General features: G+C 62.6%; 51 protein-coding genes, 3 tRNA genes and 1 pseudogene (1 of these 55 running past the window's edge). 5 read left to right on the top strand and 50 right to left on the bottom strand.

All coding sequences use genetic code 11. The features are described from left to right. The 4 genes from dnaK to OES25_09370 form a co-directional block, all read right to left on the bottom strand. Positions 1–1,469, bottom strand: partial view of a molecular chaperone DnaK gene (gene dnaK, locus OES25_09385; GenBank protein MDH3627853.1) — the 5' portion only. The gene continues 451 nt to the left of window position 1, outside the view; 1,469 of the gene's 1,920 nt are visible here — the first part of the coding sequence; its start codon is at positions 1,467–1,469; its stop codon lies beyond the left edge, outside the window. 126 nt (positions 1,470–1,595) lie between these two features. Continuing rightward, a complete protein-coding gene (locus tag OES25_09380) occupies positions 1,596–2,867 on the bottom strand; it encodes a DUF4388 domain-containing protein (protein ID MDH3627852.1) in 1,272 nt (423 codons plus the stop codon). After that, positions 2,868–4,853 carry a tetratricopeptide repeat protein gene (locus OES25_09375; GenBank protein MDH3627851.1) on the bottom strand — a complete coding sequence of 662 codons (1,986 nt, stop codon included), beginning with the start codon at positions 4,851–4,853 and terminating at the stop codon, positions 2,868–2,870. Positions 4,854–4,976: 123 nt separating this feature from the next. Continuing rightward, the gene (locus OES25_09370) at positions 4,977–5,468 is read right to left on the bottom strand and encodes a DUF1844 domain-containing protein (protein MDH3627850.1); all 492 of its coding nucleotides are present in this window, start codon (positions 5,466–5,468) and stop codon (positions 4,977–4,979) included. A gap of 175 nt (positions 5,469–5,643) precedes the next feature. On the opposite strand from OES25_09370, the gene mazG reads away from it, so the two are divergent. After that, the gene (mazG, locus tag OES25_09365) at positions 5,644–6,441 is read left to right on the top strand and encodes a nucleoside triphosphate pyrophosphohydrolase (GenBank protein MDH3627849.1); all 798 of its coding nucleotides are present in this window, start codon (positions 5,644–5,646) and stop codon (positions 6,439–6,441) included. On the opposite strand, the gene OES25_09360 is transcribed toward mazG, so the two are convergent. From OES25_09360 to dtd, 4 genes are all read right to left on the bottom strand, one after another. After that, positions 6,438–7,385, bottom strand: coding sequence for an acetyl-CoA carboxylase carboxyltransferase subunit alpha (locus OES25_09360; GenBank protein MDH3627848.1), 948 nt, complete (start codon positions 7,383–7,385; stop codon positions 6,438–6,440). The two genes, mazG and OES25_09360, sit on opposite strands and share 4 nt — an antisense overlap. Before the next feature lie 65 nt (positions 7,386–7,450). Further along, positions 7,451–8,416 carry a hypothetical protein gene (locus OES25_09355; GenBank protein MDH3627847.1) on the bottom strand — a complete coding sequence of 322 codons (966 nt, stop codon included), beginning with the start codon at positions 8,414–8,416 and terminating at the stop codon, positions 7,451–7,453. After that, complete coding sequence (xerD, locus tag OES25_09350) at positions 8,409–9,299, bottom strand: site-specific tyrosine recombinase XerD (protein ID MDH3627846.1); 891 nt, start codon at positions 9,297–9,299, stop codon at positions 8,409–8,411. The genes OES25_09355 and xerD overlap by 8 nt, the downstream gene beginning before the upstream one ends. Beyond that, entirely contained in the window at positions 9,289–9,756 is a 468-nt protein-coding gene (dtd, locus tag OES25_09345) for a D-aminoacyl-tRNA deacylase (GenBank protein MDH3627845.1), read from the bottom strand. Before dtd ends, xerD begins: the two co-directional genes overlap by 11 nt. 133 nt (positions 9,757–9,889) lie before the next feature. Here dtd and OES25_09340 point away from each other — a divergent pair, with 133 nt between their 5' ends. Beyond that, positions 9,890–10,321, top strand: a complete 432-nt coding sequence (locus OES25_09340) for a single-stranded DNA-binding protein (protein MDH3627844.1) — start codon at positions 9,890–9,892, stop codon at positions 10,319–10,321. A gap of 9 nt (positions 10,322–10,330) precedes the next feature. Here the strand turns inward: OES25_09340 and OES25_09335 are convergent, their stop codons facing one another. The 16 genes from OES25_09335 to hprK all read right to left on the bottom strand — a co-directional run bounded on the left by OES25_09335 (position 10,331) and on the right by hprK (position 20,459). After that, positions 10,331–11,002, bottom strand: a complete 672-nt coding sequence (locus OES25_09335) for a tetratricopeptide repeat protein (GenBank protein ID MDH3627843.1) — start codon at positions 11,000–11,002, stop codon at positions 10,331–10,333. A gap of 19 nt (positions 11,003–11,021) precedes the next feature. Next, positions 11,022–11,098, bottom strand: a tRNA-Arg gene (locus OES25_09330). 25 nt (positions 11,099–11,123) lie between these two features. Then, the gene (locus OES25_09325) at positions 11,124–11,651 is read right to left on the bottom strand and encodes an adenine phosphoribosyltransferase (GenBank protein ID MDH3627842.1); all 528 of its coding nucleotides are present in this window, start codon (positions 11,649–11,651) and stop codon (positions 11,124–11,126) included. A gap of 46 nt (positions 11,652–11,697) precedes the next feature. Then, positions 11,698–12,516: an RNA methyltransferase gene (locus tag OES25_09320; protein ID MDH3627841.1), complete on the bottom strand. Its 819-nt coding sequence runs from the start codon at positions 12,514–12,516 to the stop codon at positions 11,698–11,700. 24 nt (positions 12,517–12,540) lie between these two features. Next, positions 12,541–12,617, bottom strand: a tRNA-Pro gene (locus tag OES25_09315). 70 nt (positions 12,618–12,687) lie between these two features. Then, positions 12,688–13,308: a DedA family protein gene (locus tag OES25_09310; protein MDH3627840.1), complete on the bottom strand. Its 621-nt coding sequence runs from the start codon at positions 13,306–13,308 to the stop codon at positions 12,688–12,690. Continuing rightward, entirely contained in the window at positions 13,305–13,964 is a 660-nt protein-coding gene (locus OES25_09305; GenBank protein MDH3627839.1) for a protein-L-isoaspartate(D-aspartate) O-methyltransferase, read from the bottom strand. Before OES25_09305 ends, OES25_09310 begins: the two co-directional genes overlap by 4 nt. Positions 13,965–13,966: 2 nt before the next feature. Next, entirely contained in the window at positions 13,967–14,737 is a 771-nt protein-coding gene (gene surE, locus OES25_09300; GenBank protein ID MDH3627838.1) for a 5'/3'-nucleotidase SurE, read from the bottom strand. 54 nt (positions 14,738–14,791) lie between these two features. Further along, a tRNA-Pro gene (locus OES25_09295) sits at positions 14,792–14,868 on the bottom strand. A gap of 125 nt (positions 14,869–14,993) precedes the next feature. Beyond that, positions 14,994–15,605 (bottom strand): MerR family transcriptional regulator, encoded by a 612-nt coding sequence (locus OES25_09290; protein MDH3627837.1) that lies wholly within the window; start codon positions 15,603–15,605, stop codon positions 14,994–14,996. 67 nt (positions 15,606–15,672) lie between these two features. Further along, entirely contained in the window at positions 15,673–16,041 is a 369-nt protein-coding gene (locus OES25_09285; protein ID MDH3627836.1) for a cupin domain-containing protein, read from the bottom strand. A gap of 18 nt (positions 16,042–16,059) precedes the next feature. Next, on the bottom strand, positions 16,060–17,850 hold the full coding sequence (ptsP, locus tag OES25_09280) for a phosphoenolpyruvate--protein phosphotransferase (GenBank protein ID MDH3627835.1): 1,791 nt from the start codon (positions 17,848–17,850) through the stop codon (positions 16,060–16,062). Then, positions 17,851–18,120, bottom strand: a complete 270-nt coding sequence (locus OES25_09275) for an HPr family phosphocarrier protein (protein ID MDH3627834.1) — start codon at positions 18,118–18,120, stop codon at positions 17,851–17,853. Continuing rightward, positions 18,117–18,557, bottom strand: a complete 441-nt coding sequence (locus tag OES25_09270; GenBank protein ID MDH3627833.1) for a PTS fructose transporter subunit IIA — start codon at positions 18,555–18,557, stop codon at positions 18,117–18,119. Before OES25_09270 ends, OES25_09275 begins: the two co-directional genes overlap by 4 nt. Further along, positions 18,554–19,417 (bottom strand): RNase adapter RapZ, encoded by an 864-nt coding sequence (gene rapZ / locus OES25_09265; GenBank protein ID MDH3627832.1) that lies wholly within the window; start codon positions 19,415–19,417, stop codon positions 18,554–18,556. Before rapZ ends, OES25_09270 begins: the two co-directional genes overlap by 4 nt. Before the next feature lies 1 nt (position 19,418). Beyond that, a complete protein-coding gene (hprK, locus tag OES25_09260) occupies positions 19,419–20,459 on the bottom strand; it encodes an HPr(Ser) kinase/phosphatase (GenBank protein ID MDH3627831.1) in 1,041 nt (346 codons plus the stop codon). A 187-nt stretch (positions 20,460–20,646) separates the two neighbouring features. On the opposite strand from hprK, the gene OES25_09255 reads away from it, so the two are divergent. Further along, on the top strand, positions 20,647–21,723 hold the full coding sequence (locus OES25_09255) for a hypothetical protein (protein ID MDH3627830.1): 1,077 nt from the start codon (positions 20,647–20,649) through the stop codon (positions 21,721–21,723). A gap of 8 nt (positions 21,724–21,731) precedes the next feature. On the opposite strand, the gene OES25_09250 is transcribed toward OES25_09255, so the two are convergent. From OES25_09250 to mutL, 12 genes and pseudogenes are all read right to left on the bottom strand, one after another. Beyond that, the gene (locus OES25_09250) at positions 21,732–22,721 is read right to left on the bottom strand and encodes an electron transfer flavoprotein subunit alpha/FixB family protein (GenBank protein ID MDH3627829.1); all 990 of its coding nucleotides are present in this window, start codon (positions 22,719–22,721) and stop codon (positions 21,732–21,734) included. Continuing rightward, entirely contained in the window at positions 22,721–23,497 is a 777-nt protein-coding gene (locus OES25_09245) for an electron transfer flavoprotein subunit beta/FixA family protein (protein ID MDH3627828.1), read from the bottom strand. Before OES25_09245 ends, OES25_09250 begins: the two co-directional genes overlap by 1 nt. Before the next feature lie 42 nt (positions 23,498–23,539). Beyond that, entirely contained in the window at positions 23,540–24,781 is a 1,242-nt protein-coding gene (fabF, locus tag OES25_09240) for a beta-ketoacyl-ACP synthase II (GenBank protein ID MDH3627827.1), read from the bottom strand. A gap of 47 nt (positions 24,782–24,828) precedes the next feature. Further along, positions 24,829–25,065: an acyl carrier protein gene (gene acpP, locus OES25_09235; GenBank protein ID MDH3627826.1), complete on the bottom strand. Its 237-nt coding sequence runs from the start codon at positions 25,063–25,065 to the stop codon at positions 24,829–24,831. A gap of 51 nt (positions 25,066–25,116) precedes the next feature. Beyond that, positions 25,117–25,852, bottom strand: a pseudogene (gene fabG, locus OES25_09230) (3-oxoacyl-ACP reductase FabG). Then, positions 25,849–26,790 (bottom strand): ACP S-malonyltransferase, encoded by a 942-nt coding sequence (fabD, locus tag OES25_09225; GenBank protein ID MDH3627825.1) that lies wholly within the window; start codon positions 26,788–26,790, stop codon positions 25,849–25,851. The pseudogene fabG and the gene fabD overlap by 4 nt, the downstream one beginning before the upstream one ends. After that, entirely contained in the window at positions 26,787–27,767 is a 981-nt protein-coding gene (locus tag OES25_09220; GenBank protein ID MDH3627824.1) for a ketoacyl-ACP synthase III, read from the bottom strand. The genes fabD and OES25_09220 overlap by 4 nt, the downstream gene beginning before the upstream one ends. A 124-nt stretch (positions 27,768–27,891) precedes the next feature. Beyond that, positions 27,892–28,074, bottom strand: a complete 183-nt coding sequence (rpmF, locus tag OES25_09215) for a 50S ribosomal protein L32 (protein MDH3627823.1) — start codon at positions 28,072–28,074, stop codon at positions 27,892–27,894. Beyond that, entirely contained in the window at positions 28,061–28,627 is a 567-nt protein-coding gene (locus OES25_09210; GenBank protein ID MDH3627822.1) for a DUF177 domain-containing protein, read from the bottom strand. Before OES25_09210 ends, rpmF begins: the two co-directional genes overlap by 14 nt. A gap of 38 nt (positions 28,628–28,665) precedes the next feature. Beyond that, complete coding sequence (locus OES25_09205) at positions 28,666–30,147, bottom strand: DUF4388 domain-containing protein (GenBank protein MDH3627821.1); 1,482 nt, start codon at positions 30,145–30,147, stop codon at positions 28,666–28,668. A 109-nt stretch (positions 30,148–30,256) separates the two neighbouring features. Continuing rightward, positions 30,257–30,958 (bottom strand): lytic transglycosylase domain-containing protein, encoded by a 702-nt coding sequence (locus OES25_09200; protein ID MDH3627820.1) that lies wholly within the window; start codon positions 30,956–30,958, stop codon positions 30,257–30,259. Between the two features lie 34 nt (positions 30,959–30,992). After that, positions 30,993–32,768 (bottom strand): DNA mismatch repair endonuclease MutL, encoded by a 1,776-nt coding sequence (gene mutL, locus OES25_09195; GenBank protein MDH3627819.1) that lies wholly within the window; start codon positions 32,766–32,768, stop codon positions 30,993–30,995. A gap of 301 nt (positions 32,769–33,069) precedes the next feature. Here mutL and OES25_09190 point away from each other — a divergent pair, with 301 nt between their 5' ends. Then, the gene (locus OES25_09190; GenBank protein ID MDH3627818.1) at positions 33,070–33,429 is read left to right on the top strand and encodes a sigma-70 family RNA polymerase sigma factor; all 360 of its coding nucleotides are present in this window, start codon (positions 33,070–33,072) and stop codon (positions 33,427–33,429) included. 79 nt (positions 33,430–33,508) lie between these two features. Here OES25_09190 and bamA read toward each other — a convergent pair whose 3' ends face one another. The 14 genes from bamA to hisS all read right to left on the bottom strand — a co-directional run bounded on the left by bamA (position 33,509) and on the right by hisS (position 57,311). Then, the gene (gene bamA, locus OES25_09185; GenBank protein MDH3627817.1) at positions 33,509–39,403 is read right to left on the bottom strand and encodes an outer membrane protein assembly factor BamA; all 5,895 of its coding nucleotides are present in this window, start codon (positions 39,401–39,403) and stop codon (positions 33,509–33,511) included. A gap of 363 nt (positions 39,404–39,766) precedes the next feature. Then, positions 39,767–40,627 (bottom strand): TraR/DksA family transcriptional regulator, encoded by an 861-nt coding sequence (locus OES25_09180; protein MDH3627816.1) that lies wholly within the window; start codon positions 40,625–40,627, stop codon positions 39,767–39,769. Between the two features lie 121 nt (positions 40,628–40,748). Next, positions 40,749–43,496: a pyruvate, phosphate dikinase gene (ppdK, locus tag OES25_09175; GenBank protein ID MDH3627815.1), complete on the bottom strand. Its 2,748-nt coding sequence runs from the start codon at positions 43,494–43,496 to the stop codon at positions 40,749–40,751. Then, entirely contained in the window at positions 43,493–45,604 is a 2,112-nt protein-coding gene (glyS, locus tag OES25_09170; protein ID MDH3627814.1) for a glycine--tRNA ligase subunit beta, read from the bottom strand. The genes ppdK and glyS overlap by 4 nt, the downstream gene beginning before the upstream one ends. Continuing rightward, the gene (locus tag OES25_09165; GenBank protein ID MDH3627813.1) at positions 45,601–46,491 is read right to left on the bottom strand and encodes a glycine--tRNA ligase subunit alpha; all 891 of its coding nucleotides are present in this window, start codon (positions 46,489–46,491) and stop codon (positions 45,601–45,603) included. Before OES25_09165 ends, glyS begins: the two co-directional genes overlap by 4 nt. Next, the gene (gene recO / locus OES25_09160) at positions 46,488–47,255 is read right to left on the bottom strand and encodes a DNA repair protein RecO (protein MDH3627812.1); all 768 of its coding nucleotides are present in this window, start codon (positions 47,253–47,255) and stop codon (positions 46,488–46,490) included. The genes OES25_09165 and recO overlap by 4 nt, the downstream gene beginning before the upstream one ends. A gap of 77 nt (positions 47,256–47,332) precedes the next feature. Continuing rightward, positions 47,333–48,244: a GTPase Era gene (gene era, locus OES25_09155; GenBank protein ID MDH3627811.1), complete on the bottom strand. Its 912-nt coding sequence runs from the start codon at positions 48,242–48,244 to the stop codon at positions 47,333–47,335. After that, positions 48,234–49,514, bottom strand: a complete 1,281-nt coding sequence (locus tag OES25_09150) for a hemolysin family protein (GenBank protein ID MDH3627810.1) — start codon at positions 49,512–49,514, stop codon at positions 48,234–48,236. The genes era and OES25_09150 overlap by 11 nt, the downstream gene beginning before the upstream one ends. Beyond that, complete coding sequence (ybeY, locus tag OES25_09145; protein MDH3627809.1) at positions 49,514–49,984, bottom strand: rRNA maturation RNase YbeY; 471 nt, start codon at positions 49,982–49,984, stop codon at positions 49,514–49,516. Before ybeY ends, OES25_09150 begins: the two co-directional genes overlap by 1 nt. 4 nt (positions 49,985–49,988) lie before the next feature. Then, complete coding sequence (locus tag OES25_09140) at positions 49,989–52,295, bottom strand: HDIG domain-containing protein (protein ID MDH3627808.1); 2,307 nt, start codon at positions 52,293–52,295, stop codon at positions 49,989–49,991. After that, the gene (locus OES25_09135) at positions 52,295–53,269 is read right to left on the bottom strand and encodes a PhoH family protein (protein MDH3627807.1); all 975 of its coding nucleotides are present in this window, start codon (positions 53,267–53,269) and stop codon (positions 52,295–52,297) included. The genes OES25_09140 and OES25_09135 overlap by 1 nt, the downstream gene beginning before the upstream one ends. A gap of 23 nt (positions 53,270–53,292) precedes the next feature. Then, on the bottom strand, positions 53,293–54,168 hold the full coding sequence (locus OES25_09130; protein MDH3627806.1) for a LysM peptidoglycan-binding domain-containing protein: 876 nt from the start codon (positions 54,166–54,168) through the stop codon (positions 53,293–53,295). A 90-nt stretch (positions 54,169–54,258) separates the two neighbouring features. Beyond that, on the bottom strand, positions 54,259–56,052 hold the full coding sequence (gene aspS / locus OES25_09125) for an aspartate--tRNA ligase (GenBank protein MDH3627805.1): 1,794 nt from the start codon (positions 56,050–56,052) through the stop codon (positions 54,259–54,261). Then, positions 56,049–57,311: a histidine--tRNA ligase gene (gene hisS / locus OES25_09120; protein ID MDH3627804.1), complete on the bottom strand. Its 1,263-nt coding sequence runs from the start codon at positions 57,309–57,311 to the stop codon at positions 56,049–56,051. Before hisS ends, aspS begins: the two co-directional genes overlap by 4 nt. Positions 57,312–57,329: 18 nt before the next feature. On the opposite strand from hisS, the gene OES25_09115 reads away from it, so the two are divergent. Beyond that, on the top strand, positions 57,330–57,671 hold a 342-nt coding region (locus OES25_09115; protein ID MDH3627803.1), incomplete at its 3' end, for a hypothetical protein.

The following is a 57,671-nucleotide window of genomic DNA, read 5'->3' as shown; positions in this document are numbered from 1 at the left end:
TGCTCCTTGCCGGTGCCGAGATCCTTGGCCGAGACGTTGACGATCCCGTTGGCGTCCAGGTCGAAGGCGACCTCGATCTGGGGAATCCCACGGGGTGCCGGCGGAATATCCGTCAGATGGAACTTACCGAGAGTCTTGTTGGAGTTCGCCATCTCGCGTTCGCCCTGAAGCACATGAACCTCAACGCTGGTCTGCCCGTCGGCGGCCGTTGAGAAGACCTCGCTCTTCCGGGTCGGGATGGTCGTGTTTCTGGCGATCAGCTTGTGACAGACCCCGCCCAGCGTCTCGATGCCCAGGGTCAACGGGGTGACGTCCAGGAGCAGGATGTCCTTGACGTCGCCACCCAGGACTCCGGCCTGGATCGCCGCGCCGAAGGCGACGACCTCGTCGGGGTTGACGCCCTTGTGGGGCTCACGCTTGAAGAACTCCGTCACCATCTCCTGGATCATCGGGATTCGGGTGGAGCCACCGACCAGCACGACCTCGTCGATTTCGCCGGGTTCGATTCCGGCGTCGGACAGGGCTTTTTCGCAGGGCTTCAGGGTTCGCTTCAACAGGTCGTCGACGAGCTGCTCGAAACGAGCGCGATTCAGCTTCAGCTGGAGATGCTTGGGGCCGGACGCGTCTGCCGTTATGAAGGGCAGATTGATCTCGGTCTCGGTCACGGACGAGAGCTCGCACTTCGCCTTCTCGGCGGCCTCTTTGAGGCGCTGAAGTGCCATCTTGTCTTGCGAGAGGTCGATCCCCTGCTCACTCTTGAACTCACCGACGATCCACTCGATCAGGCGCTGATCGATGTCGTCGCCACCCAGGTGGGTGTCGCCGTGAGTCGCCTTGACCTCGACGACGCCCTCACCGACCTCGAGGACCGATACGTCGAACGTACCTCCACCGAAGTCGAAGACGACGATCGTCTCGTCCGTCTTCTTGTCCAGCCCGTAGGCCAGCGCTGCAGCCGTCGGCTCGTTGACGATCCGCTCGACCTGCAACCCGGCGATTCGCCCCGCGTCCTTGGTGGCCTGACGCTGCGCGTCGTTGAAGTACGCCGGTACCGTGATGACGGCCTGCGTGACTTCTTCACCGAGATGGGCCTCGGCGGCCTCTTTGAGCTTGCGAAGCACCATCCCCGCGATCTCCGAGGGCGGATAGTTCTTGTCCTGGATCTTCACGACGACGTCGCCGTTGTCGGCGGCCTCCACGTGATACGGGACCATCTTGATCTCGTCTTGCACCTCCGCAAACTTGCGACCGATGAATCGCTTCGTGGAGTAGATCGTGTTCTCGGGGTTGGTGATCGCCTGCCGTTTGGCGACCTGCCCGACCAGTCGCTCACCCTTGTCGTTGATGGCGACCACCGATGGGGTGATCCGGTTCCCCTCGGGGTTCGTGATGACGGTGGCCTTCCCGGCCTCCATGACGGCGACCACCGAGTTGGTGGTGCCAAGGTCGATTCCGATGATTTTTCCCATGACTTGGTCTCCGAAATGGCCCCGCCGGGGCCCAAAATTTTCTCGATGGCGGCGGGTTAAGACGGCCGAAATGGGCTGTCAAGCCCGTGGGGACGGCAAAAAGTAGATCCGCGGCGGAAAGGCGGGTTATTCGTCGTCCTGCCCGACACCCATCATCATCCGCTGGGTGGGGGTGAAGCTCCGAGAGAACGTCAGCGTCGGGCTGGGCTCGCCGTCGGCGTCCATCCCGAAGATCTGGAATCCGCCGTCGGACAGCCGGTAGCCGTAGAGGCGTCCCCAGGGGTCCGAGAGGGCGTACTCCGGGAGGTAGCCACCGACGGCCAGGAGTTCGAGACTCTCGGGGAAGGTGCCCGCATCGAGATAGAAGACCTGCAGGGCCTCGTCAAGACGATCGACCCGTGCCTGAGAGGCATAGGCGCGGAGTTCGCGGGAGGCGGTGTCGCTCCCCGTCAGCCGCCAGGGAGCCAGGGGGTTGGAGGACAGGCTCACGAGCCCGATCAACGCGGCTCCGAAGACCACCGTGAGGGAGACGACGACAAACAGTTTCTGCAGGAGCCCGGCCGGCTTCTTCGGGATGTTGGCCGCCGTCGGCTTCTCGACGACTTCGACCAGGCTGCGAGTCATCAGGTCCGAGAGGATCCTGAAGGTGTCGAACTCTCCCAGCGTCGAACGGTCGTTGACCTCCCCGACGGTGCGAACTCCATCGACCAGCAGCAGAACTTCTTGCTCCTCGCCGGAGAGCTGCAGGGCGTCGACGGGCTTCTTCGCGGCGGCCGCCGCTCCATCGGGATCGAAGGCCAGATCGATGTCGAAGTCTTCCTCGACCATCGCCGTCATCCCGAGGTCGAGATCTTTAGCCGCCTCGGTAGGACGCAGGATCATCTGGTCGTTTTTGATTCGACGCTCGATGATCGGCCACTCGTCGATCATTCGCGCGCCTTCCATCAGGATGGTCTCGGCGCTAATCGGTGCGAAGTGTTTGCTGTCGTAGTCGATGTCGTCGGCGGTCTTGAACGAATAGCTGCCGACGCGCCAGCGGAAGAGTCGATAGACGATCTGGAGCGACTGCACGCGCAACGCCTCGACGAGGTCGTCTTCGTCGATCAGCTCCCGTCGGACCAGGACGTAGCCAAGCCGTTGGAGTGTCTTCTTCTGAACCGCCAACGATTCCTGAAGCTGTTTCTCGGTGATGCGGCCGGTCCGCACGAGCACGTTACCCAGTAGCGTCTCGACGCCGCAGGCTCGGAGATCGGCGCCAACGACGTGACCATCGAGGAACTTGACGGCGACGCCATCCTCCCCGTTGTCCAATTCGAGGACGCCGGTCTTCCTCTGGATGCCGATAAGCTGGAAGATGTCCGCTAGACCGAAGTCTCCGATCGTGCCTTGCAGGGCCATCTATGCGACCCCCCGTCGTCGGCGACGCACATTGGCACCCAGCCAGATCGAGACCAGCCCGACGATCCCGACGAGCGCCAGAGGCTGAACCGTGAAGACGGCGGGCAACGACGCGGTGCCAAGAAGATCGAACCGAAGATCCAGGTTCAGAAGTGCACCGAGTGGCTGAAGGGCGACCGGTTGCCAGGCAAAGAAGAAGACGAACCACGCGACTACCAGCGCGAAGCCCAGCAACGTGTGACCGCGGAGTAAGGCTCCCATTCCCGGCAGGAACCAGGAGAGCGCCTTCCGTGCGCTACGGGTCCAACGCTCATGGCGTTCGACTTCGTAGAGCTTGAGGGACTTCGCTTCGGGTGCCAACCCATCGCCAAGAACGAACAGATGATGACACTGGCTGCAATACTCGTGACCCTCGCGACCACTCTTGCAGTACAGGCAGAAGGGTCCACCGCATCGGATGCAGCGGCGTGCGACCGACTCCGGGTCACTGAAGAACGTGAGCGCCGCGAAGAGGCCGAGGAGCAGGATCGAGACGATGGTGATCGGATTCAAGAACTGTCGGGTCAGCCACGAGCCCCTGGGCGGTTCCTCGCCGGCCCAGGCGCGGGGCTTGCGCCCTTCAAGTGCGGCACGCCAGACCGATCCCGTCTCCAGGTCCGCGTCCAGAACGGTCGATCGTTCGCCCGTGTCGCCGGAGGCGATCTGCATGATCGCCGCCACTTGCTTCGAGTCGATGGCGCGAGCCTTGGCCAGCGATTCTCTTGAATCGTCAAAGTCGAAGGCCTCGGATTGAGCCAGGTGACGATTGAAGTATGCCAACGCCATCTTCGGCTGCACCTCGATGGCATGGTTGTACTGGGCGATGGCCTCCGAGAACTGACCCGTGGTGTAGAAGATGTTGCCCACGTTGACGTAGGCCTGCTCGAGGGTCGGGTCCAACTCCAGCGCGCGACGATAGGAAGCGAACGCCTCCTCGAAGTAGCGACCGTTCTTGTACAACCCCGCCAGGAGGAACTGATAGACCGGGTCCTCGGGATAGGACTCGGCCAGAGCCTCGATCTCGAGGATGCGTTCCGGCGAATAGGCGCCGTCCGCGGCACCCACGGTGTGCTGGACGACCGGATCCGAGCTCATGCCGTACAGGCCGACGATGACCCGATAGGCCGGTACGCTCAACGCCAGCAATAGAACAAGAACGACGGCGGCGATGCGTTCGCCCCGCTTCATGAATCGATAGCAGGCGGCGATCCAGTACAGGATCATCCAGCCGGCGGCGAACCACAGCACCAGAGGTGCCAGCAGGACCGCCCAGCCGAGCGGCCGCGACCAATGCGCGGGCATCCGCTGAACCACCCACTCCTCGACCTCGTGCCTGAAGGGAATCTGGTAACGGAACACCATCGTCAGGCCGAAGACCACGCCACTGACGAGGACTGCGATCAAGAGCAGGAACGCCATCCGATTGAGCAGACTCAGATCCCCCACCGATCGAACCACGGCCGCGCGTTGCGCACGGAACCAATCGCCGATCGCGGCGAGATGGTCCCCGCGGTTCCAGTGGACTGCAGCCCGTGCTCGATGGATCTGAGGGTGCCCGGCGTCAAAACTCTCCGCCAGCTCCAGGGTCGCCATCGCCTGATCGAAGTTCCCCTCCTGGATCCAGCGTTCGGTCTCGCGCAGCAACGCGCCGGAGAGCTTGGAGAGTTGATGGACTCCCTCCTCGTCGGAGAAGCTACCGATCTGGACGCCCATCGCGGCGGCGTCTTCGAAGCGCCCGTCGGCGGAGAGCGCCTTCCTCTGGAACCACAGAGAATCCAGGCGGGTCTCGAAGGATTGAAAATCGAACGAACGCTTGGCCGACTCGACACGGGGAGTCGGAATATCGATGGATGGGTTGGGCTTGCCACCGAGGCGGATGACACCGGTCTCAACTTCCTGAGCGAAAGAGAGCCCGGCGGTGGACATCAAGCAGACCAGGAGTGACAACTGCAGGATTCTTCGACAGCGCGCTGCCGAAATTCCGCACCAGACCCGCCGGGCGGTCGTCACTCGATTGTCCCCTTCATGCCTCGCGCGAGAAAATTGCCGTGAGGCTGCGGGGACGGGCGATCAGGGCTCCGAGTCGGGACTCGGGGTACCCTTGCGCGCCACGAAGAGCATCCGCAGCTGGTACAGCATTCGCTCCAAGAGCCCTTCTTCCTGGGGACTGAGATTGCCGCGGCACCGGATGCGAAGTAGATCGAGCAGATCGATCTGAAGAGCGGCCTGCTCGAGATTCACTTCCGGTTTGCCCGACCCGGGATACGGGATCTCTCCGAGGAAGATCAGTGCCGGTTGTGCCATGGCATTGATCAACATCGTAAAGTCCACGCCTTCCGGTTCGTCCAGCGATCGATGTTCGAATCCGGGTGTGTCGGTCTCGGACGCCTCAACCGGTTCGCTGGAATCCTCCCCTGAGGGTTTGGACGAAGATTCTTCCTCGCTCTCCTCCAACGCCTCCCGGAGCTTCCCGTCCGGGGTGAAGAGCCTACGATCCGTGACCTTGATCTCGGAACCGGCTTCCTGGTTTTCGCTACCGCGGGTCCGTTCACGATCTGCCATTTCCATCCCCGAAATTCGCCCGAAACCGGAGAGATTCCGGTGTCGGTGAGGATGGTACCATTGCGCTTTCCGCCGTACCAAACGACGCGCCCTGGTCCTGGCGACGACCGATAGTCGACCCTGAATCACAAATCTGTGTCCCCGTCAGAGGCAAGTCAAGGAAGGGACGGAATCGATGGCTCCACCGGAAAAGTTTGAAAATCTGGTGGAAATCATGGATCGCCTCCGCTCGGACGACGGCTGTCCCTGGGACCGCGAACAGACCTTCGCGACCCTCCGTGGCTACCTGATCGAGGAATGCTACGAGGTGGTCGAGGCCCTGGACCGGGACGACTGTGATGCGCTCCGGGAGGAACTGGGCGATCTGCTCTTTCAGATCGTCTTTCTGGCGCGGATCGGAAAGGAACGCCAGGCGTTCACGGCCGCCGACGTCGTCCGCGGAATCTCAGAGAAGATGATCCGACGTCATCCCCACGTTTTTGCCGATGCCAAGGCCGAGACGTCCACCGACGTCCTACGGGCCTGGGAGGAGATCAAGTCCAGAGAGAAGGGTCCCACGAAGGAGGGAGCGGCGTTCCGATCGGTCCTCGATGGTTTGCCGGCTCCCCTGCCGGCCCTCCCCAAGGCTCAGCGGCTTGGCGATCGAGCGGCCCGCGTGGGGTTCGATTGGCCCGACGCGGCGGCTGTCATGCGTCAGGTGCAATCCGAGATCGCGGAACTGAATCAGGCGATGGAGTCCGGATCAAGTGACGATGTTCGTGAGGAGCTGGGGGATGTGCTGTTCTCGACCGCGATGCTGGCCCGTCACCTCGATGCCGATGCCGAAGCCTCTCTCGAGGCGGCCAACCGGAAGTTTCGCCGTCGTTTCCGTTGGGTCGAGCAACGGGTCAGAGAGTCCGAGCGCACGATCGATGGGTTGGACATGGCGTCCCTCGAGGCCCTGTGGCAAGACGCGAAGAAGGCCGAAGGCTAGCCGACGTCGATGACCCCGAGTCGACGGAATCGATCGTAGCGTCCCCGCACCAGCGCCTCTCCATCCAACGGCGTCAGCTCCGCCAACTGTCGCTCGAGGACGTCTCCCAGACGCCGCGCCTGTTCGACAGGATCCACATGGGCGCCTCCGGTCACCTCGGGAACGATCTCGTCGATGATGTCGAACTTCAGAAGGTCCTGGGCCGTTATCCCCATCGCCTCGGCGGCCTCCCGGTTCTTTTGCGGGTCCCGCCAGAGGATCGCCGCACACCCCTCGGGGCTGATGACCGAGTAGATCGCGAACTCCAGCATGTTGACCCGGTTTCCGACGCCGAGGGCTAGCGCGCCGCCGCTGCCCCCTTCGCCGGTGACCGTGGCGATGACCGGTACCGTCAGCTTGGCCATCTCTCGAAGGTTGAAAGCGATCGCCTCGGCCTGCCCGCGCTCTTCCGCACCGATACCGGGATACGCGCCCGGAGTATCGATGAACGTGATGATCGGGCGACGAAACTTCTCCGCGAGACGCATGGCGCGAATGGCCGTTCGATAACCCTCGGGGCGCGGCATCCCGAAGTTCCGCCGAATCTTCTCCTTGGTGTCGCGACCCTTCTGATGTCCGACCACGAGGACAGGTGTACCGCGAAACCGTCCGAACCCGCAGACGATCGCGGGATCGTCCGCATACTTACGATCCCCGTGAATCTCGCCAAACCCTTCGATCATCTGTTCGATGTAGTTCAGCGTGTACGGGCGTCGAGGGTGGCGAGCCACGAGCGTCTTCTGCCACGGAGACAGCGACGCGAAGATCGTCTCCCGCATGGAGGCCAATTGTCGTTGAAGCTCGATTCGCTGCTGTTCCGTCGCGTCGTCATCGCCGACACCGGAGAGAGATTCGATACGTCGCTCGAGGTCCAGGATCGGCTCTTCAAAGCTGTTTTCGCCCATGGACTCCTCTCGATCCGGCAACGGACCCAACAGGGATAATCGATGCTCCGCAGACCTGTCAAGCTTCACGGAAGCTCGTCGCCGCGAAGGCATCGTTCCAGCCGGTCCGGATCACTCGTGAGAAGAGAACGAAGCGAACGCGGAAACTCGTAGTTTCTCAAGATCGCGTCGCGTACGGTCGCACCACGCCGCGCAGGGATCAGGGCCAGGATGGCGACCCAGCGACTCTCAGGATCGGGCCAGCGCTCCGCGAGGAGGCGGAGAGCGTCCAACTCGGCCTCGGACGGGGCCTCGCACGCGAACAGCGGCTCCCACAGCCCGAACTGAACCAGCGTTTCCGCGGACGCGATGACCCGGGGACCTCGCCAGAGTAACTGTAGCTCTCTTGATCGACGGCTTGCGGAGATCTCGAAAAGCACACCTGCGGCAATCGCCTGTTGCATAGATTGGCGGAGAGCGTCGCTCGGACGCAATCCGAGACGGACGCCGTAGCGAGCCGCGCGAAGCATCCGTGTCGGGTCATCGAGCATGGATCGGTCGTGAAGGGCCCGCAGGGTTCGAGCCTCGATATCCGCCACGCCCTCGTGAGGATCGAGAAGTGCTCCCTCCCCGTTGGCGCGGCAGGCGATGGCGTTGATCGAAAAATCACGACGCGCAAGATCGTGTTCGAGTGAACCGGGACTGACATCCGGCAACGCCCCCGGTCTTGCATAGACCTCGCTCCGCGGCTGGGCCAGATCGACGATGCCGACACCGTCGACATCACAACGCGCGGTTCCGAAGCGTGGGGTGATGCGTTCGACGTTCATCGGGTAGGAAGACTCGAGGCGACGAATCACCGCTTCGATGTCGTCCTCGACGATGAGATCGAGATCCAGCGGTTCACGATCGAGCAGCAGGTCACGGATCGCACCGCCGACGAGAAAGCACCGCCCACCTACACCGTCGTCCACTCGATCGACGTCGCCGAGAAATGTTCGTTGGGTCGGTCGCAACCGCGCCAGCAACCGGCCGGCGGGTTGGTCACGCACGCGGATGAAAGTCCTTGTAGAGTCTCTTCAGGCGCTCGCGATTGACGTGGGTGTAGATCTGGGTGGTCGAGATGTCCGCGTGACCCAGCATCATCTGGACCGATCTCAGGTCGGCGCCGTTTTCCAGCAGGTGGGTCGCGAACGAATGACGCATGACATGCGGCGAGAGAGGTATGTCGATCTCCGCGAGACGACCATAACCCTTGATGATCTTCCAGAAGCCCTGCCGACTCAGTGACGCGCCAAGCCGATTGACGAAGAGACAGTCGGTGCGCTTGTCGTTGAGTAAAGCGGGGCGGCCCTCTGCCAGATAGCGTTGGATCGCGCCATCGGCCTGCCCACCCATAGGGACCACGCGCTCCTTCGAGCCCTTCCCCCAACAACGCAGATAGCCGGCGTCCAGATGCAGATCGCCTAGCCGCAGCGTCAACAGTTCGCTGACCCGCAGCCCTGTCGCGTAGAGAACCTCCAGCATCGCCGAGTCACGGAGCCCACGCGGGGTACGACGATCGGGAGCCGCCAGCAGGCCCACGACCTGTTCGCAGCTCAAGACCTTCGGCAGCGTGCGCCAGGTCTTCGGCGCCTCCAGATGTCTCGCCGGATCGTCGTCGATCACCTTCTCTGCACAGAGGTAGGCGAAGAACCGGCGTACGGCGACGACCCAACGAGCGACAGAGCGCGGTGAGCGGCCGTCGAGTCGCATGGCACGCATGGCCGCGTGAAGATCTTCCTTGGATGCGTCCTCCAACGGACGCTTCTTTCCCATGGAGTCGATCAATCGATTGAGGTCACTGCGATAGGCCGCAAGCGTGTTCGGCGCCAGACCCTTTTCCACGACGAGGTGGTCCAGGTATCGCTCGACGAGGGACTCCTTACGCGCCACGACCCTCGTCCCCTCTCCCGACGGACTCCAGCATCAAGGTGACCGGTCCATCGTTGACCAACTCTACATCCATCATCGCACGAAACTGCCCGCGTTCGACCCGCACTCCGAGATCCGCTATTGCCCGGGCGTAACGCTCGTACAACGCCTCGGCAACTCCGGGAGCGGCTGCCCGAGTATACGACGGCCGACGCCCCCGCCGGGTATCAGCCAGCAACGTGAACTGCGACACGACCAGGGCCTGTCCGCCGGAGCCGACCAGATCGTTGTTCATCTTGCCCTGATCGTCGGGGAAGATCCTCAGGTGGACGGTCCGTTCCGCCAATCGAACGGCGTCGGCCACGTCATCGCCGATTTCCACGCCCAGGAGCACGAGGATGCCGTGGTCGATGCCGGCGATCGTCGCCCCGGCAACCCGCACGCTCGCCGTTCGGACCCGCTGGATCAACGCTTTCATCGAGCTACCTCCCGCAAACCGCCCCCACGCCGGTTTCTGGGTCGAAACCCACGATCGGTTCTCTTCGGTTTTCCCCGTGCCAACGGTATACTATCGTCTTCCCATTCAGCCTGAACGTCGCACGGAGTCACTCATGGCAAGCATCAACAAAGTCATCCTGATCGGGAATCTTGGAAAGGATCCCGAGATCCGTTACACCACCGGAGGAACGCCGGTTGCCAACTTCACCATGGCCACGACGGAGCGTTGGTCGGATCCCTCGGGAGAGAAGAAGGAAAAGACCGAGTGGCATCGGATCGTGGTCTGGGCGAAGCAGGCCGAATTTGTCGGCGAATACCTCAAGAAGGGACGTCAGGTCTACATCGAAGGCTCCCTGCAGACGCGGGAGTGGACCGACCGTGACGGCAACAAGCGCTACACCACCGAAGTACGCGCGCAACGTGTGCAGGCCCTCGGCGCGCGCCCGGACGGCGCCAGGGCGGACGTGCCCGCTGCGGCCGGTGCGGCTCCCGCTGCAGGCTCGGGCGATGCGCCCGGCTACAGCGAAGACGATATTCCGTTCTAGAGTCCCGCTCTACGTACCCAGGAGACCGCTGGCTTCCTGCGCCGCGGCGGTTTCGGGGTACTCGTCCCGGATTCGTTTGAGATAATCGGTGGCCGTTTCGATCTGGCCATTCGCTCGAGCGATACGGGCCAACTCAAGAAGCGCAAGCTCCGGAGCAAGGGATCCGTCTGCCGTCAGTTGCTTCTCCAGCAGCGCCACCGCCTCGTCATCGCGGCCCGAGCGCATGTAGCACTCTCCCAGAAAACGAACCGCAGCGGCCATCAGTGTCTTTGGCTCGACCGTCGATGCCGTGAGCGGTTCGAGCAGCGCGATCGCGTCGTCCCGACGATCCGCTTCAGCCAGGGCGAGGGCCTGATAGTAGGTCGCCATTTTACCCGGAGCGCTGGAACCCGAAAGTTCCTTGAAATCCGCGGTGAGCGCCTCCAGGGCAGCGCCATCGACAAATCCGGATTGTTCCAGGTCGCCGTAAGTGTCGATAGCAACAGAGACCCGCGCGCGGGCATCCGCAAGACTTCGGTGCTTGAGCCAGAATCCCCCTCCGACCAGTGCCGCGACGACGACGACCGCACCGACGCCGATCAACAGCGTCTTGAGGTGCTCCTCGATCCAGTGTCCCAGCTCGAACGCCGCTTCCTTGATCTCGTCTTGCTTCAGCTCTTTTCTCGAAAGACCTTTCGCCATTTTCTCGCTCCGTCTCGACTGGTGGGCCTGGAGGGAGTCGAACCCCCGACCTTGACTTTAGGAGAGTCCTGCTCTATCCAACTGAGCTACAGGCCCATCCCGGCCGTTTTCCACAATGTGTTCATGAATCGTAACGCAAGAGGCTGAAGACCGGCTCCGGTTCCAGCCTCCCCCGCCCCGAAAGAAAATCCAATTCGGCGAGGAACGCGTATCCGTCCACTCTTCCACCGAGTGTCTTGACGAGGCGTCCTGCGGCGGACGCCGTGCCACCGGTCGCCAGGACATCATCGACGATGATCACACGCTCACCGGGTTCGACGGCATCCCGATGAATTTCGATCTCGGCCTCACCGTATTCCAGGGAGTAGGTCTCCCTCTCGGTGACATGCGGCAGCTTACCGACCTTTCGGACCATGATGATTCCGAGTTCCAGTTTGTGGGCCAGCGCCGCAGCGATCACGAACCCACGGGCCTCGATGCCGGCGATGGCGTCGATCGGTTGGTCACGGTAGCGCTCTACCATCTTGTCGATGGCGACGCCGAACGCCTTCCCGTCTCTGAAGAGCGTTGAGAGATCGTAGAACCGAATGCCCGGCTTCGGGAAATCGTCCACTCGACGAATCGATTTCTTGAGATCGGTCAGCAGCATCGGGTTCCCACAATGGTTCGCAACCGTTTTGGAGGCGCGGGGCATCCTACACACTCCCTTGGCGGGGCTGCAAGGAACCCAGCGCGTACAGCACGATTGCCGCCGCGGCATGGACGGAATACGAGTCGATGGCGTCCCCCATCGGAATACTGAGACGATGCTCGAGTCGCTCGATGAGTGTCCTGGGGAGTCCCTGGGACTCTGACCCCATCCAGACGGCCCAGGACGCGGTCGGCACGGGAACGTCGGGCAGAGGCGTGCCACCCCGTGAGACGGCCCCGTACGAGACGATCTCGTGCGCCTGAAGAAGGTCCAGGACCTCGGTCGCCTCGGGAACGCGGACGATCGGAATTCGAAACACGCTTCCGCGAGAGACACGGACGGCTCGTGGATGGAACGGGTCCGTCCCACCTACCGCGACGACCCCGGTGATACCTGAGGCCAGCGCGGTTCGTATCAATGCGCCTGCGTTTCCGGGATCCTCGAGCTGGCTGCAGACGAGGAGTCGAACCGTACCGGCCTGCACAAGCTCTCCGATCTGTGGCGCCGGAGGAATCGGCATCAACCCCAACAGTTCGCCCTGCCCCCTTGCCCCGACCAGACGCTGAAGGGACGATTCGTCAAGGTCGACGATCGGGATGCCCCGTTCCTCGAGTCTCGCAACAAGAGCCTGTCGAGCCTCGTCGGTGTCACGCCTTGCGGCTGCACCGATGAATACCGCAACCGGTTCTTGACCTGCGCGGAGTGCACGCTCGTGAAGACGCCAACCCTCGATGACAAACCGACCCGACGCATCGCGCCCCCGAGGCGTGTAGGCCCGCTCGAGTTCCGCCAGCCAGTTCCGTTGCTGAGGTTTGGGAGACATGATCCGGTAAGAGGATTTCAAGTTTGGTCGGGGCGAGAGGATTTGAACCTCCGACCCCCTGCACCCGAAGCAGGTGCGCTACCAGGCTGCGCTACACCCCGACCCTCTTGAATCCCGCAAATAGTACCAACATGAGGGCCCTGCTGCCAATCCAGCCGATCCCCTTACCGTCTAGAGCCGGGCCAGCAATAGCATGCCACCGATCAACAGGATGCTGAAGATCACGGTCAACCATCCCAGGTGACGCTCGAGCCACGGCTTCACCGTGGGACCCAGAACGCGGATCAGTCCACCGACCAGGAAGAAGCGACTGCCTCGTCCGATGATCGATGCCAGCACGAACACCGGAAGCGGGATGCCGAAGACGCCGGCTGCGATCGTGAATACCTTAAATGGGATTGGCGTAAAACCGGCCACGAACAGTGAGACGAAAGCGTTGTCGGCATACATCGCTTGAACGTGCGCGAAGTTCGAGGGCGTCAAACCGAGCAGGCCTAGATGCTCGTACGCAAAGGGTTCGAGGCTTCCCCAGAGTCCCCATCCGATGGCGTAGCCGGCAAGCCCTCCGGTCACGGAACCCACCGTTGCGATCGCTGCGAAACGGAACGCGCGAAGAGGACGCGCGACCGACATGGCCATCAGTAGGACGTCCGGAGGAACAAGGAAGAACGATGCCTCGGCAAACGCCATGATGAAGAGAGCCGACTGAGCGTGACGATGTTCGGCCCACTTCAGGACCCAGTCATAGAGGCGTCGAATGAAGTTGGCGCGTGGCGGCGCGGATGCGGTCATTTGTCATACCCATATCGACCGATAAGCGGAACAAACCGACAGCCCCCGTGAACCTCCTCGATGAAGCGATCTCCCTCACGCGTCACGCGTGTCAGGATCTGTTGTCGCGACGACGCCGGATCGGCGACGGGAACCACAAGATGGCCACCGTCGGCCAACTGCGACAGGAGGGGCTCAGGAACGGACGGCGACGCGGCGGTCACCAGAATTCCGCGGTACGGGGCAAACTCACCCCACCCATACGTTCCGTCAAAGATCTTGAAGTGAACATTTTCGATTGAGAGTTCGCGAAGGGTCCGTCGCGCCCTCTGCGACAGGGCCGCGATGCGCTCGACCGTGAACACCCTGGAGAACAGATGGGACAGGATCGCGGCCTGATAGCCCGACCCGGTACCGATCTCCAGGACATCGCCACCCGATCCGTCGGGTTCGAGTAGTTCCGTCATCCGCGCGACGATCCAGGGTTGGGAGATGGTCTGTGCTTCCCCGATGGGAAGCGATACGTCGTTGTACGCCTTGCCGGCCAACGCCTCTTCGACGAATCGCTCACGGGGGGTCTGGCCGATGGAGTCCAGCACGCGGCGACTGCGGATCCCCTTCTTGGCCAGATCCTGAACCAGGTGCCCGCGTCCGCGACTCTCCCTCGGGTTTGACACGACTACTCCACCGCGCCCGACCAACCGGCGAGAGAACCGAGCGCCTCGTCATGGGTCCAGTTGGTCGTCAGAGGTGAAAGGGAGGCGAAGCCCTCGGCGATGGCCCGATGATCCCCATCGGGCTCGTCCGTGGGCTTGGTGTCCGCCACGTCGATCCACAGTTTTCGATACTCGAACGGGCCATGGTCCTCCCGTGCCGTTGCCCGGTACTGGCGTCCGCCCTGGCGGGTCACACGAATTCCGTGGACCTCCCCCACCGGAACATTCAGGTTGAGCAACGTCCGCGATGGAAGGCCCTCGGTCAGCAGTCGCGGAACGAGACCGGCTGCGATCCTCGCCGCCGCCTCGTAGTCCGGTTCCGCCCCCGCTTGATAGTCGGAAGAGATCGCCAGAGCGGTGACGCCAAGTAGCGTCGCCTCCATCGCTCCCGCAACGGTTCCGGAATAGGTCACGTCGTCTCCGACGTTCAGCCCGCGGTTGATGCCCGAAAGAACCAGCGTCGGCAACCGGTCTGTCAACAACGTCGAGAACGCGAGATGCACACAATCGGTGGGAGTGCCGTCGACTCGGAACTGTGCGTTGCCAAGCTTCTGGACTGCGAGCGCTCGACCGAGGGTCAGAGCGTGGCTCGATGCACTCCGCTCACGATCCGGTGCGACGATCACGACCTCGCCGAAGGCGGCGACGGCGTCGGCCAGCGCATGAAGACCGGGCGCCGAAATTCCGTCGTCATTCGTCAGTAGGATTCGTGGGAGCGCTGCGGCAGAACTCACTGCGGCTGATCCCCTCGATTCCGGCAACGCGTGTCGTGTTCTGAATTCGGAAATTGGTCGGGGCGACTGGATTTGAACCAGCGACCACTTACACCCCAAGCAAGTGCGCTACCGGGCTGCGCCACGCCCCGACCCGAAACTACCCGAGCTAACCTACCCGACATCGCAGGGTGAGACATCCGTAGACATCTCCGATGACGGGTGCTGAATGTTAGGGAATGGCCGCGAACCCGTCAAGCGACGGGCATTCGGCCTCTTAACCCTTTTCGAGGATCTGCAGGAGTTGCTCGAAACGGGCGAACAACTTCTCGGAGCGCGCTTGATGATGGGCCGCTCGCCGGTCCGAGGCCTGCCGCAGGCCGTCAGCCTTGCGGAGTTTGGCATCCGCTTCCTGGACCAGGAGACGAAGATGGGCAATCTCCTCGATCGCGTCTTCATAGCGCTCTCGGGCGACTCCGGCCTCGCCGCCAAAGTCCAGTCGATCGTTTCCGCGCGAAGCCGCCGGCACCACGGTTGGGGATGTCTGGGACACGGGTTGCTTCGTCTTGGAACCCTTACCGGCGCGGGGGGTCGCCTTCTTGCCGGCGACCGTCTTGCCCTTGCCCTTCTTGCCACCCCGGGAGCTAAGCTCTTCCTCGATACAGGCACGCGCGCGGTCCAGGGTGTACTCCTCGTCATAGAGCAGTTGCTTGATGCGCATCACCAGCGCCACGTCCTGCCGTCGATAGAGACTCTGGCCGCCCCCTTTACGATCGGGTGCCAGTTGCGGAAACTCGCTTTCCCAGAATCGCAGGACGTACGGCTGCGTATCGGTGACCTGACACACCTCATTGATGCGAAAGAACTGTTTGTCCGGTATCGGGGTCATTTCCAACACGCCTCACACTATAAATCGGTCGATGGGGCCTGGGCAAGACCCGACTTGCGCTCCTCCGCTATTTGATGCTGCCCGGAGCATCCTTCAGGCCTTCCCGGCCGAAGTCGTCCTCGACCCGTACGACATCGTACAGCTCGGGAGTGGAGACCTCGAACAGGGTGCAATCCGTCACGGCGCGGAATCGGTGGATCGTCCCGGGCTCGATGTGGCGGGACTCGCCGGCGGTCAATCGTTCGACCCGTTCGTCGTCGCCCTGGCCCAGGACCAATTCCAGAGTTCCATCCTGCACGTAGAACGCCTCGTCCTTCTTCTCGTGGTATTGAAGGCTCAGCTGACTTCCAGCGGTGATGAAGAGCAGCTTGCCCGCGTAACGATCCGTGCAGATGAAACGAATCTCGTGTCCCCAGGGCTTATCGACCCGATCCATGGCATCCTCCTCAGATACTCAATAATCCTGATACGGTGACTCTCCGACGGGCGCAACGGAAACTGCCTCGGAGGCCTCCTGGGGCTCTCCGACAGCCTGTAATCGGCGACGGACCTCCTCGGCATCCGCCGCGCTTCCGAGCCCCGCGACGAACGCGGACATCCTGCCGACATCGACGGACGCCAGGCTCTCACGGAGACAGCCCAGGCTCTGAGGTCGAACGGAGAGCTCGCGAATTCCCAGCCCCATGAGCAGACCGGTCAGATCCGGATCGGCGGCCATCTCCCCGCAGAGCGATACCGGGATCCCGCGTCGTGCCGCGGCGGAGACCACGCTCTCCAGTAGCCGAATGACACCCGGGTGAGTCGGTTGGTAGAGATACTGCACGGCCTCGTTCCCACGATCGACGGCCAGCGCATACTGGATCAGATCGTTCGATCCGATGCTGAAGAAATCGGCTTCACGGGCGAGTTGTTCTGCCGCGAGCGCGGCCGCCGGAACCTCGATCATGACGCCGAGGGGAATCTCGTCTCGAATCGTCTCGCCCGCCTCACGCAGCTTCCTCGCCTCTTCGTCGAGGAGTTGCCGCACACGACGGATCTCGTCGACGAACGTGACGACCGGCAAGAGGATGCGTAGATCGCCCTCGCCCGCCGCGCGAAGAAGACCACGGAGTTGCGGTCGAAAAATGTCTGGCCGCTGGAGGCAGAGTCGAACGCCTCGCAACCCGAGGACAGGATTCCCGCCACGATCCTCAAGGACGTCGTGTAGATACTTTTCGCCGCCCAGATCGAACGTTCGAATCACGGCAGGATGAGGTGCACAGCTTCGAACGAGCTCGCGATAGGCGTCCTCGTGAATTCGATCGTCGGGGATCGACGGGGACTCGCTGATGAACAAGAACTCCGAACGATAGAGACCGACACCCGTGGCTCCGGCGCGTTTCACCGTCTCGAGCTGGGAGAGAAATTCGATATTCGCCCGAACGGTCACCTCCACTCCGTCGCGGGTCAAAACGACCGGGGCGTCCTGGCCACCCATCGGCTCGGTTTCTTGCTCCCGCCAACGCGCTTCACGATCACGGGCCGCGGTCAGTTCGTCGGGGCCCGGCTCCAGCCAGACCTCCCCGCCCTCTCCGTCAACGATGATCGTCTCGGCCGGGCGAACTCGGAGGCTGAAGTCGTGGAGGCCGACGACCGCGGGAACCCCCAACGCCTGCGCGAGGATCGCGGTGTGGCTGGTCGGCCCGCCAAGATCGCTGACGAGGCCGACGACACCCTTACCCGCCAATTGCACCGCATCCGATGGCACCAGCTGGCGAGCAACGACGACCCAGGTCCCATCGGGAAGCTCGCGGGGGGCATCGGGCAGTCCCCTCAGGATTCGTTGTAGGCGACGGTGGACATCGTAGAGATCGCCGACCCGCTCGCGAAGGTGGTCGGTGTCAACGGCCTCGAAGCGCCGAGCGTAGCCGTCGACGGTCTCGCGTAGCGCCCAGGACGCACCGACGGAGTCCTCCCGGATCCGTGACTCCGTTCCCGCGATCAGGCCCGGGTCATCGAGAATCGCGCACTGGGCGTCGAGGATGGTCGCGTAGTGCTCGCCAATCTCCCGCGATACCCGTTGCCGCAACGTGAGAAGCTGTTGACGGGCCGTTTCGCGGGCCTCCGAGAACGACTGAATCTCGGTGGCGACCTGTTTGGCGGGCACGGCGATGGCGGATTGCGGCAGGGACTCCGGGTGCAGGATCCAGACCTTCCCGACGCCGACGCCGGGCGCCACGCCCTGACCGACATGTTGCTCCGCCATCTAGTCATCCTCCCCGAAGCGGGAGTTCACCAGAGCTGCCAGTGTATCCGCGGCCGCACCCTCATCGTCACCCTCGGCGGTGAGGACGATGGGGCAGCCGCAAGCCGCCGCGAGGGTCAGCAAACCGAGAATCGACTTCCCGTTCACCCGGGTCTGACCCTTCTCGATGCCGATGGAGGCCGAGAACTCGTTGGCCAGGTGAACAAATTTCGCTGCGGCGCGGGCGTGCAGTCCCAATCGGTTCTGGATGACGAGTTCGATTCGTCTCACGCATCGCGCTCCAAGAGTTCCGACGCCACCTGAATGGCCTCCCTCCCCTGATCGGCGATTCGACCGGCCGCCTCGCTGAGCGCCGGTGAGCCGCGCAGGCTTGCGAACTTGATGACCATCGGAAGATTGACGCCCGTCACGACCTCGACCTCCACGCCGTCGTGCTGGGAGAGTGCCAGGTTGGTGGGGGTTCCGCCGAACATGTCCGTCAGGACCAGGACACCGTGATCTCGCTCGACCGCCCGGATGCCCACTTCGATCCGGCGCGCCGCTTCACCGGCATCATCGTCCCAGTCGATCGAGACCGCCGCGAGGGCGTCGATGTCTCCGACGATCTTGAGGGCGGCAGCCACCAGTTCTTCCGCCAATCCACCATGGGTTACAACCAGCAGGCCGATCGATCGTGCATTCTGCCCGCCTGTCGTAATGTCGCTCACTCCTTGCCCACGTCGCGATGATGGACGACGGCGGGAATATCCTGTCCCTGTAGGAAGGCACCGATCCGCTCGGACATCGCGACGGAACGATGTTTTCCACCGGTGCAACCGATGGCGACCGTCAGGTAGGTCTTCCCTTCCTCGGCGTAGTGCGGCACAAGAAATGTCAGGAACTCCTCGAGTCGACTGGCAAACTGGCCGGTCTTCTCGTGGCTGGATACATAGGCGGCGACTTCCGGGTTACGCCCATCGAGATGACGAAGATTCTCGTCGAAATACGGATTGGGGAGGAACCGCACATCGAACAGCAGATCGGCCTCGGTGGGGGCGCCGTATTTGAAGCCGAAGGACAGGACGGTCACCTGGGGCATCCCGCCGGCCTCTTCACCCCCGTAGTTTCGCTTCAAGAACGCCCGTAGTTCATGGGATGTGAAGGCGGATGTATCGACAATTCTCTCGGCGCGTTCTCGAAGAGGGCCCAACGCGACCCGCTCTGCGGCGATGGCTTCCTCGAGCGTCCCACCGGTGGAGGACATCGGATGCGGTCGCCGACTCTCACTGAATCGGCGCTTGAGAACATCGTCTGAACACTCGAAGAAGATCAACTCGATCGGGATTCCGTGATCCTCTAGATGGGCCAGGCTCGTGGGGTAGCGCTCGAGGAACGCGCTCTCCCGCGCGTCGACGACGATGGCGGCTTGCCCGAGCCGAGATCCACTCCGTCGCATCAACTGCCAGAATGGAGGGATCAGATCGACCGGGAGATTGTCCACACAGAAGAACCCGAGATCTTCCAGACAGTTGGCCGCAAGCGTCTTCCCGGACCCCGACAGACCGGTGATCACTACGAGACGATCCACGCTAGCCTTCTCCGTTCGGATTCTCGGGGCGTATCGTGACGGCGTCCAGGTCCTCCGCGTCGATCCGTTTCCTTGCGTTGGGGCCGACTCGCTCTCCAAGCCGCCGGGCCAACTCACGGGCGGGGTTGTAGCCCTTCCGCTTGAGCAGGTGGTTACGTGCCGCGACTTCGATCAGGACCGACAGATTCCGTCCCGGTCCAACCGGCATCTCGACGTGGGGCAATTTGATTCCCATCACCTCGTACGATTGTTCATCCAGGCCTAGCCGATCATACCGTTTTCCGGCCTGCCATGGGTCGAGGCGAACCACATACTCGACATATTTGGACAGCCGCACCGCGGCGACGCCGAAGAGATCCCGCACGTTGACGATCCCGACACCCCGGAGTTCCATATGATAACGGGTCAACTCGGGGCCGGTCCCGACAAGTTGCGTTCCCCTCCGACTGACCTCGACGACATCGTCGGCAACGAGACGATGACCACGAACCACCAGATCGAGAGCGCACTCGCTCTTTCCGACCCCGCTCTCTCCGAGAAGGAGCACGCCCAATCCATAGATGTCGAGTAGAACACCGTGTTCCACCACACGAGGGGCCAGCCGATCCTCCAGGAAGCGGGTCAGGAAGTCGATCGCGCGCGAGGTCGATAGGGATGTTCGCAGTAACGGAACGCCGTGCCTCTCCGTTTCTTCGAGAAGCTCGGCCTGCGGCTCGAGATCGCGGGTCAGCACGAAGCAACCGTCAATCTGTCGACACATCTGCGCGATGATGCGTGCTCGTTCCGTCGGAGCCCGTTCCTCGAGAAACGTCCATTCGGCGTTTCCGAGAACCTGGATCCGACCCCGTCGGATGTATTCGAAGAACCCGGCAAGCGCCAAGCCCGGCTTCTGAATCCGAGGCCGGGTGATGACGTTGTCGAGCCCCGACTCCCCGGACATCAGATCGAAGGCGAGGGCCTCCGCTCCAGCGTCCGTGAGCAATTCGCGGACGAACATCCGGGGAATGGCGCAGCTGTCTTCTTCTGCCAAACCGTTGCCCATCCCTCGAAAACTGGTGGCTGAAAGAACGGAGTGTAGAAACCGAGCCGGGAGGCTGTCAAGGAAGCCCGACTCGGAGGCCGTCACGATTGACACTCCACCGGTACGGTGGCATATTTTTGCTGAGCACACCGCATTCCTAGACAATCGAGATCGTTTTGAGGCCTCAAGACGACAGGAGACCGACCTCATGAGCGCCAGTCCTATCGTGCACGTCATCGGCACCGGAACCATCGGCGAGCCGCTAATCGGCCTTCTCAGCCAGCTCAAGGAGCCGCTCGGCATCGAGGAGGTAACGTTTCACAAGCGAACTCCCCTCCTCACCGACCGATCGAAGGTCGTCAACCTGATGAAGCGAGGCGCGAAGCTGTGCGTCGACGAGGGCGCGGCCAAGGGGTTCCAGGATCTCGGCATGGAGCCGAGCTACGAGGCCATCGAGGCGATCCAGCGTGCGGGCGTGGTCATCGATTGCACGCCGTCCGGTGTCGGCACCTATAACAAGACCGAGTACTACGAGAAGTTCACCAACAACACGCGGGGGTTCATCGCCCAGGGCAGTGAGTTCGGCTTCGGGAAGCCTTACGCCCGTGGCATCAACGACAGCGCGCTCGTTCCCGGTGAAGACCAGTTCCTTCAGGTCGTATCGTGCAACACTCATAACCTGTCGATCCTGATTCAGGCCGTGGCCATGGCCGGCGGGGGTGCCGAGAACCTCTCCTCCGGACGCTTCGTCTGTATGCGTCGCGCCAACGACCTGTCGCAAGACAGCAGCTTCGTCCCGTCGCCGCAGGTCGGCGCGCACAAGGACGCGAGGTTCGGGACCCATCATGCCCGCGATGCGTGGCATCTGTTCAATACGATGGGTTACGACATGGAGCTGTTCTCAACGGCGATCAAACTGAATACGCAGTACATGCATACGATCTTCTTCGACCTTCGTCTCAATAATCCGACGACCCTCGAGAAGGTGACCGAGAACCTCAAGCTCAACGACCGTGTTTCGGTGACCTACAAGACATCGGCGAACGGCGTCTTTTCGTTCGGCCGCGATCATGGTCAGTTCGGTCGAATTCTCAACGTGACGGTCATCGCACTGCCGACAGTCGCCGTCCGGGACGGTGGCACGGAAGTCGTCGGCTATTGCTTTACGCCGCAGGACGGCAACTCGCTGCTGTCATCGCTGGCTGCAGCGTCCTGGTTCCTGTATCCGGACACCTACGAGGATCGCATCCAGTGCCTGAACCAGTTTTTCTACGACGAGGTCTAGCCGAACGGTCAGTGTGTCGAGCGGTGTTCGCGTATCGCGGTCGTCAGAGCCGGTAATACCTCGAAGACGTCGCCGACGATCCCGTAGTCCGCAACGTTGAAGATCGGTGCGTCGGGATCCTTGTTGATCGCGACGATGATTTTTGACGATGTCATCCCGGCGAGATGCTGGATCGCGCCCGAGATCCCGCACGCGATGTAGAGCGACGGCGAGACAACCTTGCCGGTCTGCCCGACCTGATGCGAGTGGGCGATCCAGCCCGCATCGACGACGGCCCGCGAAGCACCGACGGCTCCACCGACGGCGTCTGCGAGGTCGCGGATCAACGAAAAATGTTCCGGCTCCTTGAGTCCCCGTCCACCGGCAACCACGATCGAAGCCTCGCTGACATCCAGCTCTTCCTGTTCCGGCTTCTCCGTCCGCGTGACGCGTCCCTTGAATAGACCGACGCTCAGGTCGGTCGAGAGGCTCTCCGTGGTTGCGGCTGTGCCTCCGTCGCTCGCGGCAACGGGGAAGACATTTGGACGCAGGCTGGCGAGTTTCGGACTGGCGTCGGCGATCGAAACGCGCACGGTCGCCTTGCCGGAATAGACCGGTCGGAGCGCGGTCAGCGCACCCGCATCGCTCAGCTCCAGCTCGATGGCGTCACTGACGAGGGGGACGTCGAGTCTCGCGGCGGTCCGTGCCGCCAGGTCGCGCCCCATCACGGTGCCGGGGATCAACAGCAGATCGGCAGAACAAGCCGTCGCGGCGTCCGCCAGGCAGGCCGCGTAGGCCTGCACCGCGTAGAGCTCGAGGCGCGGATCCTCGTGGATCAACAGGCGACTCACGCCGGCCTGCCCCAGCAACTCGGCGTGCCCCGCGGCGTCCGGCCCCAGCGCTAGTGCCACGACCTCGACGTCAGGTGACAGGGCTCTGGCAGCGCCGACCGCCTCCAGCGTGGCCCGCTTGATCTCACCGTCTCGACGCTCGACAAAAACCAGGACCGTCGTTGCCATCACAGCACCTTCGCTTCTTCGTGAAGCTTCTTCACGAGTTGTGCAGCGACATCGCCCGCGTCGCCTTCCAATCGGATGCCCTGGGGCTTGGCTAGCGGTAACTCCATCGTCTCCCAGACGAGCCTGGGGCCGGTGGCGAGACGATCCTCGACGCCTGCGGCCGCAGCATCTCTCTTCTCGAGTGGCTTCTTCTTCGCCTGCATGATGCCCTTGAGCGATGGGTAGCGCGGCTCATTCAGCCCCTTGTCGCAGGTTAGCAAGACCGGAAGGGCACCCTCGTGAACCTCCAGAGCGCCTTCGATCGCTCGTCGGGCGGTGTACGAACCGTCTGCCAGTTCCAATGCGATCACCCCTCCCACGTGCGGCCAGTCAAGCAACTCGGCGACCATCGCGCCCGTCTGCCCCTCATCGGTGCCGACTCCGTACTTGCCAAGCAGCACGAGGTCCGGCGACTCCGAACGGATCGTCTCCGCGAGTGCCCTCGCCCGGGTCATCGGTTCCGCGCCGTCGAAGCGATCGTCCGCCACGAGGATGGCCCGATCCGCGCCCATCGCGAGCCCGGTGCGAACGGTGGACTGGGCGGACTCCGGTCCTACACAGACCAGGACGACCTCACCCTCCCCGCGCAGCTGTAGCGCCTGCTCGATGGCGTATTCGTCAAACGGAGAGATGATCCACTTGCTGACAGCCGCCGGATCGAGCCGGTTCCCGTCGCTGTGGATCTGGACCTTGGTTTCCGTGTCGGGGACATGCTTTATCCCAACGATGATCTTCATCGCTGCTTCTCCCTCGATGGTCTGCCGGCGAAAGGTCGGCCGTCAGCCGTCGTGTTTCTTCAGAATGAGCGTTGCGTTCGTGCCACCGAACCCGAAAGAGTTGTTGAGCGCCGCGCGAACCGGCATCGCCCGTGCCTCGTTGGGGACGAAGTCGAGATCGCATTCGGGATCCGGGTATTCCAGATTGATCGTCGGAGGAACCTGATCCCGCGCGACAGAGAGCGCCGATACCGCCGACTCCAACCCGCCGGCGGCGCCCAGTAGATGTCCCGTCATCGACTTGGTCGAGGAGCACGCTAGCTTATCGGCGTTTTCGCCGAACACCGACCGAATCGCCATCACCTCGCTGCGGTCGCCGGCGGGCGTCGATGTTCCGTGCGTGTTGATGTAGTCGATGGCTGCCGGGTCCATCCCCGCGTCGGCCAGCGCCATCTTCATGGCACGGATCGGGCCATCGCCGTCAACGGACGGCGCCGAGATATGGTACGCATCGCCGGTCATGCCGTAGCCGGCGATCTCGGCATGAATCGAGGCACCGCGTGCGATCGCCGCCTCGCGCTCCTCGACGTAGAGAATCCCCGCACCCTCACCCATCACGAAGCCGTCACGCTTTGCGTCGAATGGACGGGACGCCGCGGTGGGATTGGCGTTGTTGGTCGACAGCGCCTTCATGGCGCAGAATCCGCCGACAGCCAACGGAGTGACGACGGCCTCGGTGCCTCCGGCGATCATGCCGTCGGCGTAGCCCTCACGGATCATCCGGAAAGACTCACCGATGGCGTGGGTCCCCGTTGCACACGCGGTCGCGACCGCCACGTTGGGCCCCTTGGCGCCGTACTTGATGGAAACATTACCGCTGGCCAGGTTCAGAATCATGCCGGGGATGAAGAACGGCGACATGCGTCGCGGTCCACGTTCCAGGAGGGTGCGATGTTGCTGCTCCAGTAATGGGAGTCCCCCGATACCCGAACCGATGTAGACCCCAATCCGCTCTTCGTTGGATGCGTCGATGGTCAGATCGGCATCCTGGAGAGCCTCACCCGCCGCCGCAAGCGCGAAGTGGGAGAAGCGATCCATCTTGCGGGCTTCCTTGCGGTCAAGGAAGTCCAGACAGTCGAATCCCCGAACCTCACCGGCGATGCGACAGGCGTAATCCGCCGCATCGAAACAGGTGATTGGCCCAATTCCGCTCTTGCCTGCGAGGAGTGCATCCCAGGTACGTTCGCGGGTGAGACCCACCGGCGAGATGATCCCTACGCCGGTAATGACGACTCGCCTTCCCATGACTCAAGCCCCAATGCCACACGCCGGGTAACGGCGCAGGAAACGGATTACTTGCTGTTCTTCTGGATGTAGTCGATCGCGTCCTTCACGGAGCTCAGCTTCTCCGCGTCTTCGTCGCTGATCTCCAGCCCGAACTCTTCCTCGAGCGCCATGACGAGTTCGACGACGTCCAAAGAGTCCGCCCCCAGGTCGTCGATGAACGACGCCTCCGGCTTGACCTCTGCCTCGTCGACACTCAACTGCTCAACGATGATGTGTTTAATCTTTTCGTCAACCGATGCCATCGGCCTATCCTCCGTTTTGGTTCCCGCTCGGCCTGCGCCGGTCGGGGTCAATCACATATACATGCCGCCATTGATATGCAGCGTTACTCCGGTGATGTAAGAAGCGCCCGCACCCGACAGAAATACAACTGCCGATGCGATGTCCGACGGAAGTCCGAGTCGCTTCATCGGTACCTGTGCCAACAACGCGTCGCGGGTCTTCTCATTGAGCGAACGTGTCATGTCCGTATCGATGAATCCCGGTGCGATGCAGTTAACCGTGACGTTCCTTGATGCAATCTCTTTTGCAAGGCTCCTCGTAAATCCCTCGATACCCGCCTTGGCCGCCGAGTAGTTGGTCTGTCCCGGATTCCCGGTTGTCCCGACCACCGATGTCACGTTGATGATCCGTCCGGCCTTGGCCCGGATCATCGAAGGCGCGAAGGCCCGGCACATACGATACACTCCGCCAAGATTTGTCTGCAGGACATCGTCCCACTCCTCTTCCTTCATTCTTAAGGAGGTTGTCGCGGGTGATCCCCGCGTTGTTCACGAGAACAGAGAGCTTACCATATTCTTCCTTGATCAAGCCCGCCGCAGCCTCCACCGACGCCGGGTCGGCGATGTTCAGTCCAATGCCGCGAACCTGAGTCTCCGGGCCCAACTCGGCGGCAACCCGCGTCGCGGACTCCGCGGTGGTCGCGCTGACGATCACGGTCGCGCCGGCTTCAACAAACGCCTCCGCGATACCGCGACCGATCCCGCGGGAACCACCACTCACCAGAACAACCGAACCGTCCATATTCATCCATCCTCCCGAAGGGACGCCGCCACACGATCTAGGCTCTCCATGTCGGATACGTTGTAGAGCGTCAGGTCTCGCGAGACGCGTTTGGCCAGGCCCGTGAGCACCCGCCCCGGACCCAGTTCAATCAGCGTATCGAATCCATCGGCGATCAGTCGTTGCGTCGTCTCGTGCCACCGAACGGCGCTGGCAACCTGCTCCACCAGTCTGGCACGTGCATCGTCGGCCGCTACCACCGGCGCCGCCAGGACGTTGGCGTAGACCGGGACGTCGGGGGTGGAAAACGGCAGCTCGAGGAGGACCTCTTCGAGCCGTAGCGCCGCAGGTTCCATCAGAGCGCAGTGGAAGGGCGCGGAGACCTGAAGCGGAACGGCCTTTCGCGCGCCGGCCTCGAGCGCCGCGAGCCGTGCACGTTCCACTGCCTCCGCATGCCCCGCGATTACGATCTGTTTCTCTGCGTTGAGGTTTGCGGGCTGGACGACCTGCCCGCCGGCAGCGTCCTCGCAAATCGCCGCGACCTGTTTCAGTTCGAGGCCGATCAGCGCCGCCATCGCCCCGGTGCCCACCGGGACTGCGTCCTGCATGAACCGACCGCGCTGACGGACCGTTCGGACGGCGTCGTCGAAGGAGAGCGTGCCGGCGGCGACATGGGCCGAGTACTCGCCGAGGCTGTGGCCGGCAGCGGCGGCCGCCTGGACTCCCCGGCTCGTCAGACCGGCAAGCGCCGCGACGCTACAGGTCAGGATGGCGGGCTGGGTGTTCTCCGTGAGAGCCAGCTCATCCTCAAGCCCATGGAAGCAGATCCTGGAGATCGACTCGCCGAGGGCCTCATCGGCGCGATCAAAGACCTCACGGGCCTCCCGGAGGCCATCGTGGAGGTCCTGCCCCATCCCGGGATACTGCGCGCCCTGCCCCGGAAACAGAAAGGCGATCCGGCTCACCAGCGCACCACCGACGCCGCCCAGGTCAGGCCCGCTCCAAACGCCGCCATCAGGACGATCTGCCCCTTGGTGATGCGGCCCTCGCGAACGGCTTCATCCAGGGCGATCGGGATCGAGGCGGCCGAGGTGTTTCCGATCCGATCGATATTCAGGTAGCAACGATCCTCGTCAATCCCGAGACGTTGCCCGACGGCGGAGATGATCCTCAGGTTGGCCTGGTGTGGGATGAACCAGTCGACATCCTTCGGGGTCAAGCCGGCCTCCTCCAACACCTCCGAGCAGACACCGGCAATCGACCGCACGGCCATCTTGAATGTCTCGTTGCCACGCATCTGGATGAAGTGCGAGCCCTCGTCGATCATCTTCTGACTGGGAGGCTGAGCCGAGCCACCCCCCGGACGACAGATGAAGTCGGCCATGCTGCCGTCGGAGTGCATCGCGGACGCCAGTGTCCCTCGATCGGAGTCCTCGGCTTTCATGACGACGGCGCCGGCGCCATCCGCGAAGATCACGCAGGTCGCCCGGTCGTTCCAGTCCACGAACTTGCTGAGGAGCTCGCCACCGATGACCAATGCGGTATCGCTCTGCCCGTTTTCCAGGAACTGCTGAGCGATGGCCTGGGCATAGATGAACCCGGAGCAGCCGGCAGCGACATCGAACGCCACCGCGTTGCGACAACCCAGTTCATGCTGAATCGTGCACGCCGTCGCCGGGATCGGCATGTCCGGCGTCACGGTTGCGAGGACGATCAGGCCGACATCGGCCGGATCGACGCCCGCCGCTTCCAGCGCGTTCCGACCGGCGGCCGTCGCGAACTTCGAGAGGGCTTCATCGGCCGCGGCGATGCGTCGCTCGCGAATGCCCGTTCGTGTGGTAATCCACTCGTCCGACGTATCCACCATCTTCTCGAGATCGGCGTTCGTCAAGATTCGATCCGGAAGACTCCTTCCGGTTCCGGTGATCACAGCACGCTTCATCGATGACAGCCCTCTATTTTAGGACCACAGACGCCGGGGATCATACCGCATGGTGGGTCGGGTGCGTGGGGGCAGGCCGATGGGCCCGCAGGGTCGAATAGCAAGGGAAACGTCGGGCGGAGCGCTAAAGCTCCGGCGGCTCGACGATCTCCCGCCCCTTGTAGTTTCCGCAGTGGGGGCAGACCCGGTGAGGCAGTTTCTTCTCGTGGCAATTCGGGCAATCGGACAGACCAACCTTCGGAAGGGCATCGTGTGCCCGGCGTTTATTCTTCCGCGCCTTCGAATGACGTCGTTTAGGATTGGCCATCGGATTTCCTCTTCTGTATCTGCGACTCGCGGAGGGCTCGCAGTGGCTCCAGTCGAGGGTCCACACTCCCCGCAGCGCAGTCGCACTCTAGGAGGTTTCGGTTGATGCCGCAAGTCGGGCAAAGACCCTCGCAATCCGGCTGACAGAGCGGTCGTAGGCCCAGCTGGAGGAAGACGGTCTCCCGCGCGACTTCCACGAGATCCACGCGGCCGTCGACCAGTTCCAGGGTGTGGGTCAGATCCGGGTCCATCTCGGTCTCGCCGGCCGCCTGGGGGGCTGGCTGCGGGACCAACTTCAGAGAGAGTTCGGCCCGGATCACGCTATCGGCGGGTTCCAGGCAGCGGACACAGGAGCGGCGGATCGTCGCGTCCAGGATGCCGTCCAGTCGTGGTGCTCCGTGCCGATGAGCCACCGTCCCCTGGAAGCGTCCGTCCTCGAGTGAGACCGGATCCCCCTGCGCATCCGCCAGGGGGTCTGCGGAGAAGATCGCCTCCGACAGGGTCAGATCGAACGCCTCCCCGTTGAGGCCCATCTTGTCGAGTTGGATGATCACGAATCAATCCCGCAAAGCACGGGATTATAGCAGGCAGGCTAGCCGAGGTTGTCCAGCTCCCGGGAGGCCTGCTCGTGGGCCGGGACCAGCTTCAACGCCTCCTCGAACTGCCGGCGCGCACGGAGCTTGAGCCCCCGTTTCTTGTAGAACAGCCCGAGCCTGATCCAGTAGTCCGCATTCCAGGGGTCCAGCTGGGTCGACTTGGTGTAGTTCTGCTCGGCCTGATGCTGCCAACGGGGCCCCGGGTTTCGTACCTGACAATCGGCGAGCAAGTAGTAGAAACGTGCCTCCTCGGGATGATAGGAGATGGCCAACTTCACATACTGAATCGCGTTGTGGTAATCCCCATCCCGCTCAGAGTGTCGAGCCTTGGCGAAATAACTCTCGGCCACCTTCGAGGCCTGCTCGAGCGCCAGCTTCGAACGGGTCTTGTCCATCTCGACCCGGACCAGCAAGTCGTCGGCGCCAACGCCGTTGTCGGAACCGGGTATCGCCTCAGGCGCAGAGTTGACCTTGACCTGGGTCAGCGTGAGGAACGCTTCGATGAAGCGTGACTCGAGGACGGCCAGTTCGCTTCGGAACTTCTCGCGAACGGCCGGGAGGATCCGCTCGCGACTGAATATCTGCTTCGCGTCTTCGTAGGCGCGCTCGATCGCCTCCCGCGGTGCCGACGGCGGGACGCTGAGAATCTCGTGAGGGTTCTGCGATCGCATCTGCTCGTAGGCCTGACGGATCGACTGCTCCTGGATCTGTTCGAGGGCCCGACGGTCGGCGTGGTCCCGTAGGATCACCGACACTCGGAAGGACCCTTCGCAAAGGGGTGGATCGAACTCGAGTACGCCCATCACCAGCAGCCCGAAGAGGAACCGGAGGGCCCCGGTGGCCTCATCCTCGGGCAACGTGCTGAGGATCTGTACCGCGGAGGCAGAGCCGTCGACTCGGGAGAGGATGAACCCATGTGCGGGCGAGAGCTTCAATTTTTCGAGGGGTACCGGGGCCGGACGACGCACACGGATCCGATTGTCGAGACCTCGAAGCGCGTCGCGAATCGGTTCGAACTCACGCATATCGAGGATCCCCTGCAGGATCGCCTCGAAGGACGCGACGACGTCCAGTTCGACGCCGTCCTCTGCGCCGGAGCCCTCGACGAAACGGGCGGTGCCGTGGGGCCACTGAAAGACACCGCGGACCGTCTCGCGGACGATGGCGGTGCTGACCGTCGTCAGCACATCTTTCGATATCAGGCCACGCTTCAGGAGTGATGTCGCAAGCCCATCGGATCCATCCACGCCGGCGCCCGCCTCTTTCAGCGCACCGGTGGAGATCTGCTGGTTGGCCAACAGCCGCTTCCCCAGATCCCCGCCGTCCATGGAGGAATGGGCGAACGTCAGAAGCCCACGCTCGAAGAAGATCCGCGCCACATGGTCGTCGTTCTCCAGAACGAGCGAGCCGGTACGCTCCCCCAGGTATAAATCCCGGAAAATCTCGGCGAGCGTCTGAGACGTAAATGCGGACTGCAACGAAGCCTCCGACAAGGCAACCCATCAGGCCGTCATGGCCCTCCGTCACAATATAGTGATTCGGTCTCGGAATGAAAGGCGGGTGTCTGGACGAGGCGTAGAATCTAGATTAGCGCGCTATTCTCAAGTCTTCTCGGGAGCCACCCAGCCGATCGAGGCCGTTGAGCACCTTGACGACGTAATTCTCGGTCTCGGGATAGGGCGGGATATCCTGGTAGCGATCCACGGCACCTTCGCCGGCGTTGTAGCCGGCCAGCGCCAGTTCCACGGTGCCGAATCGATCCAGCAACCAATCGATATAGCGGGCGCCTGCTTCGATGTTCTGCGTGACATCAAACGCATCCTGGACGCCGAATCGTTCCGCCGTCGCCGGCATCAACTGGAGCAGCCCCATGGCACCCTTCGGCGAGACCGCCCGTGGATCGAAGGCCGACTCTACCTCTGCCATCGACGTGAGGAGCGCCGGATGGAGTCCATATCGGCGTGACGCGGTCTCGATCATCGGCGCGTACTGGCCCGCTCGCTGGCGCCAGGCTCCCCCGGCTCGCAGCGCGGGAGCGGGAGGCGTCGTGATCTTGTCCGGTCGCCTCTCGGTGAACCACCCCTGCACCCGGTCGGCCGGAACCTGGAGCGAGCCACCGCCCTCCAGCCGCAACTCGACCTGGTTGCCCACCGGGTGGATCGACGCCACGCGAAGCGTCTGGCCGCTGGTCAACTTTACGATCTCGGCGGCGTCCAGCGGCCCGGGTGCCACGAGGAGCAGCCCGAGGATCAAAGCCGGTCCCGCAGCCTGGAGTCTTCGATTCATCATGCTCTTTATACGGACGGAATCGCTCAGGGTCAAATCAGCGGCGATCGAACGCCCGCTCGATCTCCTCCAACGTCAAACGAAAGAGGATCGGACGCCCGTGAGGGCAGGTGGTCGGATTACGACACTGAAATAGGTCCCCCACCAGTCGCTGCATTTCGGGATCCGACAGGCGGTGGTGAATCTTGATGGCTGCCTGACACGCTGCGCTGGTGATCCATTTCCGCCGAAGGGCCGGAATGTCGGTGACGGCGCGATCCAGGCCCTCGGCCTCGCCGAGGAGGGACAACAGCAACTCTGCGGGGTCCAGCTCCGACGCGATCGCCGGGACCGCCTCGATCCGGACCGTCGTGCCACCGAAGCTGTCGACGCGAAAACCGAGCCGCTGGAACTCTTCCCGCTCGGCCTCGAACAGCTGATGACGGATGGCATCCAGCTCCAGCGTGACGGGGAACATCAGCGGTTGAACCTCGACGACACCTTCCTCGGCCGCGGCGAGGAATCGTTCAAAGAGAACACGCTCGTGGGCGGCGTGTTGATCGAGCAGGACGAGCCCGTCCTGCTCGCGAGCGACGATATAGGATTCGTCCAGTTGTAGGAGCGCGTGGACGGCGCCCACAGACCTCGGCTGAACTCGGTCGGGTAATGGCTCTTGTCGCGGCGGCGGAACCGACCGGATCGGGTCCGGAGCCGTCCGTTCCACCGGGCTCGATACGGTCGTCGCAGGCGACGGTCGCGAATCCAGATAACTCAGGGTGGCTCGACGAAGCGGTTCGCGTATCGCGTCCGCGTTCTCCGGTCGCAGATCGCGATAAGTGGGCACGGCGTCGGTCGCCCCCATCGACATCATCAAGGTGTCTCTGACGAGATCGTGGACTCGGGAACTGTTGCGGAAGCGGACCTCATGCTTCTGGGGGTGAACGTTGACATCCACCTGATCGGGAGCGATCTCGACGAATAGGAGCATCGACGGAAAGCGGCCTCTAGGCATCGTATTTCCATAGGCCTCGGCGATTGCGTGAGCCAGCACTCGATCCTGAACATGTCGCCCGTTCACGAACAGATGCTGTCCGTCCCGACGAGGTAGTCCATCGGTGGGTCGTCCCGCAAGCCCGCGAACCCGAAACCCGTCCTCATAGTGATCGAAGGCGAGCAAACGATCCACGGCCTCCTTGCCGTAGATCTGTCCATAGCGCTGGGCCAGATTGTCTACGGGCTCGACACGCAAGCGCTCGCTGCCGTTGTGGGTCAGCACGAAACGCACACCGGGATTGACCAACGCGTGACGTGTCATTCCCTTCACGACGTGTGAGAACTCGGTGCTCTCGGTACGGAGGAACTTTCGTCGGGCCGGCATGTTGAAGAAGAGTCGTTCAGCACAGATCGTCGTCCCCCTGGAACGCGACACCGTATCGACCCCTTCGATCTTCCCACCACGGACGCGAACACGAGTGCCCGCTCCGGCCTCGACGGCCGTCTCCAGGCGAAAGACCGAGACACTCGCGATACTCGAGAGCGCCTCCCCTCGAAAACCGAGAGAGCCGATCGACTCGAGATCGCCGGCGCTCTTGAGCTTGCTCGTCGCGTGTCGCTCGATCGCCAGGAGCGCGTCGTTGCCGTCCATCCCACAGCCGTCGTCTTCGACCTCGATCGACTGACGCCCCCCTGAGCGAATACGAACCTGAACGGTCGTTGCCCCGGCATCAAGGCTGTTCTCGACCAGCTCCTTGATGACCGAGGCCGGACGATCGACCACCTCGCCGGCTGCGATCCGATTGACGACGCCATCGCTGAGTACCTGAATCCGACCCACCGTAAACTCCCGTTGTTCCCCGAAAAGGCCCCAAACCGCCATGGTACACCGCGTCAGGATGGACACCGGTGTGCCATTTTTGCACTTGCTCGAGGCCCGGTACGGTCGAATCGTCGCTCCATGTGCGGGATGCGGCCCGGGCCGAGATCGAGGCCCGGGCCGCTCGAACCGGGAAAAACCGGGATTCGCTGCACGGACTCCGCACCGAAACCGGGGGATTTGTCGGTTTCTCCTCCGGAATAGGCAGGTCGGCACGGGGGTTGCTTTATACGGGGTGCGTGGGGACGCAAGGAGATGAACGATGCTATTCCCGTTACTACAGCCCGAGCGATCGATCGATGACTTCGTCGACAAGGACGAAGGGTGTCGCATGTCGGCCCTGCTGGCGGATAAGGCCGAAAAGAACCAGGAGGAGCGGCTCTACAGCAAAGAGATCCGCCGACTGGTTCGTGCGGCGCTGTTCAACCTGGACGATCGCGAGCGGCACATCATTCGCAATCGTTTCGGCATTCTTGGTGGCAAGGAACTGACACTCGAAGAGATCGGACGAACGCTCAACCTGAGTCGTGAACGTGTCCGCCAACTCGAGCGTGAAGCGAAGCAGAAACTGCAGACAAATCTCGAGCGCTATCAGTCCGGCCTCCGTTACTCACTGGCATGAACGCAAACACATGACCCCCTGGATCGTCGCCTCGGCCAACCCCCCCCCTCCTCCTGGCCGAGGCGGCGGCCCCCCTTTCCTAGAACGCGGTCCCGATAGCGAAAAACAGCTCCGCGTCCGATTCTCCGACCTCCCGATCCAGCTTTCGCCCGTACTCCAGTCGAAGCGGGCCGATCGCCGTCTCGTAGCGAAGACCGATCCCTAGAACATGCCGGATATCCGTGACGTCAAAGTCCTCGATGGTCGGGTAGATGTTTCCGGCGTCATAGAACAGGTTCCCGCGCAACGGACCGAATAGCGGGAATCGAAACTCCTGATTGAAGATGAACATCGACTCGCCGCCGGCGGGGAGCCCGTCGGTCATCGGACCTAGCTCATCCCGTCCAAACCCTCGAACCGTCGAGTCCCCTCCTGCGAAGAACCTCTCCGACAGCGGAACCCGCTCGCTGACGCCAAACGGCTCGGCAAGGCCCAGTCGCATACCACTTGCAAGCGTGATCTGATTTGAAAACGTGTGGACCCACGAGACCGTCATCTGAGTCTTCAGCATCGCGACCTCGCCGCCGAAGGCCGGCGCGAAGAGTCGAGTGCTCAGGCTGCCGTAGGTTCCGCGCCGAGGGAGAAGCGGATCATCGCGGGAGTCACGGACGACCGTGAAGCCGACATCCCCGAGCCCCAGGTTCTCGAGCTTCTCCTCGGTGACCGCCAGAGAGTCTTCGATCTCGCGAAGATCGACGCGTTGGTAGTTATATCGGGTGAAGCTGTTCCATTTCCTATTCCACCGACGATCGAAGCGAATGGCGGCACTACGGCGGAGAACCTTGAACCCGATCTCATCACGATCCTCGACCGATAGGTTGACGAGAACCGGATCCTTCCTGCCGAAAAGATGCGGAGCCTCCCCGATGAACTGGACGCGGGTAAGGATGTCGCTGGCGTGCCCTTGAAGACTCAGGATGCGGTTGCGACCACCGATGTTCTGGTGGCTCGCGGAGAAGCTGATTCGCTCTCCACCCTCCGAGTCATAACCAATCCCCACGGAGGTCGCCAGCGGACGGGCCTCTTCCACGCGTACGGTCAAGACTTGTGGCTCGGCGGCATCTCCCTCTTCACCGACGGCCGCCGGATCCGTCGTCAATCGCACGTTGCTGAACACTCCGGTTCGATACAACTCGTGCTGGCTTCGCAGAAGCGCGTCCCGGGAGATGAGCTCACCGGGCTCAAGCTGCAATGCCCGCTTGATCACATTCTCGCGAGTCGACTGCGCGCCCAGGATCTCGATCGAGTGCAGACGCTTCGGCGTTCCGGGAACAAGCTCGAACTCGACGTGGACCCGATCCGCCTCACGCGTGACACTCGATCGAACCCGCGCGTCGGCGTAACCGTGGGAATCGAACTTTGCCCGAACGGCACTCTCCGCCTCGAGCATCCGGATCGGCGAGTACGTCTGCTCCGACTCGATGGTGAGCCACCCGTGCATCTCCTCATCCGGGAACGGACTCTCTCCGGAGAACGTGAGCTCTCCGACACGGGACCGTTGCCCCTCGTGGACAAGGATGTTTATCGAGGCGTTCTCGCCGTTCCTCGACAGGCGAATGCGCGGGTCATCCACTTCGACATCCAGGAACCCGCGACTTCGATAGAGGTGTGCGATGGCACGAACGTCGTCCTTCAGGACGCCGGGCACCAGGAGTCCTTTCTGCAACAGGCTCGCCGTACGGGTCAACAACTGCCGGCGGACGTCCGCCGCCGGAAGATTCTCGACGCCTTCGATCTCCAGCTCGCGGACTCGCACGACCGGTCCACGATCGACGGAGAACACGCAAACGAGCTGCCCGTCGTCATCGACGCGTTCGAAATGCTGGACGTCGGCGGCGTAGTATCCGCGCGCATGAAAGTCTGCCAGTAGCTGTTGGATGGCATCGTCGTAAAGGTCATCGCCGAAGACGACGACGCTCCAGCGATCGCGCAGCAAGGCGTCCAGGCGTTTCCGTTCATCCTTCTTGTCTACACCATCGAATTCGACGGTCAGTATGCGACCGCGGGAGACCCAGTACTCGACTTTGACTCTGGCACCGTCTCCGATCGGAGTGGCGACCGCGTTGACCTCGGCCTCGATGTGTCCGCGACCGACCAGCATCTTCCGTAAGGACTCGATCCCGGCGAACATCGTCGAGCGTCGATAGGGATCCCCGACATTGAGTTTGATCCGCCGACGTGCTTCGTCCCGATCGTTCCCGGTCAGCCCGCCCACGAAGATCGATTCGATGCGGGCTTCGACTTCATCACCAGCGATGTCTGCCGAGGATCGCAATGCCACGGCGGCCTCGTGTTCCGCGTCGGGATCGAGGTCGGGCTTTTTCCACCAGTAGCGATCGTAGTACTGAATATCGCCACCGATTCCGCCCTCGGTATCCCGCGTCGCACTGGCCCGGGTCTTTCGAGACAGCCTCCACTGGATCTCGTAGAGTTGGTCTTCGGTCGAGTTCAGGTCGGTCGAGAGGATGACGAACAGATCGTCCGTCACGGCCTTGCCGATGGTGATCCGTGCCGTCGGGTCGGCGTCCTCCTGGGTCAAGAGGGGGTCGATCTGAAACCGCTCCAGACGGAGGACCCGTTCCAGTTGTCGTTCGAAGCGATCGGTCAATGCGCCGGCGAAGTAGTTCGCCGCGAGGTCTCCGGTGAATTCCGTCCGACCGGGGCGCCCACTCAGATCCTGCATCGTACGACCCGTCGTCAGCAGAGCGATGATGTCCTGCTGTGCGAGGGATGGTGTGCTCGTGAGGTCATACTCAAACTGACTGGCGGTCCCCTCGACCCTCAGGTGAATCGCATACTCGGCGACCTGCGTCACAGCATGAAGGGTGATGTAGGGATCGAGGCGGGCCGGATCGACGAAATCCAGAGTCGCCGTTAGAATCCGGTATTCCAGATCGCGGAATCGAATCTGGCCGCCGTCACGCAGGGCCGCGCGTCCCGCGATCTCTGGACGCGCTGCCGTGCCGACGAGTTCGAGGTCCATCGTTGCTTCGCCCTCGATCAGATCGTTTCGGAGCCAGACCCCGGAGTCTGCGATGATATCGACATCGAACTCCAGGTCGAGCGGGAGTCCCTCGATGGCGGTGCCGCTCACTGCGCGTCCGCCGGCACCCCCGATACCTCCCAGATCGAACGGCTCGTCGTACAGGCCCCTTAGCACCTCGACACGCCCGACGAGGGTCTGGTGATCGATCAACGACTTCCAGGTGAGGTCGGCGTCGTAGATGCCGCGAAATCCCTCGGGGCCGTCGAGACGGACGTTGGCGGCAGAGAGGTCAAACTCGAACTCCGGGTCGGAGGGATTCAGCAGATTCGCTCCACCGACCACATGAATTTCCCCACCACCGAATCGGCCCGTCAGCGTGTCGACGGTCAGTTCGCTGTCGCGAAAACGCATCCGTCCCGTCAACGCGGCGATGGTTTCCGGGAACCCGAGCCAGTGAAGCCGCCCGTCAACGAACTCGACCGAGCCATCGAGGTCGAGGCCCGCTGTGGAATAGGCGGCTCGAAGATCGACATCGGCGGTGCCGGCGGCTCTTATCTCGGGTTCGACGGCGGAGAGCATGGCGAGGTTTACGCGACCCGCGAGGCTCGCGGACACTTCATCGGCTGCGGGTCCGGACTGCGCGTTGCCCCTCAGTTGGGTATCGCCGCTCCCGAGATGCAGTCCCCGGGCCGTCCAACCACTCGGCCCGGCCACCAGATCGAACGGGTCCAGTAAGCGCAGTTCGTGCGCACCGAATCCGGACGAGGCATCGGTCACCGTGCCTTCGATCTGGATGCCCTCGGGTTCGCTCAACGAGACGTGGACATCGAACGTACCGCTGACGGAGCCGTCCTGGTCTTGCAACGATGCATGAAGCGAGCCCAGAGGTGTCTCATCGAGCTGGACCGTCATCACAGCGGGCAGAGGCTCGACGAGCAGGAGTGTCCCGTCGACCTGCCACCCCGCGTCGGCCGCCGAATCGGCTCGGAAGGCGAGCCGATCCCCCAGGAGAGCCAGGTTGCCCTCAAAGTCGCCGAGCTGAAACGGATCCGAGTGGATGTCGTGACCGCGGACCGTCAACTCACCCTGAAGGCCGTCGGCTCGAGCGTCGATCCGGCCCGTGACCGTCAGCTCACCCGCGACGGACGCGGCTTCGTCGCCCCAGGCCGCAAGGTCCCCCAACTCCAGCACGGCGGAGTCAATCTCGATGGACTGCTCATCGTGAATCAGGTCCCATGTTCCGCGACCACGAAGCTCGAACCCATCGCCCTCGGCTCGTAGCTCTCCGAGGCTGAGGACCGACGAGGTCGCGGTGACCTGTGTGGATGCCGTTCGGATCGTGTGGTCCATCATGCTGACGTTCTCGACCGTGAAGGAGCCTGCCCCCTCGAGCCCTCCTTCCGTCGTCTGGGCCGAGAGGTCGCCACTCCAGATTCCCGAGACCCCCTCGGCGAGGCCGAGTTGCTCCAGGAGGAACGCCGGGTAGAACCCGTGCACGTTGACATCGACCTCTAGCGGTACGGATCGACCCATGTCGATCGCGAAGTCCCCCTCCAGCCGCTGTTCGTGGATCCACAGCAGCGTGTCGGTGATCGCGAGACGATCATCGTCGATCGTCAGCGACAGACGAAGCCGGTCGAATTCCTGGAGACCCCAACCGCCGTCCTTCAGGTCTACCGCCAGCTCCAGCGGCGCCGAATCCTGGAGGCTGAAGCCTGCACTAAGTGTCCCGCTCCCCGTGAGTGGCCAGGCCGCCTGCTGCGGGAGCTGTTCCCCCAGGGCTGCGAGGACCTGCTCCACGCCCTGGTGGGTTGCAGAGGCATCGCTCGTCGACCCGTTCAGGACGATGCGTCCCGGCGTCTGATCCTCGGCGATCCTCAATTGACCATCGACGGTCAACGTGGCGCTAGCCAGTTCAACGGCCTCGGCCCGTAGGGACATGACGCCGGCATCGAACGCGATCTCCCCGGCTCCCACCACCGTCGGCAATCCGCCCAGGGTGGACTCCATCGCCTCGCCGACGAACGTCCCCTCTCCATCCCAAGTCGTTCGGTCACCGAGCGTACCGGTCAGACGCAACGATGCGGCGAGGGTCGATGCGACGGGCAGCGGGACACCGATCCAGGCCAGTAGACCCTCGGCGGAGACGCCCTTGCTGTCCAGATCGAGATCGATGGTCGTCGGTCCACCGATCCCGATGACGACGCGACCGTTCGCGACACCGCCGAAGCTGTTGGCGACGAGCTCCTCGAGGGTTACCGACTCCTGATCGATGATCAACCGAGCCTGAGCCTGGCGCGCCACCAGATCATCGACGTGGACATCGGAGGAGACCAGCGGCCCCTCGACAAGCCATCCCTCGTGGTCCACCAGAATGTGCAGGTTCGCCTCGGCAGCGCCGGAAAACCTGGGCATGGATTCGTCGAGGTAGGGCTCGATGGCGTCGAGCTCCAGATCGACGTCTCCCTCGAGGCGTGCGAGAAATTCCTGGCGCCAGTCCAGATCGCCGGAAAACAGGCCCGAAACTCCCGGCCCCGAGACCTCCAGGCCGACCAGACGGACCTTCCCGGGTGTATAGGCATAACGGCTCACGAAACTCAGCGGGTAATCCACGCCGATCGGCGAATCTCGTACCGAAACCTCGCCGGCCAGTCGACCGTGCCAGCCCGGGCGTGACGCGTTCTCGATTCCCGTGATCGAGAAGGACGAGGCATGCAGGCTGGAGTTGCGCTCGTGGTCATCGATTCGGATCCTCGCGTCGGAGATCTCGAGGTCGTCGATCTGGAGCTGGAACGGTTTGGCGGGCCCCGTCTTGGGGTTGGGATCCATCGCAAACGCGCCGTCGATCTCGACGGTAGGCGACTTCAGAGTGACCTGGGCGAGATGCTCCTGAGGGTGCGAGAGATCGAGCAGGATGCCGGTGTCGAGCTTGACGGACCCGCGGTCCAACGCGATGTCCGCCGTGCCGGCACCGCTCTTCAGATGGACCTCGAGGCCCTCCAGGTTGGCCTCCAGTCGCCAGAGATTGATCTCGAATCGATCGACCTCCAGCGTCCCATCGAACTCGGCCGCGAGGCGGGAGCGAGCCGCCCCCAGAATCCATGACTCTAGGCGTAACCGCGCAATGGGCGTCGCGACAACCAGAGCGATGACGAGTACAAAGATCCCTCGCTTGACACGACGACGCCATGTCAGGCCGCGCTTAGTAGGAGTCGGTGAGGAATCGACGATCGGTCCACCTCGGAGTTGCGAAACCGATCTAGTTTACGATGAGGAGTGCCCGAATTCTAACCGGCCGGATCGATGCGGGTGCTAGAGGTCGTCGTCGTCCCCGGCCTTCCCCGAGGCAGCCTCGGTCGCCTCGTCCAGCACGTTATCGTCGTCATCCTCGAAGTCGGCCTCTTCCAGCTGCCCCATCTCGTAGAGCTCCTGGCAGCGAATGCAATAACGAGCCCAGGGTTCGACCTCGAGCCGCTTGACGGGGATCTCTTGACTGCAGTTCATGCAGTTGCCGTAGTTGCCACGATCGATTCGAGCCAGCGCATCCTCGATCAGCCGGAGCTGCCCACGTTCCATCTCCGTCAACGACAACATGAAATCGCGGTCGTAGGAACTGACCGCGTAATCGATGTAATCCTCGGTTCCATCCGTAGATGAATCCCGCGTACTCCCCTTTGCAGCGTTGTACGCGGCGAGAAGACTGTCGTGCCGTTCGAGAAGGATCTTCCTGAGCGAAGCCACCTTTCTCCGGCGAGCGGCGCGCTCGGCTTTTTGCGCCGGGGTCAGCTTCGTGCGCTTCTTCTTGGCGGGTGCTGCGAGTTTCTCCGCCTTTGCGGGCCGCGCGATCGTGGCGATCTTCTCAACCTTCTTCGTGCGGCGGGGAGTCTTCTTCGCGACCTTTTTGACGACCTTCTTCTTGGCGGTCTTCTTGCCGCCCTTCTTCGCTAACTTCTTCGCCACCTTCTTCTTGGCCTTGGTCTTTGTGGCCTTCTTCGCGGTCTTCTTGACGACCCTCTTCTTGGCCGCCTTCTTCGCGATCTTCTTCTTCTTGACGATCTTCTTCTTCTTGTTGGTCTTCTTCTTGGCGGTTTTGGTCACACGTGCCTTCGTCTTCTTCTTCTTCTTGGTGGCCTTCTTTTTCGCGGCCTTCTTTTTGACTGACCTGGCGGCCATCTCGACCTCCAATACGTGTTGCCCGGCTCGGATCTGTGGTGCAGGTTCTCGGCTGAACCCGCCCCCAAACGGGCGGTAATATAAATCCCGGGAAGTTACCCGTCAAGAAGTTCCGTTAGCATCACGCCGTTCCGGAGCCTCCCCCCTCACTGAGGCGTGCCTGGGCGGCGGCCAGACGGGCCACCGGGACCCTGTAGGGCGAGCAGGAGACGTAATTAAGTCCCAATTCGTGGAAGATCCTTACGCTCGCCGGATCCCCGCCGTGTTCGCCGCAGACGCCCAGCTTCAGGTCTTTTCTCCCGGCGCGCCCGCCGTCGATGGCGGTGGCCACGAGCTTGCCGACCCCTTCGGGGTCCATCGATTCGAACGGATCTCCAGGCAGGATGCCCTGCTGGATGTACTCCGGAAGAAACCGAGCCACATCGTCCCGTGAGTAGCCGTAGGTCAATTGGGTCAGGTCGTTGGTCCCGAAGGAGAAGAACTCCGCATGTTGGGCGATCTGCTCCGCGATCAGGCAGGCTCTCGGAATCTCGATCATGGTTCCGACGAGGAACCGGACACGACTCTTCTTCCGGGCCATGACGGCGCCGGCCATCTGACGGATCAGGGACTCGAGGTCCGTATACTCCCGCAGCGTTCCCACCAGCGGGATCATGATTTCCGGGAGGACCCGGATACCGGACGACCGGCACGAGATCGCCGCTTCGATGATCGCCGTCGCCTGCATTTCATAGATCGCCGGTACGGTCAGGCCGAGGCGGCAGCCGCGATGGCCGAGCATCGGATTGGTCTCACGGAGTTGCTCGACGAGACGCTCCACTGCCTCAACGGAGCGACCGGTGTCCTTCGCCAGTTGACGAAAGTGTCGCGGCTCGGTCGGCAGGAACTCGTGAAGAGGCGGATCGAGTAGGCGAATGGTGACCGGATAGCCGTCCATCGCCTTGAAGATCCCGACGAAGTCGCGTCGTTGCATGGGAAGCAGCTTTCGGAGAGCGTTCCGTCGTCCCTCTTCATCCCTCGCGAGGATCATCTCTCGCATCGCGGCGATTCGGTCGTCACCGAAGAACATGTGCTCGGTCCGACAGAGACCGATACCTCGGGCGCCGAGCGCTCGGGCGACCAGGGCATCCCGCGGTGTGTCGGCATTCGTCCGGACGGACAGTCCGGACTCCGCATCGGCCCAGCGCATCAAGCGCTCGAACATCGTCAACATGCTGGAGCCCTTCTTCGGCTTCTTTCCGCTCGCGCGGCGGAGCACCGACTCCTGGATCTCCGAGGGCTGGGGCTCTAACCCGCCGGTGAGTACCCAGCCACGGCCGCCGTCCATCGAAAGGAGGTCCCCCTCCTTGACGACCGTGCGTCCCACACGGACGCGTCGATCCTTCTCATCGACCTCGAGCGCTTCGGCACCGACGATGCAGGGCTTGCCCATGCCACGGGCGACCACCGCCGCATGGGAGGTCATCCCCCCGCGACTCGTGACGATCCCCTCCGCCGCCAGCATCCCACCGATGTCCTCGGGGCTGGTTTCGGCCCGCACGAGGAGAACGGGTTTGCCGGCCGCCGCCATCGAGGCCGCCGTCTTCGCCGTCAGGGCGATGTGCCCCGTCGCCGCCCCCGGCCCCGCCGGGAGTCCCGTCGCCAGCAGACGACCGTCGCGGCTCGCGGTAAGCAGTGCGGCCGGTTCGAACTCCGGTGCCATGAGTTGGGTCACCATCTCGGGATCGACCCGCCTGACAACTTCCTTGCGATCGATCCGCTTACTTCGATGGAGGTCAAACGCGATCTTGAGCGCCGCGCGGCCGGTCCGTTTTCCTGTGCGCGTCTGAAGCATGAACAACTTGCCATGCTCGATGGTGAACTCCACATCCTGCATGTCGCAATAGTGCTGCTCCAACTTCTTTCGAATGGCCAGCAACTCGCGATACGCCTTCGGCATCCGAGCTTCGAGAGACTCTTCGTCATACTCGGCGGATTGACCACGACGGATGGGTAGAGGCGTCCGGATGCCGGCGACCACGTCCTCACCCTGGGCGTTGATCAGGTACTCGCCGTAGAGTTTGTTCTCGCCACTCGCGGGGTCGCGCGTGAATGCGACGCCGGTGGCACAATCCTCACCGGTATTCCCGAACACCATGCACTGGATGTTGACCGCCGTCCCGAGCGAATCGGCGATCCCGTATTGTCGTCGATAGATCTTGGCCCGGTCGTTGTTCCAACTTCGGAAGACCGCACGCACGGCTCCCCACAGCTGCTTCTTGGCATCCTGCGGGAAAGCACGCCCGGTTGTCTTCTTGACGTAGTCCTTGAATCGCTCCGTCAACGAGATCAGGTCACGAGCGGTCAGGTCCATGTCCCGCGTGACCCGTCGTCGACGTTTCGCCTGCTCCAGGAGTTTGTCGAACGGTTCTTTGCCGAGTTCAAGGACGACATCGGCGTACATCTGGATGAATCGGCGATAGGAGTCATACGCGAATCGCGCGTCTCCGCTGCTCTCTGCCAGGCCGCGAGCCGAACGGTCATTGAGACCGAGATTCAGGATCGTGTCCATCATCCCGGGCATCGAAAACATCGCGCCGGACCGGACGGAGACCAGCAAGGGGGTGTTCGGGTCACCGAACCGGCGGCCATGCTGTCGTTCCAATGAGGCCAGGGCCTTCTCGGCCTGGCTCACGAGGCCGGTCGGAAAACGTCCCCCACCTTGGAAGTAGGCGTTACAGGCAGCGGTCGTCAGGGTGAACCCGGGTGGGACCGGGATACCGATCCGCGTCATCTCGGCGAGGTTGGCCCCCTTCCCTCCCAGGAGGGCCTTCATCGTCGCATCACCGTCGGTTCGGTGGGTGCCGAACGCATATGCCCAACGGCTCATGCCGTCTCCTTCTCGGCCTTCCCGGCCAACTCTCTCAAATCGAAACAGCGAATGAGGATGGTGCGCAATCGGGCCAGCAGGTCCGCGCGCGCGACCGAACCACCGGGGTCCTTCTCGTCGATCACGAGGACGTCGGCGAAGAAGCGGTCGACGGGCTCCACGAACATCGCCAGCGTATCGACGACCCCGTCGTAATTTCCGTCCGTCTCCTGGTTGACCAGGATCTCTTGTTTTGCCTCGACCAACGTCGCCAGTTGCCGTTCGGAGTCGGACGACAGGCCATCGGACGCACCGCCCGCCTGATCGCGCATGCCGTCGAATCGTTCGGCGTTGCGCGTCAAAATCGTATCGACCCGTTTCACCAGGTCGGCAAGTCGCGAGAAGTCGTCCCGGGCCCTGACGGCGGTGAGCGGGGCCAGGCGTGCCGCGATTCCGGCGGGACGGACCTCGCCGACGCCGCTGCGTTCGATCCAGGGAAGCCAGACGGCCTGGATCTCGTTGACATGGAATCCTGCGTCCCGCAGAAACTTCTGTAGCCGGTCGGCCAGGAACTCCCCACACGCGTCCCCACCGCCACAGGCACGTAATAGGTCATTGATGCTGAGATCCCACGCCCGTTCGATCAATACGCGAAACAGCCCCGAGCCCGCGCGTCGAAGAGCGAGCGGATCCCGCGACCCGGTAGGTGTCTCCCCTGCGCCGACGAGGGCCGCGATCGAGTCCAACTTGTCGGACACCGAGACCAGGCAGCCGATGTCGCTGGCGGGGATCGGATCATCCGGCCCCTCGGGGAGGTAGTGCTCGTACACGCCATCGGCGACCTCGACGTCTCCGCCCTCCTCGCGGAGCATCAGACCGCCGATCTTGCCCTGCAACTCGGGAAACTCGCCGACGGTCCCCGTGACGAGATCGATTTTTGCCAGTGTGGCCGATTCGCCGGCACGCGCCGTGCGTTCTTCCGGCCAATCGAGCCGTGCCGCTAGTCGCGTTGCAATCGCCACGGTACGCTTCGCCTTGTCGAGATAACTGCCGACTTTGGCGTGGAAGACCACACGCCCCAGTTCGTCTAAGCGCGACGCCAGGGTTCGCTTGCGATCCTCCTTCCAGAAGAAGCGAGCGTCCTCGAGACGACCCGAGACCACCCACTCGTTACCCCTCTGGATATGCCCGGACGGGTCTCGATCCGTATTGGCGATCGCCAGGAATCCGGGGAGCAACTCCCCTTCCGCGTTCTCCATCGAAAAGCACTTCTGGTGATAGCGAAGCGTGACGACCAGCACCTCCGGTGGAAGACCGAGGAAATCCTCTTCGAACCCGCCGCCGACCACACCGGGCCATTCGACGAGATCCACGACCTCGTCAAGCAGGTCGGGGTCCGCACGGATCACGCCACCGAGTCGAGTTGCGGTTGCCGAAAGGAGCGATTCGACACGTTGCCTCCGCTCGGCGGGGTCGACGACCACGTGGGCACCCCGGAGGGCTTCGACGTACTCATCGGCGCTTGCCAACTCGACGGGGGCTTCCGAGAGAAAACGATGTCCCGTTGACGCTCGTCCGGAGGCGACGCCAAACAGCTCCATCGCCAGCACCTCGTTTCCATGAAGCGCCACGAGCCAGTGAACCGGTCGAACCCATCGATGATCTCCCGTGGACCATCGCATCGTCTTCGGGAAGGTCATGGCCGACACGGCGACCGGGAGACGCTCCGCGAGAATCTCCGCCAGCGTCTGCCCGGTGACTTCGCGCTCGAGGCCGACGTACTCCCCACGATCGGTCGTTACGCGCTGAAGAGTAGCGGGGTCGACCCCCTGCTTGCGCGCAAACCCCTCCCCTGCCTTCGTGAGGGTGCCGTCAGCGTCATAGGCGACGGAGACGGGCGGGCCGGTGACTTGCTCTCTGCGGTCGGGCTGACGCTCGCCGACGGACGCCACACGAACGGACAGCCTCCGCGAGCCACCCCAGGCAACGCATGTTCCCTGTTCGACGAGTTGGGCCTCCTGCAAGATCCGGACGACGGCGTCTCCGAGCGCCTTCGCCGCCTTCGGAATCATCCGCGCCGGAATCTCCTCGCAGCCGATCTCCAGTAGGAGAGTTCGTGCATCACTCACGTCTGAACCTCGGGTGTCAGTCTCTCTTGATAATGACGGGCGCACCGACACGAGAGTTTTCGGATTCGTTGGATATGCGCCGCTCGTTCCGTCACACTCAGCGCGCCCCGCGCGTCAAGCACGTTGAACAGATGCGAACACTTGAGTGTCGCCTCGTAGGCGGGAAGGATCAACGGAGCGTTGACCTCCTCGCCGTCAACCTCTCGCACGCGATCCAGCAGCCGTCCGGACTCTCGCTCCCAACGCTCGAACTGTTCGCGAAAGAAATCAATGTCGGCCTCTTCAAAGGAGTACGCCGAGTGTTCGTACTCCTCCGCGTGTCGAACGTCTCCGTAGCGTACCGTCTCCGTCCAGGGAATGTCATAGACGTTTCGGATGTCATTCAGGAACATGCAGATTCTTTCGATGCCGTAGGTGAGCTCCACCGATATCGGCCGTAATTCAATCCCGCCGACCTGCTGAAAATAGGTGAATTGCGAGATCTCCATGCCATCCATCACGACCTGCCAGCCAACGCCGCCGGCGCCGAGCGTCGGCGACTCCCAGTTATCTTCCTCGAACCGAATGTCATGTTCCTCGGGGTCGATTCCGAAGGCACGGAGGGACTGTAGATACAGGTCCTGCACATCGAGCGGCGCGGGTTTCAGAATGACCTGGAACTGATAGTGCTTGTACAGCCGCATCGGATTCTCGCCGTAGCGACCATCGACCGGCCGACGGGAAGGCTGACAGTAGGCGACGCGCCAGGGCTCTTCTCCAAGGACGCGAAAGAACGTGTCGGGAGCCATCGTTCCGGCCCCGACCTCGACGTCGTACGGCTGCTGTAGGACGCAGCCCTTGTCCACCCAGAACTGCTGGATACCAAGAAGAAGTTGCTGAAAATTCATCGGGGTTGACCCTCACCCACGGGAAACTGCGCGAAATGACGATAGGTGCGAAAACGGCGCTCGGCAAATGCCTCCAGTCGACCTCGCAGGAGACTCTCCACCGGGCCACCCGGTCGAGCCTGGGCGACGTCCAGCGTGAGATCGTTCGGTGCCGAGCGTTGCAACTCCAGAAGGAACCGACGCAGCTCGCGACCGAAGGGTCGGCCAGGACGACCATCGACCTCGTGACATTTTCGACACATCAGTCCACCGTGATCGACGAGCCTGGGACTCTGGCCGAGATCCTCGTGACAACGCCCACAGACGTCAATCGGATCCTGAAGTCCGTGAAGTCGAAGCATCCAGAACTCGAAGTAGCGCAGCAGCAGATAGGGCGAGTGCCCGTCCCGCAGGGCCTGCAGGATCGCACCGATCAGTCGATAGATATCCCGCTCCGCCTGGGCTTCGTGACTGAACGCCTCGGTGACCTCGGAGAGAACGGCGCACATCGCGTGGACGATCGGGTCGGACTGGATTTCCGTCCAGTCGGCACGGGGCTCGACACCCTCCAGCCGGTGGAGATCCCTGCCGGGCTTCTCGACCCAGCGCGCATTGACCTCGTTGAGTGTCTGGAGCAACCCGCCGAAGCGCTTTCGACTCCGTCGCGCACCCTTTGCGACACCGCGCACGAGACCATGCTCCTTCGCCAACAGACTGACGATCCAGTCAGACTCCCCCAGAGGCTGCGTACGGAGTACGTATGCGTCGTCTTGTAGGGGTTTCAACGCGTCCCTCGTGCGTCTTTTTCGAGCCAGCCATGAAGCGGTCGTGGACGCGGGATAATAGCAGATTCCGCCGACCGCTAGCTCCCGTCGATCCCCAGCTCCCGCAGCAGCGTCCTGTCATCGCGCCAGCGCTCACGCACCTTGACCCATAGTTCCAGATGAACCCGTGCATCCAGTTCCCGCTCGATCCGCGCCCGGGCGGTCGTTCCGACTTCCTTCAACCGCGAACCGCCGGCACCGATGACGATGCTCTTCTGCGAATCTCGATCGACCCAGATCGCCGCGTGGATCGTCAGAAAGCCGTTGTCCGACCGGTCCCAGGACTCGACGACGACCGCCATCGCGTGGGGCACCTCTTGTCTAAGGGAGGAGATCAAGGGCTCGCGGATCCACTCCGTAACCAGTTGCCGTTCGGTCTGGTCGGTCATGTAGTCGTCGGGATAGTGTGGATCTCCCGCCGGAGCAAGAGTCAACAGACCGTCCAGCAGCCGATCGCACCCGTCGCCGGACAACGCTGAGACCGGAAACAGATCGGTAGTACCCCAGTCCGCCGCCATCTTCTCCATGCGTGGTAACAACTCCGCCTTGTTGCTGACGAGGTCGACCTTGTTCAGGACGACGACTCTCTGAGCGGACGCCTTTTCCAGCAACTCCGCGATATCCGAGTCTCCCTGTCCGGGATCGCGCGTTGCGTCGAGGACATGGAGCACGAGGTCCACATCGTGAAGCGCCTGACGTGAGGTCTCGAGCATGATTCGATTCATCCGATGTCGGGGTCGATGAAATCCCGGTGTGTCCACGAACGCGATCTGGCCGCGGCCCGGAACGGTCCGTACACCCAGGATCCTGTGTCGGGTCGTCTGCGCGACATGCGATACGGCCGCAACGTCTGCGTCAATCAGTCGATTGAGTAGCGATGACTTTCCGACGTTCGTCCAGCCGATGAGCGCGACGGTCGCAAATGTCGAGTCGGTGTCTCTAGTCGTCATCGCTGGATGCACCCTCGTCGGTTCCCATCGGTCGGATCTGCACCCGTCTTACCCGTCGACTATCGGCGGCCAACACACGAACACTGATACCCCGTGTAGTGATCTCTTCGCCCACAAGCGGAACCCGACCGAATGTCGAGACGACCAGCCCGCCAATGGTGTCAAACCCCCTTGGACCGAGATCGATTTCGAACAATTTCTCGACATCTTGAATACTGGTGGCCGCCGGAACCGACCAGCCGTCCTCGCTGCGGATCAGTTCCTCTACGGTCTCGTGCTCGTCGTGGATCTCGCCGACGATCTCCTCCAGAAGATCCTCAAGTGTGATCAGTCCGGCCACACCGCCGTACTCATCGATGACCATCGCGATCGGCCGTTTCTGACGCATCCCCGAGAGCAATACGGCGGCGGAGGCGGTTTCGGGGACGAAGGCGGCACGACGCACGAGGTTCTCCAGCGTCCACGAATCTCCGTTTTTCTCCCAGGCCCGAAAGAGATCACGCGCATAGAGGATACCCATGATGTGATCGATGCTTCCGCGATAGACCGGCAACCGAGAGTGGCCTGCCTCGATCACGGTTCGCCGAGCTTCTGCGACGGTCGACTCCACCGGCAAGGCGACGATGTCCGCGCGGGGCGTCATGATCTCGCGGACGACGGTTTCATCGAGGTCGACGATCCCGCGCATCATCTCGCCCTCTTCCTCTTCAAGAAGACCTTCTCGCTCACCCACCTCGATCAACGCTTCGACCTCGTTATCCTCGCGCTCTTCCCGCTCCTCCTCGCTGATGACAGAGTCCTCGGGAACGGCCTGCAGCACGCGACCCACCACGACGGCGATCGGGATAAAAGGTGTAGAGATGAACCGCGAGATACCGGCAGACCAGGCCAGAGAACCTCGAGGATCGCGAATCGCGAGCCAGCGAACCAGGAGCCCCTGGATCAGAACTACGATGAGCACGAAGGCGATGATCAGGACGACATGAAAAGCGAGTGGGACGCCCAGACGGTGGAGAAGATCAAATGCTGCGCCCACGGCCAGCAGAAGGCTGCCCTTCTGAGCGAAGATCAACGAAAGTCGTTGCGATGCGGCTTCGCTGTCCAACTGTTCAACATCCCCGACTCGCACCGGGAGGTCCTTGCTGAGTCCGCGGAGTGCGACGGGATTAAGCGCCGTGACGGCCGCCAGCGTCGTAGAGACGACGAAGTTGACGAGAAACGCATACAACAGCAGAGCGACATCGAGAAACTGAATTGCGAATCCGGGCATCAGGTCGCATCTCCGATCGGGGTCGTCACGTATTTCGCCTCGAGCCTGGATTGCAAGGCCATCATTTGCCCGTCATCCGTCTCGTGATCGAATCCGAGCAGGTGGAGGAACCCGTGCAAGGCGAGGATTAGCAACTCTCGTTCGAGCGTCACGCCTCGATCGCCGGCCTGGCGCTCCGCCGTCTGGATGGATACGACGATGTCACCGAGATGGAGCGTCTCGCCGTCGGGACTCTGCTCGCCATCCGGGAACGACAGCACATCGGTGGCCGAGTCCGTGTCGCGGTACTTCGAGTTCAACTCACGAATCTTCCTGTCCGAGACAAGACAGACCGTGACGGTGTGCGTCAGGCGCTCCGCCGCCGCAAGGCCGGAGTTCCATGCCGACTGCAGAAGTGGCCCAACGCCACTCGAATCCACGACGGCTCTGCGCTGTCGATTGAGTATCTCGATCTCCAGCAGGCCGCTCACCGTTCTACGACGCGCCTCGTTGTTTGTTGAACTCGAACCCAGGGTACTCGACCCTCCGGTGGTACATGCTCACCAACAGACGCTGGAATGCCTGCTGGATACGATCGAGATCGGCAAACGTAAGATCACACTCGTCCAGCTGCCCATCGAGGACAATCGAGTTTGTGAGTTTCCGAATCACTTCCATCAGGCGGTTCGGCGTGGGATCCTCGACCGTTCGAGCGGCGGCCTCGACCGCATCCGCCAGCATGAAGATCGCCCCCTCCCGCGTCTGAGGCTTGGGGCCCGGATAGCGGAAGTCCTCTTCCTTGATCGGCCCGAGTGCCGGGTCTGTCTGCGCCCGGGCCTTCTCGTAGAAGAACGTCATCATCTTGGTGCCGTGATGCTGGGGAATGATGTCGACGATCTGCTCCGGAAGCCCCGCCTCGCGCGCCATCTTGATACCGTCCTTGACGTGGGAGGAGATGATCAGTGCCGACATCGACGGTGTGAGCTTGTCGTGAGGGTTTACACCCCGCTGATTCTCGACGAAGTATTCGGCATGATTGACCTTGCCGATATCGTGATAGAACGCCGCCACTCGACAGAACAGACTGTTGGCACCGATCGATTTGGCGCCCTCCTCGGCGAGTGTGCCGACTACGAGGCTGTGGTTGTAGGAACCTGGTGCCCGGACCGCCAATTCGGAGAGAAGCGGATTGTTGACGTTCGACAATTCGAGCAGTCGGATATCGGTCAATACGTTGAACATCCCCTCGAGGAGCGGGAGCGAGAACGAGATGACGAGGCCGACGCCGACCGCTCCTCCGATAAACGCCAATCCGGCGCCGTAGAGCGTGACCGAGACCGGATCCAGGTTGCCACGGAGAATCTCAAGTGCCAGCGCCCCCATCGCACCTGTACCACCCACGACGAGTCCGGCGCGAAGGAGCGCCGCCCGCTCCCGATAGCTTGAGATAACGTAGATGCCGGACAGCTGCACGATCGTCGCCCAGACCCCGTCATAGAAGTCAAAGCCGTGCTGAGCCGCGAACAGGATCGAGGCGAACGACGAATAGACCATCGCGATGCGCCCATTCGCCAGCAGAGCGATCAGGATCGCGCCGGCTCCCAGTGGGATCAGGTAGATGTAGACATCGAGCTGACTGAATGGCGCGTCAAGCGTTGCGATGGCGCGTGACGCCAGCCACATGACGGCGTGCCCGATCAGCATCATCCCCAGGAGAACCATCACGAGCAGCGCGTAGAGATGTTTTAGTTTGCGGAAACCACGCTGGTGGTAGGTGCTGTATCGCCAGAGAAAGAACCCAAGCGTGCAGACCACCAGCAGCAACGCCAGGTAGTGCTCGATCTCCATCTCGGCGCCGGAGCCTCGACGCGCAGCGTCGAGCAATATCCGCGTATCTGCGTTGAGTTGCTCGCCTTCCCGGATCAGCATCTCACCGCGCGCCACACGCACCATGACGGGAGGCAAATCGCGTATCGCGCGCTCCCGACGTCGCTGGGTCTCGGCCGCGTCGAAGTGGACGGTCGTGTCCAGGAACGAGCTGGCGAATTCGGATATCAACCGCCGTGAGTCGGCCTCGATCGTCAGGCGCGACTTGAGCTCGCCGAAGAGTTCTACACGAACGGTCCCGGTGTCCCTGAATTGATCGAAACTCGTCACGGTCTCTTCGAATCGGGACGGAAGCTCGACCAGTCGGATCGTCTCGTCGCGCTCGACCGTGGACTTGTTGCCGACGACCGGCCCCCGCAGCACATAGGCCAACGCGCTACCCAGCTGTTGCTCCAGCCCCTCCGAGAATCCGTCTGCGATCAGCACCTCCAGAACGGGCCGATCCCCCAGAGCGCTGAGCGCTTCGACCCGGGCCTCTAGCCCCGCGGTCTCTCCGTCGGCGGGAATGTCGATCAACACTTGACGCCCAAGTTCGAAAGCGGACGAAAGCTCCCTAGCCAGCACGAGCCGCCGCTCGGAGTCCCAGATATAGACCTGCTCAGCGCTCTCGAGTGCCTCTCGACGCCGCTGATCCGTCAGCTCTCGATCGACGATCTCGATGTCGAAGGGAGCGCGAATATCGGAGAGCACGGTGTCGCCGATTTGAAAATCCGGCAAGGGGCCGCCGCCGCGCTGAACGAGTAGCAGCATCACTACGACCACGAACAGACCGCTCCAGACCGTATCCATGTCCAGGATGGCGTCCGTGAACGCTCGGGTTCGCCCGCGGATTCGCGACGAAAGACTCAGCTGACGACGATGGGAACCCTGCTTCCCAGTCTTACCCGTGGTGCGCTTCGAGGATGATTCGTCCATCAGACGTCCCGCTGCTCGTCACTATCGAGCCGTTCCTGATAGGCACGAATGATCCTCTTGACCAGCGGATGCCGGACAACGTCGATCTCATCGAATTCGACGAACGAAATCCCAGGCACGCCGCTGACAATCTCACGAGCCTCGATCAGCCCCGAGATCTTGTTCCGTGGTAAGTCGACCTGGGTCACGTCCCCGGTAACCACGGCCTTGGTGTTCACGCCAATTCGGGTGAGGAACATCTTCATCTGTTCCGATGTCGTGTTCTGGGCTTCATCGAGGATCATGAACGAATGGTCAAGGGTTCGTCCCCGCATGAACGCAAGCGGGGCAACCTCGATCGTCCCATCTTCCAGGAAGCGCTCGGCCCGTGCCGGCTCCAACATGTCGTAGAGAGCGTCATAGAGCGGTCGAAGGTACGGATCGACCTTCGCGGTAAGGTCGCCAGGTAAAAACCCGAGATTCTCGCCGGCCTCGACGGCCGGCCTCGCCAGGATGATGCGTTTGACGCGACGCTCATTGAGCATCGACACGGCGTTGGCCACGGCGAGGTAGGTCTTCCCGGTACCGGCGGGGCCGATACCGAATACCAGATCGTTCTTCTGAATCTCGTTGATGTAGATTCGCTGATTCTCGGACTTGGGGACGATGGCCCGTTTCGTGGAGGTCTGGATGCGGGAGGTGACGAAGTGATCGCGGAGCGTTGCTCCGGAGTCACGCGCGAGAAGTTCGACGGCCGTCCGCAGATCTCCACGACGCAGCTCGACGCCTTCCGCCTGCAGCCCCTGCAGTTGCTCCAGGAACGACGCAACGACCTCGACGTCACCGGCGCCACTCTCGTTGCGAGCAGAGACCAGTACGTCGCTACCGCGAGCGGTGATGGTGACGGCAAACCGATCCTCGAGAAGACGCAGGGTCTCCTCGTGGTTTCCTGCAATCGTCTCGACGACACGCGCGTCCAGGTTGATCGTCTTCATGACAGGGCCGTGCGGGACGGCCGCTATTCCTCCGCTCCTGCAGCCATCGAACGCCACATGCCCCGAAGAGCCTCATTCGTCTGCTCTTCCGTCAAATCGCGTCGGACGGTCAACTCCTGACCGGGGTAAATGAGGTTAGGATCGGAAATCGCGCTCTCGTTCGCCTGATACAGAAGCGGCCAGTAGGTCGGGTTGCCGTAAATCGTCTCCATGGCGGCAATACGCCAGAGAGAGTCGCCACGTTGAACCGTGTAGCTCGACGGGAATCGACGGAGGCGTTCTTCCTCGGCGCGACGGGCCTCTTCTTCGGCCTTGAGTCGCTCTTCCTCGAGACGACGCTTCTCCTCTTCTGCACGCCGTTTCTTCTCGGCTTCCGCCTCTGCGGCAGCGCGCTCGGCGAGCTCTGCGGCCTCGCCGGCCAACCCGGTAGCTTCCGTGTAACGACACGGGTCGGCCGCCGCCTCTTTCGCAGCGTTGACCTTGGCGCGGAGTGAACTGCAGGTTTCGGGAGCGTACTCGTCGGCCTCGACTTCGTGTGCCTTCTCCACGAGGGCTTCCGCGTTGGCGATCGCCGTCTCGGCGGCACTCTTGGCCTCCGTCCGAGCGCTCGCCGCCTCGGTCTCCAGACCGGACACTCGCGACGCCAACGGTCCCGCTTCCTTGCGAGCTTTGCGATACCTGTTGTCGTCCGCGAGAGCGTTCATCGAGTCGACACCGGACTGCACTCCGGACAGACTGTCGGTTGCATAAACGGTCGCGCACGCGTCCTTCGCGTCCTGTAACGCTCGGTTAACATCGACCACTTCCTGGGGGATGGTTCCTGCGCACCCGGACGCGATGGCTAGCAGCACGAGAACTGCCGTGAAGGCGATCGAAAAGTGGCTTAGACGTTGACGCATGGTGCCCCTCTGGAACATAGTCTCTTCATCGCTGCAAGCTACCACAGCGCCATTTTTGGGGTCAATCTGCGTTGTCGTAACCCGTTGATATTAAGAGGTTTCCGGATCGACCCGTAGCGCGATCCCAAGTTCCGCAAGTTGGGCCTCGTCAACCTGCGCCGGGGAGCCGGTCAGCAGGCAGTTAGCGCGGGTTGTCTTCGGAAACGCGATCACGTCGCGGATCGAATCGACGCCACTCAGCATCGCGCAGATCCGGTCGAACCCCATCGCAATGCCACCGTGGGGCGGCGCGCCCGCCTGGAGCCCGCGCAACAGGAAGCCGAATTTCGACTCGGCCTCTTCCTCGCCGATATCCAGGGCGGCGAAGACACGCTCCTGCACATCACGTTGATGGATACGAATACTCCCGCCGCCAATCTCCGTCCCGTTCAGGACAAGATCGTAGGCCTGGGCACGTACCGCCCCCGGGTCCGACTGCAACCTTTCCAAATGATCCCAGTGCGGTGCCGTGAAAGGGTGGTGGCACGCGAACCAGCGGCCCGCATCTTCGTCCCATTCGACCAGCGGGAAGTCCTCGATCCATACGAGGCGCCAGGCATCCTTCTCGACGAGGCCTCGCTCATGCGCGACGTGGACCCGAAGCGTTCCAAGGGCGGCGCGGCAGACGGCCAGTTTATCGGACACGATGAGTGCCACGTCCCCATCCGCAACCGCCAGAAGATCCGCGATCCGGGTACAGCGTTCTTCTCCCAACACCTTCAGGGCTGACGACGTGAGCTTGTCGCCGACGCGTTTGATCCAGATCAAGCCGCCTGCACCGGCCTTGCGGGCGACCTCGGTCCAGGCGTCCAACTGCTTGCGGGAGGCGTCCCCCGCCCCGGGGACCCGGATCCCCTGTACGGAGCCGCCTGCGGCCAGCACATCGTCGAAGACTCGGAATCCGGTACCGACCGCGGCATCGCCGAGATCCTGCAGTTCGAGATCGAAACGTAGGTCCGGTCGGTCGCTGCCGAAACGACTCATGGCCTCGTCGTAGGGCATCCGCTGGAACGGCGTGTGAACCTCGACGCCGATCACCGCGAACATCTCCGTCATCAATCCCTCGATCAGCTTCCGGACGTCACTCGCCTCGACGAAGGACATCTCGATATCGATCTGCGTGAACTCCGGCTGCCGATCGGCGCGAAGATCCTCATCTCGGAAGCAGCGAGCGAACTGGTAATACCGATCGAAGCCGGCAACCATCAGGAGCTGCTTGAATATCTGCGGTGACTGCGGGAGTGCAAAGAACGAACCGGGCTGCACGCGACTGGGGACCAGGTAGTCCCGCGCCCCCTCCGGTGTCGAGCGGGTCAGGATCGGCGTCTCGACCTCAAGAAACCCGGACTCGTTCAACAGGCCCCGCGCGGCCTGGCCAAGTCTGTGACGCGTCTGGAGGGTTCGCTGAAGAAGGGGCCGGCGCAGATCGACGGTCCGGTGCTTGAGCCTCACCTCCTCGCTTGCCTCGCGGGAGTCCGCCACGGGAAACGGCACGAATTCCGCTCGGTTATGCAGCACTGCACGTTCGGCGACGATCTCGAACGCACCGGTCGGATGATCGGGGTTCGGCGCCTCTCGACGCGCGACGACTCCCGAGACCCCAACCACAAACTCGGCCCGCAGCGACTCGGCGACCGCATGGGCCTCGGGATGACGCGACGGATCAAACACAACCTGCACAGTTCCCGTCGCATCCCGCAGTTCGATGAAGATCAACTGGCCGAGATCGCGTCGCCGATGAACCCAACCGGTCAACACGACGGAGCGCGCCGACTCTGCATCGGCCTCGGAGATCTGCCCGCACCCGACGGTGCGATGCAGGAGTGGGTTCGTCTCGTCGCTCATCGCTCCCCCTCGACGATGCGGATAACTTCCTCCGCGGCAATCGTCTGCTGCTGGCCCGTATCCAGATTCTTCAACCCGTAGGCATTGTTTGTCTTTTCGTCATCCCCCACGAACAACGCGAACCGCGCGTTGCGTTTGGTGGCCCGCTTAAGTTGGGCGCCCATCTTCCGTGGACAGCTGGCGAGTGTGACCGCGAGTCCTGCTTCCCGAAGACGATGCGCCCAGGAGATGGCGTCCCACCATGCGTCGTCACCGAGTGCGATCAGGGCGACATCCGGTCGCCTCCGTTCGGCTCGATCTTCGGGCATGAGCAGGAGCATCCGCTCCATACCCATGGCGAACCCGAAGCCCGGCATGGGTGGTCCGCCGAGTTCTTCCACGAGGCCGTCGTACCGTCCGCCGCCGAGGACGGCGTCCTGAGCCCCGAGACCTGTCGCCACGGTCTCGAAGACGGTCCGACGGTAGTAGTCCAACCCGCGAACCAGACGATCGGATTTATTGTAAGAGACGCCGAGCCTGTCGAGCGTGCGACAGACTTGCTCGTCATGAGATCGACACGGGTCGCAGAGGTGGTCGGCCAGCATCGGCGCATCGCGATACAGCAACTGATCCGCTTCGTGTTTACAATCGAATACTCGAAGCGGGTTTTCGACGATGCGTCGTTGACAGTCCTCACAGACCTCGTGACTGCGCGGCTCGAGCCAGGCCCGCAGCGCCTCGCGATACGCCGGTCGACAGGCTTCGTCGCCCACGGACGCGATTCGCACCTCGCGATCGTGGAGCCCGATCGCGTCCAGCAGATCCTCGGACATTCGAATCGTCTCGGCGTCCACCGCGGGATCCGCCGCGCCCAGGACCTCGACACCGATCTGATGAAACTGTCTCTGTCGACCCTTCTGCGGACGCTCGTACCGAAACATCGGTCCGATGTAGAATAATCTTTCGGGGTAGCCGGTCGCGACACCGCGGTGCATGGATTGCTCAATGAAGGCGCGTACGACGGCTGCGGTATTTTCCGGACGGAGGGTTAGCGAATCATCGCCGCGATCGAACGAATACATCTCCTTGCGGACGATGTCCGAGGACTCGCCGACCGATCGGGCGAACAGCGCGGTGTGTTCGAGGATCGGCGTGCGTATTTCGCCGAAGTCATAGCGACGAAAGATCTCCCGGGTGACACGCTCGAGATACTGCCAGCGCTCGGCCTCTTCCGGCAGGATGTCATGAGTCCCCCGCAGGGCCCGGTAAGACGTCTTCATGGATGGATCCTAGGGAAAGTGCACGGATTTGTCACATACGCCTCGTCCCGTAGGCCTTCGTGGATCCCGGGGCTGATCCTGGCGGTGACCTGTCTTCCGACGTGGGCACAGAATTTTACCGACGGCGACCTCGAAACGCAGTTTCTCGAACCTCCGGTCGAATGGCAAGCCGACGACACCGCCGTGCCGTTACGCTTCGTCGAACTGAGGCAGATAGCCGTTCCCGGGCCTCTGCGGGAGGAGGGACCGTCGATCGCCGACGGGGACTCCCGTTTCAACGTGGCGGTCGAGGGTGGCTGGGCCTGGTCCGGTTGGGGCGAGCGGTCGGAGCTCGAACTACGCACCGAGTCCCTCTTGCCA

Source organism: Acidobacteriota bacterium (assembly GCA_029861955.1).
Lineage (GTDB): Bacteria > Acidobacteriota > Polarisedimenticolia > Polarisedimenticolales > Polarisedimenticolaceae > JAOTYK01.
This window is presented reverse-complemented; position numbering and strand designations above follow the sequence as displayed.

Bases quoted from the DNA above. Each gene is read 5' to 3' on its own strand.
- OES25_09200 (MDH3627820.1), bottom strand. From the start codon at position 30,958: ATGATGAATCGAAGACTCCAGGCTGCGGGACCGGCTTTGATCCTCGGG.
- OES25_09140 (MDH3627808.1), bottom strand. From the start codon at position 52,295: ATGGACGAATCATCCTCGAAGCGCACCACGGGTAAGACTGGGAAGCAG.
- OES25_09255 (MDH3627830.1), top strand. From the start codon at position 20,647: ATGAGCGCCAGTCCTATCGTGCACGTCATCGGCACCGGAACCATCGGC.
- rpmF (MDH3627823.1), bottom strand. From the start codon at position 28,074: ATGGCCAATCCTAAACGACGTCATTCGAAGGCGCGGAAGAATAAACGC.
- OES25_09360 (MDH3627848.1), bottom strand. From the start codon at position 7,385: ATGGGCGAAAACAGCTTTGAAGAGCCGATCCTGGACCTCGAGCGACGT.
- OES25_09325 (MDH3627842.1), bottom strand. From the start codon at position 11,651: ATGCTGCTGACCGATCTCAAGAAATCGATTCGTCGAGTGGACGATTTC.
- hisS (MDH3627804.1), bottom strand. From the start codon at position 57,311: ATGAAGACGTCTTACCGGGCCCTGCGGGGGACTCATGACATCCTGCCG.
- OES25_09320 (MDH3627841.1), bottom strand. From the start codon at position 12,516: ATGTCTCCCAAACCTCAGCAACGGAACTGGCTGGCGGAACTCGAGCGG.
- OES25_09380 (MDH3627852.1), bottom strand. From the start codon at position 2,867: ATGGCCCTGCAAGGCACGATCGGAGACTTCGGTCTAGCGGACATCTTC.
- OES25_09285 (MDH3627836.1), bottom strand. From the start codon at position 16,041: ATGGATCGGGTCGATAAGCCCTGGGGACACGAGATTCGTTTCATCTGC.
- era (MDH3627811.1), bottom strand. From the start codon at position 48,244: ATGACGACTAGAGACACCGACTCGACATTTGCGACCGTCGCGCTCATC.
- ptsP (MDH3627835.1), bottom strand. From the start codon at position 17,850: ATGGCGGAGCAACATGTCGGTCAGGGCGTGGCGCCCGGCGTCGGCGTC.
- OES25_09130 (MDH3627806.1), bottom strand. From the start codon at position 54,168: ATGCGTCAACGTCTAAGCCACTTTTCGATCGCCTTCACGGCAGTTCTC.
- OES25_09180 (MDH3627816.1), bottom strand. From the start codon at position 40,627: ATGGCCGCCAGGTCAGTCAAAAAGAAGGCCGCGAAAAAGAAGGCCACC.
- OES25_09165 (MDH3627813.1), bottom strand. From the start codon at position 46,491: ATGAATTTTCAGCAACTTCTTCTTGGTATCCAGCAGTTCTGGGTGGAC.
- OES25_09190 (MDH3627818.1), top strand. From the start codon at position 33,070: ATGCTATTCCCGTTACTACAGCCCGAGCGATCGATCGATGACTTCGTC.
- OES25_09290 (MDH3627837.1), bottom strand. From the start codon at position 15,605: ATGACCCCGATACCGGACAAACAGTTCTTTCGCATCAATGAGGTGTGT.
- dtd (MDH3627845.1), bottom strand. From the start codon at position 9,756: ATGAAAGCGTTGATCCAGCGGGTCCGAACGGCGAGCGTGCGGGTTGCC.
- OES25_09135 (MDH3627807.1), bottom strand. From the start codon at position 53,269: ATGAAGACGATCAACCTGGACGCGCGTGTCGTCGAGACGATTGCAGGA.
- OES25_09250 (MDH3627829.1), bottom strand. From the start codon at position 22,721: ATGGCAACGACGGTCCTGGTTTTTGTCGAGCGTCGAGACGGTGAGATC.
- mazG (MDH3627849.1), top strand. From the start codon at position 5,644: ATGGCTCCACCGGAAAAGTTTGAAAATCTGGTGGAAATCATGGATCGC.
- OES25_09310 (MDH3627840.1), bottom strand. From the start codon at position 13,308: ATGACCGCATCCGCGCCGCCACGCGCCAACTTCATTCGACGCCTCTAT.
- fabF (MDH3627827.1), bottom strand. From the start codon at position 24,781: ATGGGAAGGCGAGTCGTCATTACCGGCGTAGGGATCATCTCGCCGGTG.
- ppdK (MDH3627815.1), bottom strand. From the start codon at position 43,496: ATGAGCCGTTGGGCATATGCGTTCGGCACCCACCGAACCGACGGTGAT.
- OES25_09220 (MDH3627824.1), bottom strand. From the start codon at position 27,767: ATGAAGCGTGCTGTGATCACCGGAACCGGAAGGAGTCTTCCGGATCGA.
- OES25_09150 (MDH3627810.1), bottom strand. From the start codon at position 49,514: ATGCCCGGATTCGCAATTCAGTTTCTCGATGTCGCTCTGCTGTTGTAT.
- OES25_09340 (MDH3627844.1), top strand. From the start codon at position 9,890: ATGGCAAGCATCAACAAAGTCATCCTGATCGGGAATCTTGGAAAGGAT.
- OES25_09370 (MDH3627850.1), bottom strand. From the start codon at position 5,468: ATGGCAGATCGTGAACGGACCCGCGGTAGCGAAAACCAGGAAGCCGGT.
- aspS (MDH3627805.1), bottom strand. From the start codon at position 56,052: ATGAGCGACGAGACGAACCCACTCCTGCATCGCACCGTCGGGTGCGGG.
- acpP (MDH3627826.1), bottom strand. From the start codon at position 25,065: ATGGCATCGGTTGACGAAAAGATTAAACACATCATCGTTGAGCAGTTG.
- OES25_09335 (MDH3627843.1), bottom strand. From the start codon at position 11,002: ATGGCGAAAGGTCTTTCGAGAAAAGAGCTGAAGCAAGACGAGATCAAG.
- OES25_09245 (MDH3627828.1), bottom strand. From the start codon at position 23,497: ATGAAGATCATCGTTGGGATAAAGCATGTCCCCGACACGGAAACCAAG.
- hprK (MDH3627831.1), bottom strand. From the start codon at position 20,459: ATGGGCAACGGTTTGGCAGAAGAAGACAGCTGCGCCATTCCCCGGATG.